We start from the raw sequence: 57408 nt of genomic DNA, 5'->3' as shown, positions 1-57408 counted from the left end.
TCCGCCTCGAAGGCCGGCGCGGACCTGCTGGCCCTCGCCCACCACCGCACCCACGGCCTGGACGTCGTGGTCACCCGCTGCACCAACAACTACGGGCCGTACCAGTTCCCCGAGAAGGTCGTTCCGCTCTTCGTCACCCGCCTGCTCGACGGGAAGCCGGTCCCCCTGTACGGGGACGGCCGCAACGTCCGTGACTGGCTGCACGTCTCCGACCACTGCCGGGGCATCGACCTGGTCCTGCGCGGCGGCCGGGCGGGGGAGGTCTACCACATCGGCGGAGGCGTCGAGCTGAGCAACCACAAGCTCACGGGCCTGCTGCTGGACGCCCTCGGCGCGGACTGGGACCGGGTCGAGCACGTGCCCGACCGCAAGGGGCACGACCTGCGCTACTCGCTGGACGACAGCAAGATCCGCGAAGAACTCGGCTACGCCCCGCAGACGCCCTTGACGGAGGGGCTGGCGGACACGGTCGCCTGGTACCGCGCCCACCGCTCCTGGTGGGAGCCGCTGAAGGAGAGGGCCGCACCGCGATGACCACGAGGTGGCTGGTCACCGGCGCCCACGGGCTCCTCGGCCGGGACGTGCTGGCCGAACTCGCCGCCGATCCGGACGCCGCGGTGACGGGCCTCGGCCGCGATCGGCTCGACATCACCGACCCGGCCGCCGTTCGTGCGGCCGTCCCCGGCCACGCAGTGGTCGTCAACTGCGCCGCGTGGACGGACGTCGACGGCGCCGAGCGGTCCGAGGCGGCCGCCACCGCCGTGAACGGCACGGGCGTCCGCCACCTGGCCCGCGCCTGCGCGGACGGCGGCGCGATCCTGCTGCACCTGTCGACCGACTACGTCTTCCCGGGCGACGCCCGCGGGCCCTACCCCGAGGACGCGCCGACGGGCCCCGTGAACGCGTACGGCCGGAGCAAACTGGCGGGCGAGCGGGCGGTCGTCGAGCTGCTGCCGGACACCGGCTACGTCGTCCGCACCGCCTGGCTCTACGGCGAGCACGGTCCCAACTTCGTGGCCACCGTGCTCGGACTCGCCGCCCGCCGCGAGACCCTGGACGTGGTCGCCGACCAACACGGCCAGCCGACCTGGACCCGGGCGCTCGCCCGGCAGCTGGCCGCCCTCGGGCGCGCCGCGCTCACGGGGCGGGCACCGGCGGGCATCTACCACGGCACGTCGGCGGGCCGCACCACCTGGTGCGGCCTGGCGCGCGACGCCTTCCGGCTCAGCGGTCTCGATCCCGAGCGGATCCGCCCCGTCGGCTCGGAGAAGTTCCCCCGGCCTGCCGCGCGCCCGGCGTTCGGCGTGCTCGGCCATGGCGGCTGGCTGCGGGCCGGCCTGACGCCCCTTCCCCCGTGGGACGACCAGTTGGCCGCGGCCGTGAGGCTGCCCGCCTTCGCCGCACTGGCCGCCGCGGCCCGCACGACGCGACGGCCCTGAACCGACGCGAGACGCCCCGCGGGACCCGTGCGTCCGCGGGGCGTCTCGGGTGCGGCGGCCGAGGCCGCGCAGGAACTACACCAGCAGCGGGCCTCCGCACCGTTCGGCGCCGTCCTTCACCGAGATGAGGTTGGCGATCACGTAGGAGATGTTCTTCTCGGAGTGCCACTGGGACGGGAAACAGGTGGTCAGCCGGGAACTCTGGAACCTGGCCTCGATCTCGGGCACGAAGGCGCGGTACTGGTCGTCCGTGTAGTACCAGAAGGAGTTCTCGTTGTAGTAGGCGACGTGGGTCGGGTCCTGGTACGCGCCACGGCCGTCGGAGCTGGGGGTCGTGCTGAGGAGCATGCCGCCGGGCGCCAGCAGCCGGTACAGCTCGTTGATCAGGGGGATCTTGGCGGGCACGTGCTCCAGGAAGTCCACGGCCCGCATCAGACCCACGGAGTCGTCGGGCAGGTCCAGCCTGCCGGGCAGGGTCGCGACGATGTCGACGCCCTCGCCCGGGTACTGGTCCACGCCCAGGTAACCGGGCGGCTTCCGGTGCGCCGCTCCGAGGTCGAGCGCGAGCAGTCCTCTGCGGTACGTCCAGGCGAGGGCGTTGGCCTCGATGTACTTGTCGTACAGGGCGACCGTCTCGCTCTGGATGTGCGCGTTGGTCTCCGGGTCGCGCTGGGTGTTCGCCGGATGCATCCGCTGCAGGTACAGACAGCGGGGGATGTGGTGGAAGTCGCCGACGTGGAACAGACGGCACATCAGATCCTGGTCGTCCAGGACCGTGCGGGAGGCGTCGTACCCGCCGGCCGTCTCGTAGGCGTCCCTGCGGAACGCCCGCACGTGGTTGGGCGCGTACCAGATGTACGCGATGTTGTGCGGGGTCGGCGCCATCGCCCTGACCTGCAGCAGGGTGCGGCCGTCGACGCGCACGTCCTCGTAGTGCCAGCCGTGCGACTCGTTGAAACGGCTGTCGTCCCGTTTCCCGTCCTCGGTGATCTGCGCGGTGTTGCTGTAGACGAAGACGGCGTCGGGGTGCTCGTCGAAGGCCTTTCCGAGCTCCGCCAGGCACGCCTTCGCCAGCAGGTCGTCATGGTCGAGTTCCACCAGGATCTCGCCGCGGGCCAGTTCACAGGCTCTGCGCTTCGCCGCTCCGACGCCGGTGACCTCGTCCGCGATCTCGATCCGGACCCGGTCGTCGGGGCGCTCCGGCCGCCAGCGGGCGCCGTTGTTGAGCAGGACGATCCACTCCCAGTCCGGACAGGTCTGCGCCTGCAGGGTCGCCAGGCACTCGTCGAGGAATCGGGTTCGGTGGCTGGGGGTGAAGACGGAGAACCTCGGGGTGGCGGTCGACGTCATCTGGTGCTCCCTGCTCGGCTCGATGTTCGCAGGAGGCCGACTTCGAGCGGACCGCGGGCGTGCCGACGTGCCGGAGTCGACCACCGTCATGTGCGCCGACGTTACGAGTCCGCCGCGAGGACGCCGCCGTCCGGCAGGCGCTTGTGGTGTACAGATCACCCGAATGGGCGGACCGCGACGGGGCGCAGCGGGAGGCGGCGCCCGTCGGATGGGCGTGACACGGTCATGGCGCCCGGTCCGCGCGTCGCTGCGGGTGCACGCGGACCGGGGCCGTTCGAGGTCCCCGATGGGGGAGCCCCCCGGGAAGGGGGTCAGCCGGCGGCGCTCAGCTCCTGCTGCTCCGCCTGGCCCGCGGCGTGCGCGTCCATGCGCTGGGCCGCCAGGATCGCCACGGCGGTGTCCGCGCGGGACGCGGCGACGAGGAGGGCCCGGCCCGCGAGGGCGTGGGCTCGGTCGTGCAGGGCCACGAGGCGCGGCGCGGCGGCCGGAGCGGAGGCGGGGGCGGAGCGGACCTGCGTCCGCCCGCCGCGCAGCCGGGTCACCTGCTGCGCGAGCCGGGCTGCGGCGGCGTCCAGGTCGGCGGACGGCGCCGTGGCGCGCAGCTCGTCGGTGACGGCGAGCAGCGCCGCGAGATGACCTGCGAGCTGGATGTCCAGCTCCTCCTCGCGGGAGCGGTGGGGGAAGTCCGAGGGCGTGCCGGCCATCGTGGGGTGGACGGACCTACGGGAAGAAGCTGTGTGGATCGGCTCGTACATGAGGATGGCCTCCCGTGCTGTCAGGAAACCATCCTAGCTTAGATTTCGTCTAAAGTTGAGGAATTCGCGAAGTCACTGCCCGGATCATGTTTAAGGCTGGCTGTAGCCGTCCAGGAAGCGGGCGATCCGGCCCACCGCGTCCCGCAGGTCCGTCGCCGTCGGCAGGGTGACGACCCGGAAGTGGTCCGGCTCGGGCCAGTTGAAGCCGGTCCCCTGGACCACCATGATCTTCTCCCGGCGCAGCAGGTCGAGGACCATCTGCCGGTCGTCCCGGATCTTGAAGACGGCGGGGTCGAGGCGCGGGAACAGATACAGCGCTCCCTTCGGCCGCACACAGGTGACGCCCGGGATCTGCGTCAGCAGCTCGTACGCCGTGTCCACCTGCTCCTTGAGCCGCCCGCCCGGCAGCACCAGGTCGTTGATCGTCTGGCGTCCGCTGAGCGCGGCCACCACCCCGTGCTGCCCCGGCATGTTCGCGCACAGGCGCATGTTCGCCAGGATCGTCAGGCCCTCGATGTAGGAGTCGGCGTGCGCGCGCGGGCCGGAGATCGACATCCAGCCGACCCGGTAGCCGGCCACCCGGTACGCCTTCGACATGCCGTTGAAGGTGAGGGTGAGCAGATCGGGGGCGACCTTGGCGGTCGGGGTGTGCGTGGCGCCGTCGTAGAGGATCTTGTCGTAGATCTCGTCCGAGCAGATCAGCAGGTTGTGCCGACGGGCGATGTCCGTCAGCCCCCGGATCATCGCCTCGTCGTAGACCGCCCCGGTCGGGTTGTTCGGGTTGATGATGACGAGTGCCTTGGTGCGGTCGGTCACCTTGCGCTCGATGTCGGCGAGGTCCGGCATCCAGTCCGCCTGCTCGTCGCAGCGGTAGTGCACGGCGGTGCCGCCGGAGAGCGAGACGGCGGCGGTCCACAGCGGGTAGTCCGGCGCCGGGACCAGCACCTCGTCGCCGTCGTCCAGCAGGCCCTGCATCGCCATGACGATCAGCTCGGAGACGCCGTTGCCGATGAAGACGTGCTCGACGTCCGTCTCGATGCCGAGTGTCTGGTTGTGCATCACGACGGCCCGGCGCGCCGCCAGCAGGCCCTTGGCGTCGCCGTAGCCGTGCGCCGTGGAGACGTTGCGGAGGATGTCCTCCAGGATCTCCGGCGGGGCCTCGAAGCCGAAGGCGGCCGGGTTGCCGGTGTTCAGCTTGAGGATGCGGTGACCGGCCGCTTCCAGCCGCATCGCCTCCTCGAGAACCGGGCCCCGGATCTCGTAACAGACGTTGGCGAGCTTGGTCGACTGGATCACCTGCATGTCTGGGAGCTTACGGCCCGGTAACGCCTCCGGGGGCGTGTTTTCCGCCACGCGGGTCGGGTGGTTTGGGTCGTTATCGCCGGTAGCTGTCCCAGGAGTCACTCCTGTCCCTACAATCCGCGGCATGTTCAGGCCAGGTGAGAGTGGCGTGCCTCCGGTGCGGCCGATCGTGTACCACCCGTACGCCGAGACCGATCCGGCCTCCTATAAGCGGTACACCGACCCGGCGGCCGCCCACGGGTGGGAGAACGCCTACGACGAGACCGCCGAGCTGCCCAGGGTGCGTCCCGCGGAGCCGGCGTCGCGGCCGGAGCCGGGCGGCCGCGCGGACCGTCGGCGTGCCGCGCACCGCACGGGCGGCCGGCCTTCGCGCCGCGTGCTGGTAGCCGCCGGGGCGGTCGGGGCGGTGGCGCTGGCGGCGGTGGCGGCGGGGATGTCGTTCTCCGGGGATCCGGCCGGTGACCAGCGGGGCAGGCAGGGGGACACGCGCTCGGCGTCGGATGGCGCGGTGAGCCCGTCGGACGGGCCGGCCTCGGCCGGGAGCGGCTCCGCCGGGCCCGTGGAGCCGACCCCGTCCGCTTCGGCCGCTCCGGTGTCGCCGTCGGGGGGCGCGGCGTCCGAGGCGCCCTCCGCCGGGTCGTCGGCCGGCGCCGCCGCGAGCGGGGCGGCGACTGCCGCGGCCCCCGCTCCGGCGTCCGGTTCCCCGAAGGGCAACCCCGGGAAGGGCCGGGGCCGGGGCAAGGGGGGCAGGTAGGCCGGGGCCGTTCCCGGAGCCGCGATTCCCGCGGCTGAAAAGCGACCCTTGTTCTCTCCTCTCTGTGCACCAACAATGCGCATGACAAAACAGCGGGCGGCCGGAAGATCTCCGGTCGCCCTGTCGTAAGAGGGGACCCCCACATGAGAAAGCCTCTCGTCGCCGCCTGCTTCGCCCTGGCCATCGCCGGGGCGGGCGCGGCGCCCGCGGTCGCCGCACCGGCCGCGGCCGGAGCGGCCGCTCCCGTGCTCAAGGCCGCCACGCCCACGCTCAAGGCCGTGAACCTCGCCGGTACCGTCGCGCTCAGCAACTGCTCCGGCTCGGTCGTCCGCTTCCCCGCCTCCCTGGACACCGACCCCGCGCTGGTGCTCTCCAACGGCCACTGCCTGTCGACCGGGTTCCCGGAGCCGGGCGAGGTGCTCGTCAACCAGGCCTCCAGCCGCACCTTCGGCCTGCTCAACTCCGCAGGCACCAGGGTCGCGACCCTGCGCGCCAGCAAGCTCGCGTACGGGACGATGACCGACACCGACGTCTCGATCTACCAGCTCACCAGCACCTACGCGTCGATCAAGAACTCGTACGGGATCTCGGCGCTCACCGTGCAGGACACGCACCCGGTCGCCGGCACCGCCATCACCGTGGCGTCCGGCTACTGGAAGCGGCTCTACAGCTGCAACGTCGACGGGTTCGTCTACCGGATGAAGGAGGGCGACTGGACCTGGAAGGACTCGGTCCGTTACACCTCCGCCTGCCAGACCATCGGCGGCACCTCCGGCTCGCCGGTGATCGACCAGTCCACCGGCAAGGTCGTCGCCGTCAACAACACCGGCAACGAGGACGGCGAGCGCTGCACCGAGAACAACCCGTGTGAGGTCGACGCGAACGGCAACGTCACCGTCCGCAAGGGCATCAACTACGCCCAGGAGACCTACCTGATCCCGGCCTGCTTCAAGGCCGGCAACCAGATCGACCTGAACAAGAGCGGGTGCACCCTGCCCAAGCCGTAGGGCGGGGCGGCGGGGCGTTCCGTCACGTGGGACCGCGACGGACCGCCCGCCCCGCCAGCACGTCCGTGCGCCGGCCGTCCTCGACGACGAAGCGGCCGTCGACCAGGACGTGCGGGATGCCCGTGGGCAGGGTGCGCGGGGACTCGTACGTCGAGCCCGCCGCCACCGTCGCCGGGTCGAAGAGGACCAGGTCGGCTCGGTGCCCCTCACGGATCACGCCCCGGTCCGGCAGAGCGAGGCGGGCCGCCGGACGGCCGGTCAGGTGGGCGACGCACTCCTCCAGGGAGAGGATCCCCGACTCCCGTACGTAGTGGCCGAGATAGCGCGGGAACGTGCCGTACGCGCGCGGGTGCGGCTTCGCGCCCGTCAGGACGCCGTCCGAGCCGCCCGTGTGGACGCGATGGCGCATGATCGCGCGGACGTTCTCCTCGTGGCCCACGTGCTGCAGGATCGTCGGCCCGAGCCCGTCCTCGAGCAGCAGCCGGCGTGCCGTCGCCCACGGAGCCTCGCCCAGACGGGCGGCCGACGCGCCGACCGTGCGGCCGACGAAGTCGCCCAGCGCCGGATTCGTCACGCCGGAGATCTCGATCGTCCCCCAGTCCACCGGCACCCCGTGGCAGCCGTCCGCGCCGGTCACCTCCAGGTCGTGGCGGATGCGTTCGGCGCTCTCGTCGTCGGCGAGGCGGCGCAGGACCTCCGAGGGGCCGCCCGCACTCGCCCAGCCGGGCAGCAGGGCCGCGAGCGTGGTGCAGCCGGGCGTGTAGGGATAGGTGTCGAGGGTGATGTCGGCGCCCGCGTCGAGCGCCTCGTCCAGCAGGGCCAGCAGCTCGGGCGCACGCCCCTCGTTCACGCCGAAGTTCATGGTGGCGTGGGCCAGATGAAGGCCGCAGCCGGCCTTCCCGGCCAGCTCCACCATCTCCGCGTACGCCTCCAGCGCACCGGCGCCGTAACTGCGGTGGTGGGGGCAGTAATAGCCGCCGTAGCGGGCCACCACCCGGCACAGTTCCTCCAGTTCGGCGTTCCCCGCGTACATCCCGGGCGTGTACGTCAGCCCGGACGACATGCCGACCGCTCCCTGCTCCAGGCCCTCCGCCACCAGCCGCCGCATCCGGTCCAGCTCCCGCGCCGTGGCGGGGCGGTCCTCCCAGCCGACGACGAGGGCCCGGACCGTGCCCTGCGGGACGAGATACGCCGCGTTGACGGCGATGCCCCGGCCCTCCACGCCGCGGTCCAGCCGGTCCAGGTACTCGCCCACCGACCGCCAGTCGAAGTCGACGTCGTCGCCGGGGCCGTTCCAGCCGGCGATGGCGCGGCGCACCTCGTCGAGGGTGCGGTCGTCGACCGGCGCGTACGACAGACCGTCCTGGCCCAGGACCTCGAGTGTCACGCCCTGGGCCGCCTTGGCGCTGTGGTCCGGGTCGCGCAGCAGCGCCAGGTCGCTGTGGGCGTGCATGTCGATGAAGCCGGGGGAGAGGACCAGCCCTTCCGCGTCCAGCTCCCGCACGGCCTTCGGGCGCTGACAGCCCGCGGCCGACGCCTCCTTGACGATCGAGACGATCCTGCCGTCGTCGATCACCACGTCCGCGCGGTAGGAGTCCGCGCCCGTGCCGTCGACGACGTCGGCGTCCCGGATCACGAGGTCTTCCATGTCGGCCTCCGGCTCGGACGGGTCAGAAGTACGTGCGGATGTAGTCGACCACCGTGCCGTCCGCCTCGGCCAGCGGGATCAGCGGCCACTTGTCGAAGGACGTGCACGGGTGCGACAGGCCGAGGCCCACCCAGTCGCCGACCTCGAGGTCCGCCTCGTCCGTGGTGCGCAGCCAGGCGTGCTGGTCGGAGAGGGCGCTCACCGAGACGCCGGTCGCGGGGCGTTCGCGGCCGTCGCGGCGGATCACCTGGGCGAAGGGCAGGTCGAGGTCGTAGGCGGCGTCGCGCTTGCCCGCGTTGACGAACGCCTGGTCGGGGGTGGGACGGGAGACGACCTGGGTCCACAGCCGGAACGCGGGCTCCAGCGCGCCCTCCCCGGGAACCCGGTTGAACGGCGTGAGCTTGCGGTAGTGGCCGTCGTCGTGCGAGACGTACGCCCCCGAGCGAAGCAACTTCAGCACGGGGAGGGAGAGCGCGGGGATTTCGGCGAAGACGTCGGCGACCGTGTCGAACCAGGCGCTGCCGCCGGCGCTGACGACGATCTCCTCGCCGTCCGCGAACCGCCCCGCCGCGTCGAAGCCGGCGGCCAGGGCGACCAGCCGGCGCAGCCAGGCGCGCACCCGCTCCGGGTCGGCCGCCGGCACCTCGCCCTCGTAGCCCGCCACCCCGACCAGTCGCAGCGTCGGGACGGCCGCCACCGCGTCGGCGACCGCCGCGGCCTCCTCCTCCGTGCGCACGCCGGTGCGGGCGCCGTCGCCGGCGGCCAGTTCGACCACGACGTCGAGGGGCCGCGCGGCGCCGTGCAGGGCAGCGTCCATCAGCTCGACGCCGCGCACCGAGTCGACGTAACAGACCAGGCGGAACCCCGGGTCGGCGTCGAGTCCGGCGGAGATCCAGCGCAGGGCCGCCGGGTCCACCAGTTCGTTGGCGAGGAAGATCCGCCGGACGCCGTACGCCCGGGCCACCCGCACCTGGTGCGGGACCGCGAGGGTGATGCCCCAGGCGCCGCGGTCGATCTGGCGCCGGAACAGCTGCGGGGCCATGGAGGTCTTGCCGTGCGGCGCGAAGGCGAGGCCGTGCCGGGCCGCGTACGTCTCCATGAGCGCGAGGTTGTGCTCCAGGCGTTCGGCGGACAGGGCCAGCACCGGGGTCGGGAAGCCGCCGGAGAAGAGGTTGCGGCGCTGGGCTGCCAGCTCGCCGACGGTGAGGCCGTCGGCGTCCGGTGGGAGGCCCTTGAAGCGGTGGTCGACGCGTTCCTCGGCCAGTCGGGCGAGCGCCGCGATCGCCTCGGTACTCATGGAACCTCCCTGATCAGGAGCGTTGCACAGAATGCAACGTCCATTGCGTATGTCGCTGACTGCTGTCTAACATCTCTGCCGACGCGGGGTCAACGGATCCTCCCCAGCCCTCGGCCGGGGGACCCCCGTCTCGCTTCGCTCGCCCACACCAGCACGGGAGCCACGACGATCGTGACCGCCGACGGACCCCGCGACGCCCCCGACGCGTCCGCCGCCCCGCACGCCGCGCAGGCCGTGGACGCCGTGGACGCCGTGGACGCCGCGGACGTCGTGGACGTCGTCGCGCTCGGCGAGTCCATGGTCGCGTTCCAGCCCTCCCGTCCGGGGCGCCTCGCCGACGTGCCGTCCTTCGACCGGGGCATCGGCGGCGCGGAGTCCAACGTGGCCTGCGCACTGGCGGCGGCCGGTCACACGGCGCGCTGGGTCGGCCGGGTCGGGGCGGACGGCTTCGGCGACCACCTCGTCGAGACCGTAGGCTCCTACGGCGTCGACGTCAGCCGCGTCCGACGCGACCCGGACCGCCCGACCGGCGTCTACTTCCGCACCGCCGGCGACCGCTCCGGCGACGCCCACGAGGTGGCCTACTACCGGGCCGGGTCCGCTGCCTCCGCGATGTCCGTCGACTCCGTCGGCCTCGACGCCGTACGGGCCGGCCGGGTCCTGCACCTCACCGGCATCACCGCGGCCCTCTCCGCGGACTGCCTCCACCTGCTGCGCGAACTGACCGCCGCCAGGCCCGGCCGGCCGCTCGTCTCCTTCGACGTCAACCACCGGCCCCGGCTGTGGACGGACGGCGACGGCCCCCGCATCCTGCGGGAACTGGCCCGCGGCGCCGACCTGGTGTTCGTCGGCGAGGACGAGGCAGCCGACGTGTGGGGCCTGGACGGCGTCCACGCCGTACGGGCCGCGATCCCCGAACCCGAGCTGCTCGTCGTCAAACAGGGTGCGCACGGCGCGACCCTCTTCCACGGCGAACACGCCCTGCACGTCCCGGCCCCGCGGGTCGACGTCGTCGCCGCCGTCGGCGCGGGGGACGCCTTCGCCGCCGGGTTCCTCTCCGCCACCCTGCGCGGGCTGCCCGCCCGTGACCGGCTGCGGCACGGGCATCTGACGGCCGCCGCCGCCCTCGCCGTCCCCGGCGACCTCGCCGTCCCCCCGACCCGTGACCACGCCGATCGGCTCGCAGCCCTCGACGACACCGCGTGGGGGAGACTGCGACTCGGCCCGGGCTGGACGCAGGACCCGGCCGCCCCCGAGGAGGTAAGCACCCCATGAGCCAGACCGTCGACCGCGCCCTCAGCATCCTCCCGCTGCTCGCCGAGGGCCCCGCCGACCTCGGGCAGGTCGCCGACCGCCTCGACGTGCACAAGTCGACCGCCCTGCGGCTGCTGCGCACCCTCCACGAGCACGGCCTCGTCTACCGCCAGACCGACCAGCGCTACCGCCTCGGCGCCCGCCTGTTCGCCCTCGCCCAGGAGGCGATGGAGAACCTCGACGTCCGCGAGATCGCCCATCCCCACCTGGCCCGGCTGGGCGAGGCCTGCGGCCACACCGTCCACCTCGCCGTGTACGAGGACGGCGAGGTCCTCTACATCGACAAGGTGGAGAGCCGTTACCCGGTGCGCATGTACTCGCGCATCGGCAGGCCCGTCGCCGTCACGGTCGCCGCCGTCGCCAAGCTGCTCCTCGCCGACCTGCCCGAACCCGAGCGGCGGGCCGTCGCGGAGAGCCTCGACTACCCCCTCTACACGGCCCGTTCGACGCCCGACGCCCCCGCATACCTGCGCGAGCTGCAGAAGGTGCGGGAACAGGGCTGGGCCACCGACCTCGGCGGCCACGAGGAGTCCATCAACTGCGTCGCCGCGCCCGTCCGGGGCGCCGACGGCCGGGTGGTCGCCGCGCTGTCGGTCTCCGCGCCGAACGTCGTCGCCACCGCCGACGAACTCCTCGCCCTGCTCCCGCTGGTGCGCCGCGCCGCGGACGCCGTCAGCGCCGAGTACTCCGGCAGGACGCCCGTATCAGCTCCGGACAAGGACACCGTATGACCGAGAAGACCGCGCTCACCCCCGTAACCCACTCCACCCCGCCCGCGAAGTTCTCGCACGGCGTGCGCAAGGGCGACATCCTCCAGGTGGCGGGCCAGGTCGGCTTCCTGCCCGCCGAGCCGGGCCGGCCCCCGACGCCTGCCGGTCCCGGTCTGCGCGAGCAGACCCTGCAGACCCTCGCCAACGTCAGGTCGATCCTGGACGAGGGCGGCGCGGGCTGGGACGACGTGATGATGATCCGCGTCTACCTGACCGACACCGGGCATTTCGCCGAGTTCAACGAGCTGTACGACGCGTACTTCGAGGAGCAGGCCCTCACCGGCCCGCCCGCGGCCCGCACCACGGTCTACGTCGGCCTGCCGGCGGGCCTGCTCGTCGAGATCGACGCGCTCGCCGTCCTCGGCTGACACCGCCCCGGACCGGTGGGGCGGCCGTATTGAGCGTCTTCGTCTGGGTCTCTGACGGATCGCCGTGCGGAACTCCCGTAACGAAGTAGGGGCTGGCTGTGTCCGGCACAGGATCTTCGACCATACTGCCCGCTGTGGAGCAGCGCATAGGTTCGAGCAGCCAGCCCCTGGAGGGCGCCGGATTCGACCCGGCATTCGTCCCCGGGCTCACGTCGCCCGTGACCGCGGAGCCGTCCGACGCGAAGCCGGCCGAGGCCGACGACGCCGAGGCGGTCGTCGACTCCGAGGAGGTGGAGAAGAGCGGCCCCGACGCCGGGACCGACGCGGAGGCGGAGACCGACGCCGACGTCGATGTCGAGAGCGACGCCGAGGACGGTGAGGCGGAGGAACCGGACGCGGCCGCCGAGGGTCCCGTCTTCGAGGCCTCGGACCGCCGGGCGCGGATCGCCGCCGACGCCAGGGGCGTCCGGCTCCGCCTCGACGAGGAGGAGTGCGAGTTCCGCTGGGACGAGATCGGCGCCGTCGAGACCGAGACGCCGCGTTTCGGCAAGCGGTACACCGTCACCGTGCACACCCCCGACCGCCGCTGGTACCCGATCGAGATCGAGGCGACGGCCAGGGCGCGCTTCGCGGAGTGGGACGACCAGCTGGACGCGGTCCTCGACGCCTACTTCGAGGAGGGCGACGCGGACTCCGTGGACACCGCGGACTCCGCGGTCTCCGGTAACGACGACGCCGAGGTGACCGGGACGACCGAGCCGGCCAAGACCGACGCCAAGCCCGAGGTCAAGGCCAAGCCCGAGGCCAAGGACGCCGAATAGCCCGTCCCGGTCACGGCGCCTGCGCGCACTAGCTGCAGTACTGCGCCTGCTTGCCGATCGACCGGTACATACAGTCCGCGTTCTCCAGCAGTTGCAGCACCGCGTCCCGGTTTCGGGAGGTCTCCCGCTCGATGACCTCGTCGGGCGGGTAGAAACCACCTCCCGAACCGGACGACGGGTACATCTCGAAGGTGTACGAGAAGATCTTCTGCGTTCCCCAGAGGTAGTCGTCGATCGAGCCGTCGGTGATGTACAGGTCGCTGGACTGCTCGGCGGTGTACCCGTTGCTCGCGGCCATCTTCTGGCCGACGGCCTTGAACGCGGCGTTGTCGTCCGCGGTCATCCCGGTCGCCGTGTCGGAGTACGTGTAGCCGAACGGCCACAGCACCAGCTCGCTGTAGGTGTGGAAGTCGATGCCGGCGGTGATCTGCTGCCTGCCGCCCACGACCCGGCTGCGCACGAAGTCCGCGACGACCTTCACCTCGGGCGCGGACTCGGCTGACGCGCCCCGGTACGTCTCGGAGGACTTGCTGCCCGAAGAGCCGCCGCAGCAACCCCACTTGAAGTCCCAGTTCCGGTTGAGGTCCGTCCCGACGTACGAGGAACCGGAGTTGGGCTGCCGGTTCTTGCGCCACGACCGGTAGGAGCCGGTGGCGATGTCGTACTCGCCGCCGTCCGGGTTCAGGTCGGGGACGATCCAGATCTCGCGCCCGTTGACCATGTCGGTGATCCGGGAGTCGGTGCCGTACCCGGCGCTCAGCTCGCGCATCAGGTACAGGGCCATCTCCACGGTGAGGTGCTCGCGGGCGTGCTGGTGGTGGGTGAACAGCACCTCCGGCTCGGCCTCGTCGACGGCCACGTTGTCGCTGATCTTGACGGCCACGATGTCCCGGCCCTGGTACGACCTGCCGATGACCCGCTTGCTCATGATGTCCGGGCGGGCGGCGACGCGCTGGTCGATCTCCGCCGTCATCTCGGCGTAGTTGTGGTACTTCGAGTCGGCGGACGGGAAGTCGAAGAGCCGTACCTCGTCCTCGGCGACCCGGTCCGGCGCCGCGCCCAGAGGCGAGACCGCGTACCCCTGGGCGCGCAGCTTCCCGATCTGCTCGGCCCGGCCGGAGACCACGACGGTCTCCTCGTCGGCCTCGTCCACGCTCACCCCGGAGGCGGCGATCGCGGTGCGCAGTTGCGGGGTGCTGTGGTGGACGTGGATCTCGTACTGGCGGATGTCGTCGGCGGACGGCGCCGGCTTTCGGGCTCCGCCCGCCGACGCGTCGGTGACGGCCGAGAACGGCGCGGCCAGGGCGAGGGCCAGCAGGGCGGCGAGGGCGGTGCTTCTCGCACCGCTCCTGCGGATGCGCAGTCGCATGAACGCTCCTAGTGGGGAGTCGGAGTGTGTGGGGGTGCGGTGGTGCCGTGGTGCGACTGCCGCACATCGTCGATGCATGGCATGAACAGGTCAATAGGGCAAGGGGTGACAAAGGGGTGATGGCCGGAACCATGCGAAAAACGGCGCATGACCGGCCGTGAAGTGTAATTGCGCATGCACCCGCCGAAAGTGATCACACGCGAGGGCGAACTGAGCGCATCAGGTGGAGATCGGGCAGGCGCCCTTGCCGGACCGGCCGCTTTGCGCTTTCTTGACCCTCATGGCGGACACCACGGAACCCCCCACGGGCCACATCACGGACACCGAGGCACCATCCGGCATCGACCCGGCCCCCAGAAAGTCCAGTTGGAAGTACATCGGACCCGGCATCGTGGTCGCGGCGACCGGCGTCGGCGCCGGCGACCTCGTGGCCACCCTCGTCGCGGGCAGCAACTTCGGCTACACCCTGCTCTGGGCGGCCGTCGTCGGCTGCCTGGTCAAGATCTCCCTCGCCGAGGCGGCGGGCCGCTGGCACCTGTCCACCGGCCGCACGCTCTTCGACGGCTGGGCGGGACTCGGCCGTTGGACCACCTGGTTCTTCGGCGTCTACCTCGTCGTCTGGGGCTTCGTCTACGGCGCGGCGGCCATGTCCTCGAGCGCGTTGCCGCTGCAGGCGCTGTTCCCGGACGTGATGGGCCTCAAGTCGTGGGCCGTCGCCTGCGGTCTGGTCGGCCTGGTGTTCGTCTGGTTCAACAAGTACGCCGTCTTCGAGAAGGTCATGACGGTCCTGGTGGGCGTCATGTTCGTGGTCACGGTGTACCTGGCGGTCCGCGTCACCCCGAACCTCGGCGACGCCTTCGCCGGCCTGCTGCCGGTCCTGCCGGACGAGAAGGACTCCGTCCTCAACACGCTCGGCCTGATCGGCGGCGTGGGCGGCACCATCACGCTGGCCGCGTACGGCTACTGGGTCAATGCCAAAGGCTGGACGAACACGGGCTGGATGAAGGTCATGCGGCTGGACAACCGCGTCGCGTACGTCACGACCGGCGTCTTCGTCGTCGCCATGCTCTTCGTCGGCGCGGAGCTGCTGCACTCGGCGAACGTGTCGATCGCGAGCGGCGACAAGGGGCTCGTCCAGCTCAGCGACATCCTGGAGGCGAAGTACGGCGCGGCGACCGCCAAGTTCTTCCTCATCGGCTTCTTCGCGACGTCCTTCACCTCCCTGATCGGCGTCTGGCACGGTGTGAGCCTGATGTTCGCCGACTTCTACGCCCGCCTCCGCGGCGGCAGCGACACGACCGGCACGGAGGTCGCCTCCGGCGAGCGGGAACGCTCCTGGCCCTTCCGGGCGTACCTGCTCTGGCTGACCTTCCCGCCGATCGTGCTGCTCTTCCAGGGCCAGCCGTTCCGCCTGGTCATCCTCTACGGCGTGCTGGGCGCGGCCTTCCTGCCGTTCCTGGCGGGAACGCTGCTGTGGCTGCTCAACTCCTCGCGCACGCCGCGCGAGTGGCGCAACGGGCTGCTGAGCAACGCGATGCTGGTGCTGGCGGGGCTGCTGTTCCTGGTGCTGTGCGTCAAGCAGATCTGGGACCAGCCCTGGTCGGAGTTCTTCTGACCGGCCGTCAGTCGTGTGACCGGCCGTCAGTCGTGGTCGCTCCGCCAGCGCGGGCTGAGCGCGATCGCCCGCAGCTGCGCGATGGTGAGAGCGGGCTCGGCGCGTGTCGCCGCCTTGTTCTGCTCGGCGGCGTTGAAGGCGCTGACGACGATCCGCAGACCGTCCTTGCGCAGGGTGTCGACGGTCCACATCACGACCCCGGCCCCGCCCTTCTCGCCCGGCCCCTGGTGGACGGCGACCCGGGTGCCGTCGGCCAGGGTCTCGGAGTCCTCGCCGAACAGCTCGTCGGCGACGTCCGACATGCCGGGCTGCACGTTGACCTGGACCAGGCTCCTGCCCTTGCCGTCGTCGACGACCATGTAGCCGTACCCGGTCTCCTGGCTGCCGTACGAGACACGCTTCAGGGGGGACGGCAGCAGGAGACTGAGCTTGCGCAGGATGAGCCAGCCGGCCATCTCCGCGGGCCGGACGGACCCGCTCGCGGCGGCGGTCGGCTTCTTCTGCTCCCGGGGGATGGCGTCCACGATCCGGCGCCACTCCGAGGCCGCGGCGAGCGTCCGCAATTGGGACGGCGACAGCGGGGGTTCGGGCCGGGTGACCGGCTTCCCCTTCTCCGCCGCGGCGTTCCACTCGATGACGCTCACATGCTGCCCGGCCGGAGTGACCAGGTCGGCCCCCCACGCCTTGGTGTCCTCACGGCGGTCGGGATACTCGTAGCCCTGATAGACGGTGACCGCCGACCCGTCGGGCAGGACGTCCGTCCTGCAGCTGTCGAACCCCGTCTGCCCGCCGTCCGAGCAGGGCATCACGGCCGTGACGGGGTCGAACCCCTTCGCGTCCGTCCGGACGCGGTCCAGGCCGACGGAGACGGCCCCCTCGCCCTTGCCGTCGTCGAACACGCCGAGGGCGAGCGGCGGCAGATCCCCGTCCGTGCCGCGCGCCTCCGTCTTGGTCAGCTTCCCCTTCGGCAGCAGCTTCTTGAGGGTGCGGAACACGTCGTCGGCGGAGTAGGACGCCGGCTTGGCGCCGGCGCGGCCGCTCGCGGCGACGGAGGAGGGGTTCGGAGCGGGCGTGCCGCCCCACGGCACCAGCAGCGTCCCGCCCACGCCCACGAGGGCCAGGCCGGCGACGCCGCCCGCGACGGCGGCCCTGCGCCGCAGTCGCAGCCGGTGCCCGCGCGCCTGACCGGCGGCGGCGAGCGCGCCGCCTGGACGGTCGAAGGCGCCGCCGGCCTCGTGCAGGGCGGCGGAGAGCTGCTCCTCGAAGGGATCGCTGTGCTGGTCTACGGGCATGGTGAACACCGTCTTCCGCGTGGGATGGAGTGAAGTCGTCTGAAGCGCGGCGGGCCGGGGGACCGGCGGCCCGGAGCCGGAGTGCGGACAGTAGAGGCGTCGCGGGCCGGACGGCTCAGGGCCGGGCGTACTCGCTCATGTCCTCGCCGAGCAGCTGCCGCAGGCGTCCGAGCGCTCGCGAGCAGCGCGTCCGCACGGCCGCGGAGCTGGCGTTCATGGCCTCGGCGGTCTCCTCGATCGAGCGGTCCTCCCAGTACCGCAGCACCACGACGGCCCGGTCCTTGGCGGGCAGCCGCCCGAGAGCCTGCACCAGCGTCAGCCGCAGCGAGGCGTCGGCGCCCCTGCCGTCGGGCAGGTCGGGGAACACGTCCACGGCCTGCTCGCGGCTGCTTCGCTTGCGCTGGTGCGCGAGGAAGGTGCGGGTGAGGACGGTCTGCGCGTACCCGGCCGGGTTGTCGACCCGGGACACCCGCCCCCAGCGCACGTACAGCCTGCCGAGGGTCTCCTGAACCAGATCCTCGGCGAGGTACGTGTCCCCGGCGGTGAGCAGACACGCCGACCGGTACAGATGCCGGGCACGCGCCGCCGCGAACTCGGCGTACTCGTCCGCGCGGACCTGCCCCATGTGTGTGCCCCCTGTGTCGCCTGCCGTGCCGCTCTCACTTCACTGATGCGGTGGAGCACGGTAAATGTTTCAGGGGAGGCCGAAAGCGGGCGCACAGCCCCTGCCGGGTAGGTTTTCCGCTGTGACAGAGCAGCCGCCGCCCCCACCGCCGTCCGCCCCGCCGGGGTTCGGTCCGCCCCCGCCGCAGTACGCCCCGCAGCGGCAGCCCGGCGGCCCGGACTTCACCGCCGTCGACAAGCACAACGCGGTCGTCGTGGACGAGGCGGGCGTCGCCTTCGAGATGTACGACATCACCGTCGACTTCCCCTGGCCCGAGATCCGCAGCGTCCACTACAAGGCGAGCCCCAACGGCAAGGCGCTCATGGTCGCCGTGGTCCACGTCGACGGCCGGGTCTACGAGTGCGTCGTCACGGCGAGGCCGAGGGACCGCCTCCAGACCTGGTTCCCCCAACTGGCCTGGGTCCTCTCCCACTACCGCCCGACGGGCTGACCGTTTGTCGGCTCAGACCAGACGTCGACCTCGCCGGCCTTGATGCAGATGCGCCCTATCCGTCCAACCGGGGTAAGCGGTTCAAAGCTGGCCGGAATGCCGAAGTTCGCGAGGCGACTGAGTGTGCGAGCGGTGCGATATCGGTGGTGTCCACGACGATCTCCTGCCGCCGTGGCGTGGGCTTTAAGTAGTCGAACTCTTGGCGCGCTGCCAGTGAGCATTTTTCATCGCAGGTTCTAACAATTCGCTCAGCAGAGTGCATCACGGTAGCGCAGAATCTTCGGAGACGCTGAACCGTCCGTCCCCGAAAATTCCCCGCTTGGCGTTGGACGAAGGGGTGGGTGGTCCGTACGCGGGCCATCCGCCATCTCGATCAAGCGCACATTAGGTCATCTGAAGGCCGTATCGATTTTCTGTCGGATTAGATGCGCGGACAACGTCATCCCCACGCTTAACGGACGTGGTGCACCCCGAGAATCGATACGTCCATGCGCGCGAGCATCGCCTATTACCTGTCCAGACTCTCTGCTCGTTCCATGCCGGTAGGTGGCGCCTTCAGTCAGAACTCAATTCTGCCTGCATTTCCTTCAATTTCGAGAAGAAGGGGTTTTCCCGAAATCTTGGATATTTGTGAGCAATGAAATTGATGACGTCTCCGCAGAATTCTCTCGAAGCTGCTATTAGGTCACCAAATGAGCAGGTTGCGACCTCGGGATCCCAGGACCGCTTCAATGTCACCTCGGCGTCATCGGGGACGAGATCGATCGAAAGGTCGTTTTCCGTGAAAGAAATCCTCCCGGCATCCCCTCGGCTCAGTTTTTCGACTGCAAGCAATATGCAGAAGGTGAAGTCCAAGGCGGGAGTGCACGGAAATTCTTCTTTTTCGAACCCGCGCATGTTCAGGCTAATGTTTACGGGGAAATAGTCGTATCGAAGATCCATCTCGCTTGCCCGGTCGAGGAGGGAGAGCTGCTTCTCCGTGGGCTGCTTCATTGAACTCGGAACGAAGTCGATCTTAATCACTGATCCTCCGAAGGGAACTCCATGGCTTTCGCCGCCCGTGCGCATTGATACGGCGACACGGGCGGCGATTCTATCAGGCCTGAAAATTTACGGAACAGGGTGGGCGGTTCTCAAACTGCCGTCTGGATTGAGGACTACTCGTATTCCATACGCCCTATTGGTTCCTAGGCCGCGACTCTGCAGGTCGCTCAAGATCCCAACACCATCCGGCCCTGCGTTTACTCTACCCTCGTAAACATAACCACCACGTATTTCGTCGTTGGGTCTCGCCGGATTTCCCTTGACGACCTGTTGGATCCACTTCTGCACTTTACTGCCCTTGCCGATGAACGCACCCTTCGTCCGAGCGTCGTACTCGCTGCCGCCGATGCGATGCCTGTTCAGCACGTGCTGCCAGCCGTCGTAGTCATCTGTTTTCCAAATGACGTCCGGGTTTTGGGCGCCAGGATCTGCCGCTTTACCACCTTCGCTTCCTGCACCGTCCGCCGTGCGGAAGGCTTGGCCGAGTTCGTCTGACCCGGACTTGATGGATCCCGTACCGACGACGACCAGAGCGGAACCTGCGGTCGCAGTGGCGACACCCACCGGGCACAGAACTCCCATTCCGCACTCGGCAAATCCGACGGCAACCAGTCCCACGCCAGCGGTGTCGAGGACAGTGCCGCCCACCGTATTGATCAGCCCGGACCAGAAGTCGCCGTCCTGGACGAGGCTCGACAGGTAGTTGCCCGCGTTCGTGCTGGAGTCGTCCGACCCTGTGATGAGCTGGCATCGTTCGGCCGGTCCTACTCCACTGCAGGAGTAGCGCGGACCGCTGTTTGTGTTGCCGGAGCTGCCCGTGTGTGACGTGCCGCTGCTGGTCTTGTTGTAGATGACTGGGCCGCATTTACCGTGGTGGCAGCTGCCGGCACCCGGGTGTCCCGGGTCGATAGGGCCGTCCGTGATGATATTCCCGGAACCGTCGCCCTTGGGGGTACCGACGCCGCATACGTCTGCAAAGCAGAGGCCACTTGGGTCGGACTGAGTAACCGGGGAGTTGCCGGCGTAGCTGTACCCGTTGAGTGACTCGTGCTGTTCCAGCGAAAGAACCGGGTCGACGCTGATGAACTGGCCGATGGCGGTGTCGTATTCGCGGGCGCCGACGTGTGTGAGGCCGGTTGTGTCGTCGGCCGGCTTGCCGAGGAACGCCTTGTCGTCCGGCCATGACGCCTTGGTGCCGCGTGGTGCGCCGAAGGGTGTGCTGTAGCGCTTGGTGACTGCGTAGGTGGCGGCGTCGAGGGTGATGCCGGAGGTGCCGTGGTGGTCGGAGGCGAGGAAGCTGAGCTTTGTGCCGGAGACCCCGGAAGTGGCAGTGCGGACGGCGATGGTCTGGCCGTTGGCCGTGTAGTAGCGGGTGCCTGAGGTGGTCTTGGTGGTCCCCTTGGTGGCGAGGCGGAGTTCCGTGCCGCCCAGATAGAGGATGGTGTCGCCGTCACCCTTGGCGCGGCGGATGAGGAGTTCGCCGCCGGCGTCGTAGAGGTAGCTGGTCTCCTTGCTGTTCTCGGTGAGTTTGGTCAGGTCGCCTTCCGTGTTCCAGGCAAGGGTCTGCTGGGCGGAGGGGCCGGGGCGTGAAGTGGTGTTGCCGCTGTTGTCGTAGCCGTAGGTGCCGGAGCGGGTGCCGGTCGTCTTGTCGAGGGTGTGAGGTCTGTTGTCGGCTGTGGAGTCGTCGTAGGCGTACGTGGTGGTCTTGTCACCGGCCGCGGCGTGTTGCGTTTCCGTCTGACGCTGGCCCGCGGTGTTGAAGGTGTACGACGTCCAGTACGGGGCGGCGCCGTCGAGGTTGGCAGTGGTACGGCCGGACGTGGCACAGTCGGCGGCTTTGGGTGTCCAGGCTTCGGTCATGCGGCGGTTGCCGTCATAGGTGAAGCACTGGTAGTCGGCCTTGGCAGTGCCGCCCTGGGTGGTGGCGTCGAAGATGGAAGTGACGTTGCCCGCGTCGTCCTGGGTGAACTTCAGCTCCTGTGGCATGTAGCCGTGGACGTCGTCGGTGACGTAGGAGTGGGTCAGGCGGCGGGTTCCGTCCTCGTAGTCCCAGTTGAGGTAGGCCTTCTTCGCCGAGGCTGTGGGGTCCTTGCCCAGCGTGAGCTGGCGCAGGTCGCCCTGCGGAGAGAAGACAGCACCCTGCAGGTAGCCGGTGGTGCCCTTCGCGGTGAGCTGCATTCCCAGCGCGTTGGAGGTGTAGGAGACGGTTTCGGCGGCCAGGCCGCCGGCGGCGGGGGCGGAGTACTGGCTGATGGTGCCGTCGAGGTTGTAGCCCGTGCTGAACGACAGCGTCTTGGCTATGTAGCCGCCGGAGACGAGGGGTTCGGTGTCGGGCAGAAGCAGCTGGCTGTTGGTCACCTGGTACATCGAGTCGTAGGCGGTGACCTTCTGGGTGTAAGCCTTGCCGCTCACGCCTCCGTCGTAGCGGGTGGCGGTGTCCTGCTGTCCCTTGGCCACCTCGTCGAAGCCCCAGGCGGCGAGCTTGTTGACGTCACTCCTGTCGGCCTGCCACATCCCGGTCTTACGGCCCAGGACGTCGTACTCGAACAGCAGCTTCTTCGAGGCGTCGTCGTTGGGGGTGGTGCTGACGATCTGGTCGAGTTCGTTGTACTCGGCGCTGGACTTGCCCTTATCGGGGTCCGTCGTGCTGACCTGGTGGCCGAGAAGGTCGTAGGTGTAGGACCACTTGGTGTGGTCGGGGCCGGTGACCGTCTCCTGCTGGCCTGCCGGGGTGTAGGTGTAATCGGTCGTGGTGTAGTCCGTGCCGGTCGGGTTCGGGCCCGAGTACTCGCGGCGCTGGCTGGTCTGACCGAGCGCGTTGGTGACCACGGCGGTGGCCTGCCCGCCGGTCGGGGCGGTGGTGGAGACGGTGTCGCCGGTGTAGGTCGTGTCCGTTGTCCAGCGGGTGACGCCGTGGACCTTCGTCAACGCCCGCGTGGCCCGGCCTGCCCCGTCGTACGTCGTATGGGTCTCGATGGGTGCCTGGCCGCCGTCTATCTGAGCGGGCTTGGTGCTGGGCAGCGAAGTGTTGTCCCAGATTTCGGACTGCCCGCTGACTGCGAGGCCTCGAGCGTCGTAGAGCGTCTGGGAGATGAGACGGCCGCCTTGCGGGGTCGGCGTCTGCACCTGGCGCGAGCGCATGAGGGAGTCGTACAACTCGTAGGCGGTGTTGTAACCGGACCCGTCGTACTTGAGGGCCGCGGTGGAGGTCCAGGACAGGTCGGAACTGGTGACCTGGTAGCCGTAGACGTAGTTCGGAGTCCTTCCGATCGCCTTGGAGCGGTTGGGCAGCCAGAGTTTGGTGATGCGGCCGAGGCTGTCGTACTCGCTCTCGGTGACCTTGTTGTTGGGATCGGTGACCTCGAGGGTCGCACCGGTCGCGAAGTCCAGGACCGTGCTCGTCGTGTAATCCTTCACGTCGGTGACCGCCGTCGACGTGAGTGGGCCGGCCGATGCGGGCGTGTAGGTGGTGAAGGAGACCTTCTGACCGTTGGTGTTCTTGACGAGCTGAAGGCGGCCGAGCGTGTCGTAGGTCGTCGTCGCGATCTTCTGCCAGATGGGAGTGTCGTCGCTGCTGTAGCCCCTCACCCGGCCGGTCCAGGTGGCTTCGCCCTTGACGGGCGTCTGTGACGCCGCCCAGGTGGTGGCCGAGGTGTCGTCGTAGACGGTTGCGCTGTCGGATATGACCTGACCGGCCCGCTTGGAGTCGGCCGGCAGGTCGAGTGACGCATCCGTGGTCGCGCAAGGAGCGGCTACCGTGCGCATACGGGAGACGAGGGAGTTGATGCCCTTGTCGTCATTGCGGGCGTACCAGGTGCGGGTGCATTTCTCGTCACCTTTGACGGCGTCGTCGCCCTGGTCCTCGACGGTTTGGGCCAGGCCGTAGTCGTCGTAGGTCGTGTTGACCGAATGCACCCGGTCGTAAGGGGTGAGCTTGCTGGTGATGTTGGTGCGGGTGTGGGTGGCTGCAGTGCGGATGTAGTACGCCTCGGTGTCGGCGTACGACTTGTGCTGGGTCGCGGTCCGCTTCGACCAGGGGTCGTTGACTGTGCCGGCCACTTCAGTGGTGCCGTTGTAGGTGACGGACTCGCGGGTGAAGCCCGCGTACTGCTCCGAGTCGATGATCCCGCCCGCCTTGATGGCGGAGACGGTGACGGTCTTGCGCTTGTCCGGGTCGAGGGTTTTGCCGTCCGGGCCGAGTACGCGGTCGCCGTTCATGCCGCGCAGGTAGAGCGTGGTCTGCTTGCTCTGTGTCTGTCCGGTGACGCCGGTGAGGTGGGTCACCTGCTGAAATCCGCGCCAGATGGACCAGGTGCGTTCCTTGGCGGGCGTGAACGGGTTCTCGTCGTAGTGCCAGGCTCCGCCGCCGGTGTACTGGTACCTGTGCTGGACGGCCTCGGAGCCCCCCTGGGGGTCGGTGGTGGAGACGGCGCTGACCGGGTACTTCTGGAACCAGTCGAGAATCGGGGACTTCTCGCCGTTGGGCGACCAGTAGACCGGGTAGCAGCGCTTGGAGTTCTCGTCCAGCTTGGGCTTGGCACCGGAGGCAGTGCAGTCGGCGTCCAGGTAGGTGACGATCGTCTGGGCGCCGGTCTCCGAGGTGACGGTTTTCAGGCGGGGCTTGTTCAGCGGCAGGATGTTGTCGGTGCCGTCGACGCGGTTGGACATCATGACGTGGCTGAACCTGACGGGGTCCAGGGACAGGTCGGTGCCGCGTTTGCCGGTGTGCTTGATCTCGTCGAGCCACAGTGACTCGTCCGTGGCGTCACCTGTGTCGCCCGGATCGAGGTAGAGCTGCTTGAGCGACCATGCGTCCACAGCCTCGAAGGCGGGGGTGGATGCTGCTGCGTTCCATGCATAGGTGGTGATCGCGGTCATGCGCTTGCGGGTGAAGAACGTCGGGCCGGTGTTACCGGTGCACTTGTCGCCGTCCTTGCAGATCGCGTCGAACGGCACGTCCGGCCAGTTGTCGCGGGTGTCTTTGGTCAGCGAGTCACAGCCATCGCCCGAGGCAAGGCAGCGTTCGCCGTAGCTGAAGACCACCTTGTCCGAGGCTGCAGGTGAGTCCGAGAACAGGGCGTCGGCGCGCTGGCCGTAGCGGATCTCTCTGAGGTAGCCGCCGCGGACGTAGTCGGTGCCTGCGCTGTCGTCGCCGAGCTTGTCGTAGCTGTTGTGCTCGGCGGCATACCAGTAGGACATGGCATTGCCGTGGGTGTCCTCGACGTAGTCGAGGTTCCAGCGCCAGGCCTGGGTCTTGTCGCGCTCGGAGAAGGAACTGCCTTCCGAGTACCCCGGCTCGCCGGTGTCGTCTCCGAAGACCGGCACGGTCCACACCGAGTTGGTGCGTTCGCCGGCACCGGCACCGGTGAGCTTGTTCAGGCCGAAGACGTACTTCGTGCCGTTGCCCGTGACAACCGACCAGTATTCGCCCTTGTCAGCGCCGTTGTCGGCACCGGCGGACCGGGTGACGGTGGAGGCGTCGTCGTCCTTGAGTCGCCACCTGCCGGTGATGTCGTCCTTGACGAGTTCGGTGGACTTGCCGTTGAGGACGAGCGAGGCGTTGTCGTACTTCCAGCACAGGTCGTTCTTGTCGTCCTGGCCGTCGTCGTCGCAGGAGCCGTACTTGCGCTCGACATAGGAGGAGGTCAGCTCGAAGCCGGTGCCTACCTGGCTACCCTGGTTGTTCGAGTTGGCAGTCTGGCCGTCGACAGCGCCGGAGTCGTAGGAGATCGACAGGTCCGGGGCCGGGCCGGCTGCGGCGGGCGGCACTCTGAGGGGATAGGACCACGTGAACGTGCCGGACGAGCCTCCTGCCTCCCAGGTGGAGGAGGAAGACAGTGAGGTCGCCTTGTAGCTGCCTGCTCCGGACTTCGCGCCCGCTGCGACGGCCACCAGCATCGTCTGGCCACCGGTCGCGAAGCTCACCGGCGCCGCGATCCTGTTCTTGGCGCGATTGTTCACCGAGTTCAGGGCAGATCGCTTGTGGCACTGGGCCGCCGTCGGATTCTGGAGGGCGCAGTCGGGCAGGCGCTGGATTTGGAGACGGCCGGCCCAGTCACCGCCGTAAGCGGAAGCGAAAGCCGAGTAATCGATGTCGAGGCGGGTGCCGCCGCCGGTTTTGGGGCCGGTGAGTTTGAGGGCGACCCCGTCCACACCGAGTGCGGCAGTGGCCCTCTGGTCAAGGACCTCTACGCCGACGGAGGCGGCATTCTTGCCCGTGCCGACAGCCGCGGCGCTGACTGGCAGGGAGCCGGGGGTTGCCTGGGCGGCACCCTTGGCGGGGACGGCCAGTGACGCCTTTCCGGCTGTCGGCCAGATGACCTTGCGCTGCTGATCGTGTCGCGCCCTGGCGGCTGCCGCTCGGTCGGCCTTCTCGGCGTTGCGTACTTCGGCGGCAGCCTTTTGGTTCACCTTTGCGGTGAACGCAGTGACCTTGGTGGCGTGCGAGGCCTCCAGGTGTGGGCGACCCAGCGGGTCGTTGCCCGCGGCGAAGGCGACAGGGGTCAGCAGTCCCGGCAGCAGGGCCAGGCCGGTTGCGGCGGCGATACGCCGGGACCACTGCTTCCCGCGCCCGTGACCTGTGGGAGGTCTGGGTATGCCAAAGGGATTCATCAAGTCTCTTCCTGCGAGACGCCCGCGGTCTGACGGGCGCATGCCATGAGGGAGAAAGGGGCCGTACGAGGCCGGCAAGCACGAGCGGGACTGCCCCCTGCGCCGTGCCTCGAGGCACCCGAGTGTGCGGGGCCAGGGCAGGAAGGTGGTTCTGCCCTGGCGGGTGGATGAGGGTCAGCCGCCGAAGATCTGTGACGGAATCTGATCGGCGGTCATCGCGCCGGTCCACACCCGCAGATCCTGCAGGGAACCGAGCAGGTAGTGACCGGTTGTGCCACCGTGGCTGCCTCGCCCGACGGTGAGGGCACCGCTGCCGTACTGGGCGGCAGTGAAGCCGCCTGCGTCATCGGATGGCGGGTTGGACTCGTTGACGAACAGACGCAGTCTGCCGCGACGGGGTTCCGTCTTCGAGGCGTCGGCCGGGTCTGTCCACTGCCACGCCTCCTGAGCGTCGAAGACGCCGGTAACCTGCACCCATGTGTTGGTCTGAGCGTCGTCGCCCAGCACCTCGGCGCTCTGGCTGACCTTGCCGTCGATGCCGACGGCCGTGCGGGTGAACTTCCACTGGTAGATGCCGACTGCGGGCTTGACGACCCATAGTGCCCACGAAGACTCGCCCGCACTGGCCTGCTGCGCGGCCACCTGCGCCTGGTAGCCGACCGGCTTCTTGACCAGCGCGTCGGAATCCAACCGGACCCTGGCCGAGATGGTGAATGAGCCGCTCTCGTCGACGACCGGACCGGTCACGGCGGCGTACCCGGAATCGCCGTCCATCATCAGGGCGTTGCCGCCCGTAGTCCCATCCGCGTCCACTTTCGCGCCGTTGCCAGAGACTGTCAGGTTCGGGAGCTGGTAGCCGGAGGTTTCCGGGATTTGGGTGCCCGCGGAGGATTCCGTGTTCCACTGAGCAACGAGTTCGGTGGCTGGCACGCCATCCTGCAAGAGCTGGGATTCGTCGGCGATCTCGTCCGAGGTCAGCACACGCTGCCAAACGTTGATCTCGTCGAGGCTGCCGCGGAAGTTTCCGCCGTAGAGCCCGCCGGACAGTGAACGACCGAACATCAGGCCGCCGTTGGCGAACCAGGGCTGGTAGGCGCTGGAAACCGCGTTCAGTACGACGGGTTTGCCCTGCGGGCGGCCGTTGACGAACACCTGGATGGTGTCGTTCGTCTTGTCGGTGTCCTTCTTGGTGTCGAACACAGCGGTCAGATGGGTCCACACCTTCAGCGGCGGGTTAGGTGCATCAGCGAGTGAGCGCACGTAGACCGGGGTGTCCTTGACGTCGGCGGTTGTACGTTGGAAAACCCACTTCTTGTAGGCGGCCGAGTAGTACAGGGCGAAGGCCGACGCGTTGGTGCCGGGCGCCGCCATCACAACCTGGTCCTGCGTGCTGTCCGTAAGGTTCACCCAGGCGGAGAGGGTGAAGGAGTCCTGACTGTTCACGGCCGGGGTTTCGGTGGCGGCGTAGCCGGCGCGTGTCGTCATGTCCGAAGTGTCGTTGAGTCGCAGAGAGTAATCTTTCGGGCCACGGCGTCCTAGGCTGGACCATCCGGCCCCTGCCGTGTACAGGGTGGCGTCATGCCGGACGCCTTCGGCCGCGGTGTCCCTGGCAGTCGTCACGCCCGACTTGGGCAGGGCATCGTCGAAGTGCCAGGTGCCCGTGGGTCCCATGGCCGGGGCGACCTTGAACATGAACTCCGCAGGTGTGCCCCACCGACTTCGGACGTCTTTGGCTTCGACGGAGAGGACCTGCGTGCCCGCCAACGACGGAGTGACGTCCGTGACAGCGGCCGTGGGTCCGGTGACCTCCTTCGTGTCCTTGGCCGACGTGGTCAGCAGTCGCCAGCGGTAGCCGATGACGTCCTTGTCCGCCGTGTTGGGCGTGAAGGTGAAACTGCCTGGCACCCCCGGACCGCCCTGGCCGTCACACAGATTCGTCGTGCACTGGGTGTACGGCGTGCCGGTGCTGATGGTAGGGGGCTTCGGCGCAGTTGAGTCGATCTTGAAGTAGCACCAGGTGGAGTACGGGGAGTACAGGTCTCCGGGTTTGCCACCCCACGTCCAGTGGGACCGAGTGCGCGAACGCAGTCGGTACAGGCCGCCATCGGCCCCCTTTGACAGGCGCAGCTTCTCCAGGGTCTCGTCCGGGTCCCAGCCCGCATCCGGGCGATTGCCGGTCCACACCTGATGCCAAGCCGCGTCGTCACCGCGCTCGACGGCGAACTGCGCTTGGAGCGAACCCTTTTCGTCGGTGGTGCGCGGCGTGACCTTGGCCTGTGTGCGCGCTTGGAGCATCGGGTCGAGGCGGGTGACGATCAAGGGGTCGGAGGAGGACGTCTTGCAGTATGCGGTGGTCCCGTCACCGGGGATCACACCGACGGAGGTCGGCACGCCGGGCTGGACTGTGTAGATGACCTGGAGGACGGCGTTGTCGTCGAAGCGCTTCCACGCGTCCGGGTCGGACTCGTCCTTGGCCTTGAGTGCCAGCGTCAGCCGGGAGATCTTGCCGTCGGCGTAGCTGCGCACCGTAGAGGTGAGGTTCTCGTCGCTCTCGGCGGAGTTGTCGTTGAACTCGACCCACCGGTCGGGCTGGTCGGGGTTGCACTGATTGCCACGACCCGCGGAGATGTTCTGGTCGCCCATCAAATCCAGCAGTTTCGGGCCAGGCCACCTGGTGCCCTCGGAGATGTTGTCGGTGCGCACCAGATCAACCCAATGGGGAGAGCAGGAGAACGACCATGTCTCATACGCTCGGAAGGTGGCATCCAGCACGTTCTTGCCGGCCAGTTTGGAGGGGGCGAACTGGAAGTACATGCGGTTGGTGTAGTTGTTGCCGCAGTAGTACGGGCCCGAGACGCTGCAACGGCCGACGCCGTAGTCACCGTTGAACTGCCAGAACTTGTCGCCGTCCGAAGAGAGCACGGTCCGCTCGGACACGCTCAGACCCACCGAGGGGTCGATGCGTACCGGGTAGACAGTGTCCGTGCCGCGCAGCAGGGCGAGGTCGGGCTTGACCGCCACGGCATCGTCCGTGACGGTCACCGGCATCACCGTGCTGACGTCACCTGACCGCGGCTGAGTGCCGTACTCCACCGGGTCGGGCATTTCCGCAGTGGACAGTGCAGTGGCGGTGACCCTCGCGGTCCGGGTACCGGGGCCGAGCCGGGTGGCCGCCGTGAGCTGCGTACTGGTGCCGTCACCGGACTTGTCGCTCGCGCCGCTCATACCCTTCTCGGCGGTTTCGCCAGAGGAGTCCCACATCTGACCGGCCGGGCCGTGGAAGACAGTGTTCCCGTTCCCGTCCACCGCGCGCACGCCACCACCCGCGCCTGGCAGCACCTTCAGGTCCGGGGACGACACCAATAGCTGGATGCGTTCCAGTGCCGAATCGGCAGCGGCTTCGGCCGACTTCACGACGAGAACCTCACGGTAGCCCTCGGCCGTCGCAGTCAACTCCAGATCCACGCCCTCGATGACGTCGGCATAGAGGGCCTTCGCGCCGTCGAGGCGCGGCTCGGGCAGCCTGCCCGGCCAGTTCATGCGCAGCGTTCCTCGCTCGCTGCCCAACTTCACCATGGCATCGTTCCCGCCGCCCGAGAACGACAGGTCCACCACAGTTGACTTGGGCCCGACAGCGCCATCCGGGCGACGCACCAGGGTAGTGTCAACCGGATCCCATGAACCGTCATCGGCGTGCACACGCTGCGGTGACGCCGATTGCGTCAGCGTGAAGGTGCCGTCCGGATTCGCCTTCGTAATCGAGTACTCGGTTCGATCCGCTGCTACTTCCACCGGCTCACCCGACGCCTGAGCCCGCGCCGATGCAGTTGCCCCACCGACTGCATCGGCCGATGTCTTATTTGCCGCGGCTGACGCCGGGACCGCCATCGGCAGAACAGGCAGTGCTGACACCATCAGCGCAGCCACGACTCCCCCAACGGCCCTGCGTCTCGACCGCCGTGGCCTGCACACGGGCACCGCAAACCCCCACTCCGACTTCACGGAGTCCCCCCATGTATGAAATTTGTAAAAAGGTCCCGCACAGTAAACGATCGTCCACCTGTGCATGTCAACCGGAAATGGGGCGGCTCACACTCCACACGCGTTGCCTCTTCTGCTGGCACAAGCCAGATGCCTCGACATCATCTCGGGCAAATCGATGGCGGGTGAAGGTCGTGGTGGCTAAATATCGACACAGGCTATCGAGGAATGGAATCGTCGCGCTTTCCCAACGTGCCAGACCGTCTGTCTCGCGGCGCGCTGTTCACAGCTTCTTGTCCTCCGCCTGACTCCGTTTCAAGGCGGTAATCAAACCTTCGAGTGGAGGCGTTTCAGTTGTAGCGGAATCTGGCGTAATGGGTGGCACCTGCTGAGTGGCCTCGAAGTAAGCTCCCGTGATACCACCTCATTCTTCAGGAGTCGAAGGATGATTCGGTCGTGGTGCCGGCTATGCGGGACGGACGGTGCGTGATCACCGATCCTGTCGCGCGGCTTGCAGTCGGGAACCAGACGCAAGCGCGGCCGGAGAAACGCGTCGAAGACGTCGTGCGGCGAGGCGGATCCCTCCCGTGCCCGCATCACGACGGCCACCAGCCCGGCCGCGTCCCCCTTCGTGCTCATGTTCCCCAAGATCACATGAGCAGGTCACGGAAGGCAACGCGGCATCGCGCCAGGCGGACGGGGCTTTCTGAGGGCGTACTACGGCAGGCCGTGTACGTGTGGGCCCACTGCCGACGACCAGGCGTTGCCCGACGTCGCGTCCCAGTTGGTGGACCAGGTCATCGCGCCGCGCAGGGCGGGATAGGTCTTCGACGGTTTGAAGGAGCCGCAGCTGACGCCCTTGGTCAGGCAGTCGAGGGCATGGGCGACCACGGACGGGGAGACGTAGCCGCTGCCCGCGCCGCGGGTGGAGGCCGGCACGCCCAGGCCCACCTGGGACGGGGAGAGGCCGCCCTCCAGCTGGATGCAGGCGAGGGCGGTGAGGAAGTCCACGGAGCCCTGCGCGTACACCTTGCCGTCGCAGCCCAGCATGGAACCGCTGTTGTAGTACTGCATGTTGACGACCGTGAGGATGTCCTTCACGTTCAGCGCCGTCCGGAAGTAGGCGTTCGACGTCGACTGCATGTCGATCGTCTGCGGCGCCATGGTGAGGATCATGGACGGGCCCGCCTTCGCGGACAGCGAGCGCAGCGCCTGCGACATGTACGTCGCGTCGATGCCGTTCTCCAGGTCGATGTCGACGCCGTCGAAGCCGTACGTCTGCATCAGCGCGTACACCGAGTTCGCGAAGTTCGCCGCGGAGGCGGAGTCGTTCACCGAGACGGAGCCCCGCTCACCGCCCACCGAGACGACGACCTTCTTGCCGGCGTTCTGCTTCGCGCGGACGTCCGCCTTGAACTGGTCGACGGTGTAGCCGTTCAGTCCGGCGGAGTCCAGGGTGAAGGTCACCGCGCCCGGCGTCGTCGTCGCGTCCGCGAAGGCCACGGCGATGACGTCGTACTGCGCGGGGACGTCCGAGATCCGCTGGACCGCCGCGCCGTTGTTGAAGTTCTGCCAGTAGCCGGTCACGGCGTGCCGGGGCAGGGCGCCGCCCCCGGTGTCGCCGCTCTGGGTCGTCGTGCCGGTGACCGTCGCCGACTTCGCCGACTCGCCCGCCGCGTTGACCGCCGTGACCTGGAAGCCGTACGACGTCGACGCCGCGAGCCCGGTCACCGTCGCGGACGTGCCGGTCACCGCTGTCGCTTTCGTGCCCGCGCGGTAGACGTTGTACCCGGTCGCGCCGGAGACGGCGTTCCAGGCCAGGGAGGCCGACGACGACGTCGTCCCCGAGACGGTCAGGCCCGCCGGTGCGGACGGGACCGTGGGCGTGGGGTCGCCGCCCCCGCCGCCGTCGGGGCCCTGGACCGAGACGTCGTCCGCGTAGTAGGCCGCCTGGCCGTACCAGCCGTGCGTGTAGACCGTCACGGACGTCGTCGCGGAGCCCGTGGTGAAGGTCGTCGTCAGCTGCTTCCAGGACGACGAGTCGGGCGTCCAGGTCGAGACGTCCGTGGTGCCCGTGCCGGTCACGCCGAGGTAGGCGTAGCCGCCCTGCACCCAGGCGCCGAGCGAGTACGTCGAGTCGGGCTTCACGGCCACGGTCTGGGAGCACCGGGCGTTGTCCTGGCCGGCCGGCGTCGCCTTCAGCGCGGCCGCGCCGCCGTGCACGGGCGAGGAGACGGCGGCGCCGCTGCCCGCGGAACAGCTCCAGCCGGTCAGGCCGGACTCGAAGCCTGCGTTCTTCGCGTTGTTGACGTCCGCGGCGGACGCCTGAGCCGCGCCCGCCAGGGTGAGGGTCAGCGCGGCGGTCACCGCGCCCGACCACAGTCGTGTCGATCGTCGGGTGGAACGTGGTGCGGATCGGCGGTCCGATCCTCGGGTACATCGTGGCGTCGATCTTTTATGTGGGGACATGACAACAAGTTGGTCCAGACCAATTCCGTTGTCAAGAGGTTGTGGCCAGGTCCGCTTGTGGAGGACCGGTGTGCGTAACCTGCCCCGATTTGGCGGGACTTGCGCGAAGAAGAGTTGCCCGGCAGCTACGGAAAGCTGTTCTCCGGCCACAGGGGCGTGGTTACAGTGCTGAGGTAGTCACGCAATGAAGTCACCCCGGTGCACCGGAGTAGCGCCGGTGGACCGGACCGCGGGAATCGGGGAGCTGCGCGTGCCAACAGCCATTGCCGTGACCGGCGCCGACCTGGCGCTGTCGCCGCAGGACGAACGCACCCTGCCCGCCGCCGTGCTGTCCGGCCTCGACCAGCAGCCGCTGGAGGACGCCCTCGCGGCCGTCCAGTCGCTCGTCGACCAGCACGGACATCTGATCGTCGTGTACTCGCGGGCCGTGCCCACCGCCGTGGAGCAGCGGCTGCACACCATCCGCTCCCTCCTCGAGAGCGACCGCATCGCCCTCTTCCGCCCCGACCTCCCGCCGCTCGCCGTCGCCGTCCTGGTCCGCCAGCTGCGTCAGCTCGCCTCCTGCGACCTCGGTCCCGGCGTGCTCGCCTCGGCGGGCCGGCTGCTCACTCACTACCTCCACGCGGGCGCCCTCCTCGGCTCGGTCGCCCGGCTCGACCGGGTGCCCGGCGTCGGCCTGAAGTCGCATGCCCGGTCATGGGTGCCCGGCAGCCAGTTCGGCGTGCTGGCCCACCCCAAGCCGGAACTCGTGAAGGCCACCCCCGAAACGGTGCTGCCGGGACCCGAGTTCGGCACCTGGCTGCTCGTCGCCTGCGGAAATCTGCAGTCCGACTGGGTCACGGACGTGCTCGCCCCCGCCTGGCGGGTGCAGGGGCTGCGGGAGACGGAACTGCCCGCCGAGTCCGCCGACTGGTGGGGCACCGGCAAGGCGATCGAGTTCTGCGCCTACCTGCCCGACCTGTCCGTCCTCTACCAGCTGGTCGCCTCGGTCCGCCAGGGCGTGTGCCACTGGTGCGGCATCGACGTCATCGGTGACCGCTGCGTCTTCTGCTCCGCCACCCCGCCGTCCGCCTCCGAACTCGCCGTCCGCTCCGCCCGCGAGCTCACCGCGGGCGGCTGAGACGGCGCCGCCCGCCCGCCGCCCGGTTCCCTCCGCGCCTTCCGCTTCGCTCCTTCGCCCCTCCGCTCCGCCCGATCGTTCCCGTCCGTCCGTCCGCCCGACCCGACTCCCGACGAGGTTGTACGGCTCATGAACTCCCGTCAGCGCCGCGGCGTGATTCTGCTCATCCTGTCGATCGTGTGCGCCCTCGGCGCCTTCACCGGCGTCCTCTCCGTCATCGACGACGTGAAGTCCAAGGTCGGACCCGAGGTCACCGCGTACGAGCTGCGCTCCGACGTCGCGCCCTACACGGCCCTGAGCGCGGGCCAGTTCAAGAAGATAGAGATGCCGGAGCGCTGGCTCTCCGAGAACGCCGTCACCGACCTCGCCACCATCCGCGGGAAGATCGCCGTGACGACGCTGCGGAAGGGTTCCCTGCTGCAGAGCGACATGATCGTCGACCAGCCCGCCCTGCAGCCGGGTCAGCAGGAGGTCGCCATCATGATCGACGCGGCGACCGGCGTGGCCGGCAAGATCACCGCGGGCTCGTCCGTCAACGTCTACGCCACCTTCGAGGGCGCCCGCGACAGCGACCCCGACCAGTCGAAGATCATCGTCACCAACGCCCGGGTCCTCGACGTCGGCGAGCTGACCGCCCTCGAGCCGGACGAGAAGAACCGCAGCCAGTCGCCCAAGGACGCGGTGCCCATCACCTTCGCGCTGTCGACCCTCGACGCCCAGCGCATCACGTACGCGGAGTCGTTCGCCAAGCGCGTCCGCCTCGCCCTCGTCGCGCCCGGCGGCAGCGCCACGATCCCCGACAAGGACCGTACGTACGAACTCGCCACGGACAAGTGAGAGGCCGCCGCCCATGCCCACGAGGATCCTCCCGGCCGTAGGCGACGCGGACGCGGTCCGTTCCCTCACCACCCTGCTCAGCCAGCTCCCCGACGCCGAGCCGGTCGCCCCGGTCGCCGACTCCACCCAGCTGGTGGACACCCTCGCCCGGCTCGCCGCGGAGTCGGTCGACGAGCTCCCCGAGGTCGTCGTCGTCCACGAGCGCATCGGCCCGGTGCCGGCGCTGGAACTCGTCCGCGAGGTCGCCCTGCGCTTCCCGGCGGTCGGCGTCGTCCTCGTCACCACCGACGTCGGGCCCGGCCTCTTCGCCGCCGCCATGGACGCCGGCGCGCGCGGCCTGGTCACCCTGCCGCTGAACTACGAGGACCTCGCGAACCGCGTGCAGGCCGTCGCCACCTGGTCGGTCGGGGTACGGCGGCATCTCGGTCACGGCGGCGACGTGTTCACCGGCGTGGGCGGCACCGTCGTCACCGTGAGCGGCGCGAAGGGAGGCGTCGGCGCGACCCTCACGGCCGTCCAGCTCGCCCTCGCGGCCCAGGCGTCCGGCCGTCCCACCGCTCTCGTCGACCTCGACCTCCAGGCCGGTGACGTCGCCTCCTACCTGGACGTCCAGTTCCGCCGTTCGGTCGTCGACCTCGCCGCCATCGCCGACATCTCGCCCCGCATCCTCGCCGAGGCGGTCTTCCGGCACGACAGCGGAGTGGCGCTCCTGCTCGCCCCCGGCGAGGGCGAGCGCGGCGAGGAGGTCACCGACCGGGCCGCCCGTCAGATCCTCGGCGCGCTGCGCGCCCGGTACGAGGTCGTCGTCGTGGACTGCGGCGCCCAGCTGGCCGGCGCCGGCGCCGCCGCCGTCGAACTCGCCGACCGCGCCCTGCTCGTCACCAACCCCGACGTCGTCGCCGTGCGCGGCGCCAAACGCACCGTGCGCATGTGGGACCGGCTGCAGATCCGCAAGGCCGAGGAGACGACCGTCGTCGTCAACCGGCACACCCGCGGGACGGAGATCCAGCCGCCGCTCATCCAGAAGATCACCGGCACGGCGGTCGCCGCGACCACCGTGCCCGCCAACTTCCGGGAGCTGCAGGCCGCGGTCGACGCCGGCCGGGTGGACGCCCTCGACGCCAAGGGCGCCGTCCGGCAGGCCCTTTGGGCTCTCGCGGGGGAGCTCGGGCTGGTCAAGGCGGCGGAGACGGCCCTGGTGCGCCGCGGCGGCGGACGCGCGCGCGGCGCGGACCGGGGGCCGGCCGGATTCCGGCGGCGGAGGGAGTGAGATGAGCGCACCGCGGACGAGGGGGCTCCTCGCGGGCGACCGGGGCCAGGTCACCGTCGAGTTCCTCGGCATGCTCCCGACGATCATCGTGACCCTGGTGGTGGTGTGGCAGTTCGTCCTCCTGGGATACACGTACACGCTCGCGGGGAATGCTGCCGACGAGGCGGTGCGGGCGGGCACGGCGGCGCATCCGGGGGCGCGGTCGGCGGCCTGCGCGCAGGCGGGCAGGGACAAGCTGGGGGACGCGTGGGAGAGCGGCGCCGAGGTGAGCTGCGGGGGCAGCGGCTTCGTGACGGCCGAGGTCACGCTGCACGTCCCCGTCCTGGTCCCGGGTCTGATCGACTTCCCGTTCCCGGTGCGCGCCCACGCGGGCGCGGTCGAGGAAGAGGACGGCGACTGAGATGGCGTACCGAAGGCGAGGACGGGAGGGGGACCCCGCGCGGGACCGGCGACGAGAGCGGGACCGGGGAAGGGCGGGGGAGCGGGGGCGGGGCCGGTGGCGCGGAAGCGGACGGGACCGGGGCCAGGCGGCCATCGAGTACCTGGGCTTCCTGCCCGTTCTCCTCGCCGTCGCGCTGGCCGCCGTCCAGCTGGGGCTGGTCGCGTACGCGGCACAGCAGGCCGGGACCGCGGCGCGCACGGGGGCGCGCAGCGCGTCCCTGCGCGAGGACTACGCCGGGGACTGCGCGCGGGCGGTCAGCAGCTGGCTGAACGCCAGTTGCGCGCCGCCGTCGTACTCCGACAAGGAGGTCCGGGTCACCTCCACCGTCGTCATCCCGTCCGTCATCCCCGGCATCGGATTCGGAGAGGCCCACAGGACGGCCACGATGCCACTCGACCACTGACCGACGCCGGTGCGGACGCCGCCGGCCGCCCGGACCCCGCCGTCCGCACAGCCCACGAGATCGAAACGAAGTCCACGAGGAGGAACCGGAGATGAGCCTGCGGGCGCGCATCACCTCCCCCGACGAGCACGGCGGGCGCGGCGAGGACGGCCACATGGTCACGTCCTACCGGGCCAAGCTGCTGGAGGAGATCGACCTCGCCGAGATGAGCGCGCTGGCGGCGGCCGAACGCCGCGCGCGGCTGGAGCGGGTTCTCGGGCACATCATCAGCCGCGAGGGACCGGTGCTGTCCACGGGTGAGCGCGCGCAGCTGATCCGCCGGGTCGTCGACGAGGCGCTCGGCCTCGGCATCCTGGAACCACTGCTCGAGGACGCGTCGATCACCGAGATCATGGTCAACGGACCGGACGCGATCTTCGTCGAACGCAGCGGCCGGGTGGAGCAGCTTCCGCTCCGCTTCGCGTCGAACGACCAGCTGATGCAGACGATCGAACGCATCGTCTCCACGGTCAACCGGCGGGTGGACGAGACGAACCCGATGGTCGACGCCCGCCTCCCGTCCGGCGAACGCGTCAACGTGATCATCCCGCCGCTGTCGCTCACCGGTCCCATCCTCACCATCCGCCGCTTCCCGCGCTCCTTCACCCTGCACGAACTGGTCGGCTTCGGTTCGCTGGACGAGCAGATGCTGTACCTGCTCGCCGGGCTGGTCCAGGCGAAGTTCAACGTGATCGTCTCGGGCGCGACCGGCACCGGCAAGACGACGCTGCTGAACGCGCTCTCCGGCCTGATCCCGGACGGCGAACGCATCATCACCATCGAGGACTCGGCGGAACTGCAGCTCCAGCAGTCCCATGTGATCCGCCTGGAGTCCCGCCCGCCGAACGTGGAGGGCAACGGCCGCATCACCATCCGCGACCTGGTCCGCAACTCCCTGCGGATGCGCCCCGACCGGATCGTCGTCGGCGAGGTCCGCGGCGGCGAGTCCCTCGACATGCTCCAGGCGATGTCGACGGGCCACGACGGCTCCCTCGCCACGGTCCACGCCAACAGCGCGGAGGACGCGCTGATGCGGCTGCAGACCCTCGCCTCGATGTCGGACGTCGAGATCCCCTTCGTCGCGCTGCACGACCAGATCAACAGCGCGGTGGACGTCGTCGTCCAGCTCACCCGCTTCGCCGACGGCGCCCGCCGCGTCACCGAGATCGCCCTGCTGGACAGCCACGGCGGAGAGCCGTACCGGCTGGCGACGATCGCCCGTTTCAACGCCCGGCCGATGAGCGCCGAAGGCCGTATCGACGGCGCCTTCGAGTACTTCCCCCTCCCGCGCCGCACCGCGGACCGGCTCTACATGGCGAGCCAGCCGATCCCGCAGGCGTTCGGGGTCGCGCGTGACGCACTCGAACTGACCACAAGGGAAGCCCGGTAACGCTGATGGACCTCGACACCCTCATCGCCCTCACCACCGGTGTGGCCCTGCTGACCTGCGCCCTGGCCGTCGCCGGCCTGCACGCCTACGCCCGGGGCCGGGCCCAGCGCGCCGAACTGGTGGAACGCCTGACCTCCGCGGGGCAGGTGCACGGCAGTGGCCGCCGACGGCGCTTCCACACCCTGGACCGGCGGCTGCGCGGCACCGGGACGGGCCGCAGGCTGGAACGGAAGCTCGCGGCGACGGGTCTGGACGTGACACCGGGCGAGTTCTCCGTCTACCTGCTGGCCGCGGTGGCCGGCCTGTGGCTCGTCGGCCAGGCCACCCTCGCCCCCTTCTTCGGACCGATCGCCGGCCTGCTCGGCGTGTGGGCGGCCTGGCAGTTCCTGACCTGGCAGCGTCAGAAACGCATCGAGAAGTTCATCAACCAACTCCCCGAACTGGCCCGCATACTGGCCAACGCGACCCATGCCGGGCTGGCGCTGCGCACCGCGATCGGCATGGCGGCGGACGAGCTGGAGGCGCCGGCCGGTGAAGAACTGGGCAAGGTCGCCAACCAGCTGGCCGTCGGCCACTCCATGGACGACGCCCTCGGCGAACTCGCCGAGCGCCTGCCCTCCCGCGAACTGGTCGTCCTCGTCACCACCCTGGTCCTCTCCAACCGGGCCGGCGGCCAGGTCGTCGGCGCGCTGCGCAACCTGACGGAGACGCTGGAGGAACGCAAGGAGACCCGGCGCGAGGTGCGCACCCAACTGTCCCAGGTCAACATGACGTCGTACGCGGTGCCGGTGCTGGGGGTGGGCTCCCTCTTCCTCATGAACGGCGTCAAGGACGGCGCCCTGGAGCGCATGACCGGCTCCCCGGTCGGGCAGGGCGCCGTCATCATCGCCTTCGCCCTGTACGCGGTCGGCTTCGTCCTCATCCGCCGCATGTCCCGCATCGACGTCTGAGCGGCCGGGAAGGAACGCGCGTCATGGAACTACTGCTCGCACTCGTCATGGGCCTCGCCGTCTGGGGCGCCTTCGCCGGCATCCGCATGTACCGGGCGGACGCCAAGCTTCCGCCGGACCTGGCCCTGGCCCTGGAGGTCGGCGCGACCCGCACCGGCGCGGTCGACTCCGTCGTGGACCGGCTCGGCATGCGGTACGCCCCGGCCGTACTGCGTCTGATGGGCACCAAGCAGGTCGCCAGGTACCGCCGCAAGATCGATCTGGCGGGCAACCCGGGCGGCCTGACCATCGACCGCTACGCGGCGCGCCGCGCGGTGTACGGCGCTCTCGGCGGCTTCGGCGGGCTCGTGTTCCTGCTGCAGGGCAGGATCGTCGTGGCCCTGCTGCTCTTCGCGTTCGCCGCGTTCTGGACCGAGGTCGGCATCTGGGCGGCGATCAGGATCCGCAAGGACGTGATCGAGCGGACGCTGCCCGACTTCCTGGACGTCCTCGCCGTCGTGGTGAGCGCCGGGCTGGGCTTCCGGCAGGCCCTCGACCGCGTCGCGTCGAAGTACGAAGGGCCCTGGGCGGACGAGATCCGCATCACCCTGCGGCAGATGGACCTCGGGGTGAGCCGGCGGCAGGCCTTCGCCGAACTGCGCCTTCGCAACGACTCCGAACAGGTGGCCATGTTCGTCACCGCCCTCCAGCAGGGCGAGGAACTGGGCGCGCCGATCGTGGACACGCTCGTGTCGATCGCCAAGGACATGCGCCGAACGGACGCCCAGAACGCCCGCCGCAAGGCCGCCCGTGCAGTCCCGAGGGCCACGTTGATGATCACCACGTTCATGGTCCCGGCGACGATGCTCCTCCTCGGCGCAGGCCTGCTCCTCGGCTCCGGCACGGACTTCAGCCCGCTCACGGGCGACTAGGCGGGTGGGTGACGGCGATGACGGCGACGACGACCACGGCAGCGACGCCCCCGGCGCCGACGACGGCGCCTGCGAAGACCTCGGCAGCGACGACGGCGTTCACGACGGCGTTCGCGAAAGTGTGCAAGAAGTCGCGCGGCAGGCTGCCGAGGAGGCGGGTGAAGCCGCCGGCGACGGAGCCGCCCACACCCATTCCGATCCAGGTCAACGCGCTACAGGCGATGTCCCGCCAGGTCTTCGGCTTCCGCCTTGCCATGATCGCCGTCGCGTCCCCGGCGGCCCTCCTCAACGCGGCCCCGGGAATGGGCGTCCGACTGGTGGGGGCGGCGGTGGTCGTCACCTTCATGGGCTCGTACGTCCTCTTCCGCGACTGGGAGCGCTTCGGCCCCCTCCTGCTGAAGCACCCCTCGCTGCTCGTCGCGGACACCCTCCTCGGCGCTCTGCTGCTGGTCTCCGCGGGCCCGGGCACGACGCTGGCCTATGTCAGCGTCTGCACCCCTCTGCTGGCAGGCATCGTCTACGGGTGGCGGGGCGCCGCCTGCTTCGCCTCCCTCCAGTCGCTGATCCTGCTGCTCGTCCACGCGGCGCTGCGGCACGGGCCGGACGTGAGCGTGGCGGAACGGCTGCTGCTGCCCGGTCTCTGCGTCATCACGGGGGCCATGGGCTCCACCCTGCGCGGGTTGATGCTCCGCTTCGGCGCGGCGACGCACGCGCTGACCGACGTCAAGGCGCGCCTCGCCGTCACCGAGGCGGTCGCCGCGGAACGCGCCCGGCTGGCCCGGGAGATGCACGACTCGGTCGCCAAGACGCTGCACGGCGTGGCGCTCGCCGCGGACGCCCTGGCCCGCTCGGCGGGCTCGCCCGACATGGATCCCGCCCGGGTGCGCCGGCACGCCGAACTGATCGCGGGCGCCGCACGTCAGGCCGCCGCGGAGTCCCGCGAACTCCTCACCGACCTGCGCCGCGAGGAGCCGCAGGACACCGCTCGGGGCGTCGACGTCCTGCCCGAACTGGCAGCCCGCACCCGGGACTTCGCCGCCCGCACGGGCCTGGCGGCCAGCTACCACGCCACCGGCGACCGGGCGACGCTTCCCGTGCCGCCGGCCGTGGCCCGCCATCTCCTCACGATCACCTCGGAAGCCATGGACAACGTCCGGCGCCACGCCGACCCGACCCGCGTCGCCGTGCACGCGGGCGTCCACGGCGACCGCCTGTGCATCAGCGTCTACGACGACGGCCGCGGCCTGCCCGACGGCACCACGCTCGAAGAACTTCGCCGATCCGGTCACTTCGGCCTGGTCGGCATGGTGGAGCGGGCCGCCGCCATCGGCGCCCGCATCCACATCGGCCGCGGCGCCCACCCCGGGGGCACCGAAGTCCGCCTCGAACTTCCCCTGACGGCGTCCCGCCCGTGAACGACTCCCCGCACCCGAAGGAAACCCACGTCATGCCGGACCCACCCGCACCCCCCGCCACGGTGCAGCCGCTCTTCCCGCCTCCCTCGCGCCCCGCCCCCGTGCGGGTCGTCGTGGCCGACGACAACCCGGTGGTCCGCGCGGGTCTGAGCGCTCTCCTCTCCGGCCGGGAGGACATCACGGTCGTCGCGGAGGCGGCGGACGGCCGCGAGGCCTACGAGGCCGCCGTACGGCACCGCCCCGACGTCGTCCTCCTCGACGTCCGCATGCCCGGCGTCGACGGCCTCGCGGCCCTTCCGCACCTGGCGCGGATCGCACGGGTCGTGATGCTGACGTACAGCCACGAGGCCGAGATCGTCCGGGCGGCCCTGCGGGGCGGGGCCGGCGGATACCTGGTCCACGGCGAGTTCACCCCCGAGGAACTGGCGTCGGCGGTACGGGACGTCACCCAGGGCCGCGCCCACCTCACTCCGACGGCGGCGACGGCGGTGATGGCGCACCTCTACAGCGATGCGACTGCACACGCAGAAACGGACCCACTACCCCTATTTCCGGCGACTTCGTCGAACCAGCTTTCGCAGATGCAACCCCTTGTGGGACAGTCGACACGGGAGCGTGAAGGGGAAGTGGAACGTGCACGGGAACGGGAATCCCGGACGAGAAGCAGACTCAGCGCGAGGGAGGCGGAGATCATGGACCTGATCGCATCGGGCATGAACAACCAACAGATCGCCGCCACTTGTTTCATCAGCGAGAAGACGGTCAAGAACCACATCAACCGCATCTTCGCGAAGCTCCACTGCGCCAGCCGCTCCGAAGCCACGGCCACGTGGCTCGGCACGACTCCCGGCGCCGCGCACCGAGGGGTGGGGTGACGGGTGACGAGGGGGCGGCGGAACGGCCGTGCGGTATGGAATTGGGCCCGGGATTGGGCCCGCGGGCCCTCCACGGGAACCGGCGTCCAGGCCTACGCTCGGAGTGCCGACAGCGGCACCGGCACCCAGCGAGCCGGTCACGCGACACCCGGAGGGGAACAGCATGACCCAGTGGATCAACACGGTCGTCGCCCGTGTCCAGTCCCGAGCGCGCCGCAACGACAGCGGCCAGACCGCGGTGGAGTACCTGGGCATCATCGCCGTGGTCGTGGCGATCGTCCTGGCGATCACGGGCACGGACATCGGCCAGTCAATCAAGGACGCGATCACCGCGAAGATCGCCGAGGTCACCGGCGGTTGAGGACGCCGCGCGGGCGCGGTGACGTAGGGCAGGCTTTCCCCATCTACATCACGGTGGTGGCGGGCCTGCTCTTTCTCGCGCTCGCGTACCTCGCGGTCGGGCAGGCCGCGGCCAACCGCAACGGTGCGCAGACGGCGGCGGACGCGGCGGCGCTCGCGGCGGCCCAGGACACCAGGGACCAACTCGCTGATTTGTGGGTGCTGAACGTCAAGGACCCGACGAAGTGGTCGGACATCTTCCACGGCGTCGCCGAGGGGCTCACCCCCTCGTGCTGGCGGGCGTACGACCTGGCGGCGCAGAACGATGCGAGCGTGGACAGCTGTCAGCAGGACGGACTGAGGTTCACCGTCGGCGTGCAGACCGACAAGACCGTCGGAGACTCCATCGTGCCCGGTACGGAGAACGTGCGGTCCAAGGCCACCGCGTCCGCCGAGATCGACCCTCTCTGTACCTTCGAAGAACCCGGCGACGACGCGGAGGACGACGTGCTGCCACAACTCAGCTGCGACGACGGGAACTGGACGCCGGATGCGGATGAGCCCGCGGACCTGCCGGAGCCTCAGGACCTCTTCCGTGTCCATCTGGTCGACTGACAAGCGAACGCCGAGCGACGAAGGAAGCACAGACATGGGCATGCGGTTCACGACGAAGGCCCGCAAGGGGATGGTCGCAGTGACCGTGGCGGCCGGTCTCGCACTCGGAGCCGCTGGTTGCGGCGGGGGCGGTGACGACGACAAGCGGCCCGACAGTTCCTCGTCGCCCTCCCGCGCCGGCGACTCCAAGCCGAGTGCCCAGGAAGGGCAGGCGGAGACGCCGCTGGCCGAGATGAGGGGATCGAACGGGCTGATCCTCGACATCACCTCCGCCGAGCGCGATGCCGGCGGGTTCGTCACGCTGAACGGTTCGTTGAAGAACGACGGCGCGAAGAGCGTCGTGGTCCCGTCCGCGCTGAGCGGCAACGAGACCGAGATCATCCGCAATGGCGGGTCGCTGGGCGGAGCCACCCTCGTCGACCCCAAGGGCAAGAAAAGGTATTACGTCCTCCGAGACACGGACGGGCGGCCACTGACGACCTCGGGATTCTCGACGATCAAGGCCGGGGAAAGCCTCGCCGTCTTCATGCAGTTCCCCGCGCCCCCTGCGGGGACCGCCGACGTCATGTTCCAGCTGCCGACGTTCGCCTCGGCCTCCATCACCATCTCCGGGTGAGGCCCCCCATGCCCCGCACTCGCACCCGGCCCCTCCCGTCCCGTCTCACCCTCGCCGTTCTCGCCGTCGCCGCCGTGCTCGTCGCCCCCGCCCCGGCCCGGGCCGACACCCCCAGCGTCCCGCCCGGCACCGAACCCACCGCGTCCGCCCCCGTGGACGTCGACGCCAACGACCCCGATCTCAAGCTCCCCGAGGGCGGCACGCTCGCCGAGCCCAAGGTGCTCGACATCAAGCAGGTCGTCGAGGACGAGACGGGCGACGAACGCCGGGAGGACACCAACGCCGACGTGACGTTCGCGCTCCAGGCGGAAGTCCTCTTCGGCAAGGACAGCGCGAAGCTCGGCGCGGAGGCGAAGGCGCGCATCACCACGATCGCCGCCGAGATCAAGAAGCAGAACACCACCCTGGTCCGGGTCTTCGGGTTCACCGACAACCTGGGTTCCTCCGCGCACGGCGACGTCCTGTCGAAGCAGCGGGCGGACGCCGTCCAGGCGGAGCTGGCGGGCGAGTTGAACGACCCGAAGATCACCTTCGAAGTGCGCGGCTACGGCGAGCAGTACCCCATCTCCGACAACTCGACCGAGGCGGGCCGCAAGAAGAACCGCCGAGTGGAGGTCACCTTTCCCCGCACGACGAGCTGAGCGTCACTCTTGCGGCGGCTCACCGTTCCCGGACTCGGGCAGCGGGTCGGCGACGAACGTGCCGCGACCGTGCACCGTCTCGATGAGTCCCCGGTCGCGCAGAACCTGAGCTGCCCGTCGGACGGTGAGGTAGGCGACGCCGTATTCCTGTGCGAGATCGCGTTCGGCTGACAGCCGGACGCCGGGCTGGAGCTCTCCGCTGCGGATCCTCGCCTCGACGTGGTCGGCCACGGCGACATAGATGAGCTGGGACCCCTGCGGGCTGAATTCGGGCACCTCACTGCGGTCACTCACAAGGGCAACGTAAGCCGGGGCCGAGCTACGCGAATCTTTAGAGAGCTATGCATAGCTCTACATTGCTTAGTAAGGTCAGGTGCAGCAGAGACCCCGGCGACCGCGCGAACGGTCCCGGGGCATGGCCACCAGCCTCTGAGGAGCTGATGACAGTGAGCATTATCCACGCGCTGTTGCGCTGGATCCTGGGCGTGTGCGCGCCCGGTACCGGGCGGCGTCGAGCAGGCACACGCCCGCCCGCGCCCGTTTCCGCCCGCATCTCGGCGAGGCCCGGCCCGGCAGCCGTCCGGCTTCCCGCGCTCCGGTCCCCGTACGGGCTGCCCGAACTCCTCGACGGCGCTGCCACCGTCCCCGTCCGCCCGTATCTGCTCGCGGCGGAGCGGACACATCGGGAACGGGAGCGTGAGCGGGCGCGCCAGTCACGGCGTCGTGTGGCGCTGGTCATGGCGGCCGACTTCGGGATCGACCTGGACCGGCACGTCGTGGGCGCGGAGAGGGCGGCGTGACGAGCACGGCGGGCAGGGGCCCCCGCCCGCCGGTACGGATGTGTGTGCGCTGCGAGGTGACCACCGAGACGCCGGTCGTGGTCGGAGTCGTCCACCAGAACTCGGGGCCCGGTTTCGTGGTGTACGCGTGCCGGACGTGCGCCACCCACTACCCGCCGGAGCCGGACATCCTCTCCGTCCCACCGCCCACCCGCCGAGCGGAAAAGCCGGAGTGCGCACGCAGGCCGACGTGACGGCGACCTGAAGAGCGGCCTGCCGCAACGAGCCGGCGGGCCGCCCGGGCAACGAGGTCCTGCACCATCCGCCGACGGAGCAGAAGCGGTGAACGGCGGTCAGGTGCACCTGCGGACTCACAGAGCGGCCGGGACGTGCAGGTCATTGGTGCACGGCAGCCCTTCGGCCAATGCACGGACGAACTGGGCGGTCATCTCGCCTAGGAGCTCGGTGTCGAAGTCGGGCACGTTCTTGACCTCGGTCTCCACCTCGAAGGGGAGGTCGGCCTCCTGGCTCTCGTGGGAATCCTTGATCTTGCAGGGGAACACAGCGGCAAAGTGCAGGCCCGCGTCCTCCCGCTTGACGTAGACGTCGCTGCCCACAGGGTCCCAACCGGACCCCGACTTACCGGCCTTGATTTTCTCCGGCGTCTCCAATGCCCAGGTCACATACGAGTTGAACCGCCTGTTGGTGTTGTCCACGCCAAGCTCGCAAGGGTGGTCCCTGGTGCGCAGGCTCAACTCCTTGCCGGGTTCCCAGCGCCGGGTGAGGTCAGCCCGGCCGGACATCAGTTCGTCCACCGGGATGGAAGAGTTCAGGGTCTCCAGGGTCCCCTCGCCCATCGCGTCCTGGAGGGCGTCGATCCGGTCGGCGCCGAACAGCGCGTTGCAGGTGCTCCAGCCGATCGGGGCGTCATTCCTGTCCTTGCTGCCGTCGCCGTCCTTCGAGCCGGAGCACGCGGAGAGCATGGCCAGTACCGCGGCGAGCGCGCAGAGGGACGCAAGCATCTTTCGAACGGGCTTCACTGCGACACCTTCTCCGCGTCCGAGATGGCGTCCTTCCCATCCCTGTACGAACCCTCGATCTCCCGGTTGAGCTCAAGTTTTTCTGCCTGGGTCATACCTATGGTGTCGGCGTAGTTGTTGACAGGCACCCAGGCTCCGCGCTCGCCGGCGGCCTCGAGGCCCTGCACCGACCGCAGTGCCTCAGGATCGTTCTTGTACTCGTTGTCCTCAAGGTATTGCAGTGTGTGAGTTCCGTATCCGGTGTCGAGGGTGGACCCGACGACCTCCACGACGACCGGGACCGCGGTGGCGGCTACCACTCCGGCAGCCGGTCCCAGGAACACAGCCGTCGCGCCTGCCGTCACAGCCGCGACACCTGCCGCGACACCTCCCGACGCCAACGTCTTGCGCCACTCGCCCTGCTTTTCCATCGCGAGGTTTCGGGCGGTCTCGTCGTCTTTGAAGTCCTCGCGAATCTGGTGTGCCCGGGATTCGTCGAGGATGCCGTTCGCCTTGGCCGAGTTGTGAGCGAAGGCGATTCCGTCGTCACGGGCGCCCTCATGGGACGCGAGTCCGCTCGCCGTGTAGACCTGCTGGGCAGCGGACAACGTCTGGTATCCCTCCTCGTCCCCGGCGACCAGCATCATGAAATTCCGCGCCCCCTGTTCACCGAAGCTCCTGTGCGCTGAACCGTCGCTGCTGTCGCCGAAGATCCGGGCGCGGCCCAGCTCGTCGCCCGCCTTGCCGAAGTCCATGATCGAGTAGTTGAGGTCGTCGATGTACGCCGCGCCCATGCGGGCCAGGCTGTCCTTCATGACCTCGGGAGGCGGCCCGTGGTCCGAGGCGACGTTGTAGCGGTTGATGACCTTCTCCATGATGTCCGCCGTCTGCTCGTCCCGGTGCAGCACCGGCGGGTCGGCGTCCCACGCGGAGCCCGTCGTCGCTGCTTCGAGGGCGTGGCCGAGGGCGTCCGGGCCCATTTCGCGGGCGTGTGCCGCCTCGTCGCTGGAGGGGTGGGCGAGGCTGTCCGGGGCCCACGTGAAGTCCTTGTCGTTCAGGGCCTCGAAGTAGTCCTGGTAGGGGAGGGCGCCGTTCTTGTCGGCCGTGCCGTCTGCCCGGTAGACGGTCGGCGGGTCGGTGAAGAACTTCTTCGCCGCCTCGGGGCTGTGTCCGAGGCCCTCCAGGACGCTCGTCAGGGGGTCGTATCCGTTGCCGTTCTTGCCGGACGGGTTGAAGCCCCAGTCGCGGTCGGATCCGCCGACGGTGGGCTTGTTCTCCACGAACCGGTAGGGGTCCTTCTTGTGCAGCTGCACTATGTGCTCGGCGATGGGGTTGATGAACCTCGCGTCGTAGTTGCCGTAGCGCAGGATTCCGCCGAGGAGCTGGTAGCCGTACGGCGCGCTGCCCGCGCCGGGGTACAGCTCGACCCGCTGGGCGCCCAGCTTGCGGAATTCCGAGGACCAGCTCGCCGGCAGGTGTGACCTGTTGTCGGGGTCGGTCGCCGAGGCCAGGGCCAGCCCCATGTTCCGCTGAAGCTGCCGGGTGAGGGCGAGCCGCTCCTTGTCGTCTCCCATCGTGCCGTCCAGCGACATGCGGCCGTAGAACTCCAGCGTCTCCTTCGGGCCGCCGAGCGAGGTGTAGAAGTCCGTGGAGAAGTCGGCGTCCGTGGCGTTGAACCGCATGATGGAGTTCAGTTCCATGTACTGCTTGTCGGTCATCTTCGGTCCGAGCTTGGCCAGTTCGACCGCGCGCTCGGCCTGGGCGTCGTCCAGGGACTCGTACGACGCGTGACCGGCGTTGTGCTTGTCGCCGCCGTGGCTCTTGGCCAGCGCGCGGGCCAGGGACGCGTCGATCTCGGAGGCGTGCGCGACCAACCGGTTGACGCGGTCCTCCAACTCCTGCTTGGCGTCGAGCTGTTCCTGAGTGCGCTCGTCGGTGTCACCCCGGACGTGCGGGAAGAAGCAGCGGACCTTGCCCTCGCCGATGTCCTCGACACGGACTCCGAGAGTCGGTGCGTCCTGCTGGACCGCGGTCCTGATCTTCTTCTGCAAGGCGACCAGTTCCGTGTGGCCGTCCACGAGCACCGTGTGAATGCTGTCGGCCTCGACGTGCAGGTCGGAGATCTCCTTGGCCGTCTTGGTGACGAACTCCCGGGTTACCGTGGCGTTCACGCCGGCCCACCGGGCCTTGTCCGACTTGGCCTGCATGCCCTTGCGGGCGTTCTCCGCCGCCGTCTTGAGCATGTCCACGCTCTTCTTCCAGTCGGAGACCGCGGAACCGAGCTTGCCGAGGTCGACCTCGACGAGATCCGTGTAAGTAAGGGCCACTGCGCTCCCCCTACCGGAAGTACTTGCTGATCTCGGACACGGGCAGGGCGGAGCCGTTGTCGGCGAGCAGCACGGCCCCGATCTTGGCGTCGTCCTCGGCGTGCAGCTTCTTGCTGAAGTCGAGGTGGTCGGATATGTGTGCGCAGGCCTGGAGCACCGTCTTGAGCTGCGACGTCCAGACGTCCACGGTCGTCTTCAGCGCTCCGCCCGACGTGAAGCCGTGGGACTGCAACGACGCGGCGGCCTGCTGCGTGGTCCCCGCGCCTTCTTTGTCGGCGCCGGCACCGGCGATATCGGCCCCGACCCGCAGATCCTCGAACAGCGTGTGCGCGTCATGACCGACGGCACCGAGATCGTCCTGGTTGACCACCAGATCCCCGGTACCGCCGCTGCCCGGGTCCGGTGGGATGTGGTTCAACTGCATACCTGTCGCGGACCGTTCGGCCGCGGCGGTCTTTAACTGCTCCCACTCGTCCCACGCCATGTCTCGCCGTCCTTCCCCGTCGCCCGGCCGCGGACTTGGCCGGGGCTTTGCCCGAACCAAGGAAGTGTAAAGCCGGGTTCGGCTATGCGACCGGTGTTTCCCCGCCGGTCTGCATGCCCTCTTCACCCTCCCGCTGGTAGTGCAGCAGGACGACTCCGTTGCCGAAGGCGTGGGACTCGAGCAGGGTGAGGGGCGTCATGGTGTCGGGGTGGGGGAACAGGGGTTTGCCGCGGCCGACGAGGACGGGGTGGACGTACAGGCGGATCTCGTCGACGAGGTCGTGGTCCAGGAAGGCCGCGGCGAGGTCGGCCCCGCCGAGCCCCAGGTCCCCGCCCGGCTGCCGGGTGAGGGCGCGGACCTCGTCGGGCACGACCTCCCGGACGATCACCGTGTTCCAGTCGGCGTGCTGCAGGGTCCGGGAGTACACGTACTTCGGGATCTCCCGCCAGATGCCGGCGAACTCGGCCATGGCCCCGTCCGGATCGACGTCGGGGCCGGAGTCGAAAGTGGGCCAGAAGCCGGCCATGAGCTCGTGGGTGACCCGTCCGGAGAGCAGGCCGCCCAGCCCGCGGACGACGTCGTTCATGTGCCGGTGGAGTTCCTCGTCGACGCGGTGCCAGGAGATGTCGTGGCCGGGGCCTTCGATGTACCCGTCGAGGGACACCGACATCATCAGGACGATCTTGCGCATCACGCACCTCGCTGGACCACGGACGGACTCGGCGGACGGTCGGAAGGGTAGGCCCTGGGGGACGCGAAAGGTGGGACATGGGGCGCTGGCGTGACGGGCGGGGCCGGTTGACGGTGCACGGGGACGGCGGGGCCGTCGCGGACGTCCCGTTGGAGGTCGCCGCCTCCTACCGGGCGCGCACCCGGGGACTGCTGGGGCGGGACGCCGTCGACGGGGCGCTGCTGCTCACGCCGGCCTCCGGCATCCACACGTTCCGTATGCGCATCCCCATCGACGTGGCCTACCTGACCGCGGACCTCACCGTCCTCGCCGTCCGCACCATGCGCCCCGGCCGCCTGGGCCTGCCGCGGCCGCGCGCCCGGCACGTGCTGGAGGCGGAGGCGGGGGTCATGGCGGGGTGGGGCGTCGAGGCGGGCGCGCGGGTCACGGTCGAGGTGGACGAATGAGGTGAGGGGGCTCTCCGGGGTCGGAGTCCGGGGATCCGGTCCGTGGGGGAAATTCGCACGCGCTCGGTCCCGGCCCTCTGCGACGATCCCCCTATGAAGAAGGACGACGGGCGCGACGAGTCTGCTCTCTTCGAGGACCTGGTGGCCGAAGGGGTCGCCGTCCCCACCGACGGCTGGGACTTCTCGTGGTTCGAGGGGCGGGCGACCGAGGCGCGGCCCTCCTGGGGGTACGCGATGTCGCTGGCCGGGCGGCTGGCGGGCGCGCACGCCGCGCTGGACGTGCAGACCGGGGGAGGGGAGGTGCTGGACTTCGCTCTCGAACGGGCCGCGCCCAAGACCCCCGTCCTCACCGTCGCGACCGAGGGGTGGCCGGCGAACGCCGCGAAGGCCACCGCTCTTCTGCGGCCGCGCGGCATCGCGGTCGTCGTGAACCCGGAGGACGCCCCGTTGCCCTTCGCGGACGCCGCCTTCGACCTCGTCAGCAGCAGGCATCCGGTGCGGCCCCACTGGCACGAGATCGTCCGTGTGCTGCGGCCCGGCGGGACCTACTTCGGCCAACACGTGGGCCCCCGCAGCGTCTTCGAGCTCGTCGAGTACTTCCTCGGGCCGCAGCCGCAGGAGGTGAGCAGCAACCGGCACCCCGACCGTGAGCGCGCCGGCGCGGAGGCGGCGGGCCTGGAGATCGTCGACCTGCGGGCGGAACGGCTGCGCGTCGAGTTCCACGACATCGCCGCCGTCGTGCACTTCCTGCGCAAGGTCGTGTGGATGGTCCCCGGCTTCACGGTGGCCGCCTACCGGCCCCGGCTCCGCGCTCTGCACGAACAGATCGAGGCCGACGGCCCGTTCGTGGCGCACAGCACCCGCCACCTCGTGGAAGCCCGCCGGCCGTAGACCCGCCGGCCGTGGACCCGCCACCCGATCGTGGCCTTCACAAGGTTTCCACATCGTTATCGCGATCGGTTCCTGGCGCCCTTCGCCCTCACGTAAGTTCTCACCGAGGCAATTCGCGTGAGCAAAGCTGCGTGGACGTCACCGCGCAGCGGAGGGGGCTGCGCGGTGACGCCCGCGTCAAGGCGGGGTTCGCCTCGGGTTAGCCCGTCGGGGGGATGCTCGGGCGGATGGGCGGACGATGCTGGATGCGCCCCGGAGCCCCGACTTCCGTCGGCGAACGGCTTGCTTTCCCTGGGAATCAGATGGGTTCCAGCCATGAACCACCCATGATCGACGATCGAAACGGTCACCGCCGCGTCGTCGATCGACTGCGGAGAGTAGTTGTGGCGCGCCGATGCGCGCATCAGCACTCACGAAGGGTTATGGTGGAAACCCCCCCTCGGGCCGGTCCGTCTCCCCCCCACGGACCGGCCCGTTTTTTTGCCCAAGTCCGCACAGGGGTAGGCTGCGCCCGGCGGGGACCGCACCGTTTCGAGGGGCTGACAATCACGTGAACCTGCGCGACAAGCTGCGCGGCCTTCTGGTCAGGTTGTACGCACGCCGGGTGGAAGGCCACCTGGACCACGCTCAGGTGCCCAAGCACATCGGCGTCATCATGGACGGCAACCGACGCTGGGCGAAGGCCTCGGGTTCCACGACCGAGCACGGCCACCGGGCCGGTGCGGACAAGATCGAGGAGTTCCTCGGCTGGTGCACCGAGACGGACGTCGAGGTCGTCACCCTCTGGCTGCTGTCGACGGACAACCTCGACCGCCCCCAGGAAGAACTCGTCCCGCTCCTCGGCATCATCGAGGACGTCGTGCGCACGCTCGCCGCCGACGGCCGCTGGCGCGTCCACCACGTCGGCACGGCCGACATCCTCCCCTCCCATGTGCAGACCGCGCTGAAGGAGGCCGAGGAGTCCACCGCCCACGTCGACGGGATACTGGTCAACGTCGCCATCGGCTACGGCGGCCGCCAGGAGATCGCCGACGCCGTGCGCTCGATGATCGTGGACGCGGCGGACCGGGGCACCTCGATGGAGGACCTCGCCGACTCCGTCAGCGTCGACCTGATCAGCCGCCACCTCTACACCGGCGCCCAGCCCGACCCCGACCTCGTGATCCGCACCAGCGGCGAGCAGCGGCTGTCCGGGTTCATGCTGTGGCAGACGGCTCATGCGGAGTACTACTTCTGCGAGGTCTTCTGGCCGGCCTTCCGCAAGGTGGACTTCCTGCGCGCCCTGCGCGACTACGCGGCTCGCCACCGCCGCTACGGCGGCTGAGCCGCAGCACGCGTGCGCCCCTTCGGGGCGGCCCGTCTACCCCTTTCCGGGGCGGAAGTAACGCGGAGTTCACCGGCGCGCCGTCATATGCCGTGGCATGACGGCGCGTTTTCGAGGGCATAAGCCAAGCAGGTCGACACCCGAACCACGGGCGTCGGATCTCAGCGGACGGCACGGGGCCGTCCGCCCGGGAGGCCCTTTGCACCAGCCCGACCGTGCGGTCACGGCACGGAAGAAGCAGCGGGGGGCCGGTACTCGGCCCGTGCACAGCGGCCGAGGACCGGCCTGGTTCTTCCCGCCCTCCCGGCCCTGCTTCCACTCCGTCGCTCCCCGACCTCATCCGAGGGGGTACGTCCTTCCGTGGTGACCAGCACAAAGCGCCGTATGCCAGACCGGCGCACCTATGTTCTCGACACCAGCGTCCTGCTGGCCGACCCGAACGCCCTGACCCGATTCGACGAGCACGAGGTCGTGCTCCCCATCGTCGTGGTCACGGAGCTGGAGGCCAAGCGGCACCATCCGGAACTCGGCTACTTCGCCCGGCAGGCGCTCCGCCTGCTGGACGACTACCGGGTGAAGTTCGGTCGCCTCGACGCCCCCATCCCGATCGGGGAACTCGGCGGCACCGTCCGTGTCGAGCTCAACCACTCGGACCCCAGTGTGCTGCCGACCGGCTACCGCCTGGGGGACAACGACTCCCGCATCCTCGCGGTCGCCCGCAATCTGCAGGCCGAGGGATTCGACGTCACCGTCGTGTCGAAGGACCTGCCGCTCAGGATCAAGGCGTCCTCGGTCGGTCTCCTCGCCGAGGAGTACCGCGCCGAACTCGCCATCACGGGTTCCTCCGGCTGGACCGGAATGTCCGAACTGACCCTGTCCGGGGAGCAGGTGGACATCCTCTTCGAGGCCGGGCACATCCACGTGCCCGAGGTCGCGGGCCTGCCCGTGCACACCGGTCTGACCATCCAGTCGGAGCGGGGCAAGGCCCTGGGCCGGGTCACCGCCGACGGGGACGTCCGCCTCGTGCGCGGCGACCGCGAGGCCTTCGGCATCAAGGGCCGCAGCGCCGAGCAGCGCATCGCGCTCGATCTGCTGCTCGACCCGGACGTCGGGATCCTGTCCATGGGCGGCCGGGCCGGCACCGGCAAGTCCGCGCTCGCGCTCTGCGCGGGTCTCGAGGCGGTCCTGGAGCGCCGTCAGCACCAGAAGGTGATGGTCTTCCGGCCGTTGTACGCGGTGGGCGGGCAGGAGCTGGGCTATCTGCCCGGATCCGAGGCCGACAAGATGGGCCCCTGGGCGCAGGCGGTCTTCGACACGCTGTCCGCGGTCACGAGCCGCGACGTCATCGAGGAGGTCACCGCACGCGGGATGCTGGAGGTCCTGCCCCTGACCCACATCCGGGGACGCTCCCTCCACGACGCCTTCGTGATCGTCGACGAGGCGCAGTCGCTCGAAAGGAATGTGCTGCTCACCGTTCTGTCCCGGATCGGCGCGAATTCCCGGGTGGTTCTGACCCATGATGTGGCGCAAAGGGACAATCTGCGGGTCGGCCGTTATGACGGCGTGGTCGCCGTCGTCGAGAAACTGAAGGGGCATCCGCTCTTCGCCCATGTGACGCTGAACCGGTCCGAGAGGTCCCAGATCGCGGCACTAGTGACCGAAATGCTGGAGGATGGGCAGATCTGAAGGAGCTGCCCCAAGTTATCGGGGTATCGCGGTGGTTGGCGCCGTCCGGCAAAGGCAGTGAGCCTAGCCGGGCGGCGCCGGCGTTTGTGGGGGTTTCGAGAAATCCCCAGGGTCCCGGAGGGTGTGAGCTTTCACACGTAACTCGGAATTGCCTCACGCAGTCTGGTTACGGCAAAGTCTCAGTCCTGTCAGGCCCCGCATGCGACACACCTGTGCCCCCAGCAATACGGCACCGCTTGAGCATCACCGTCAACTCCATATCGACCGTCGCATGCCGCCCGTGCACCACGCGGCTCTCCCGCACCGGGAGTTGCCCATCGGGCCCGTGTCTCCCGTGACCCCGCAGTTCGGAGACCAGCGACAAGGGCACGATTGCGTCCGCCAGGGTCACCGAAGCGGGCGACGCTGGAAGGAAAACCGTGTGAGCCGGATCTCGGTCCGGGGACTCGCAGTGGCCTCGGCCACGGCGGTCACCGCTGTCGGAAGCGTCGTCGGCGTTGCCTCGGGCAGCGTCGCGCAGGCCAACGACGCAGATGCGACGGCAAGCGACGCGACGCTCCTCGCCGACATCCCTGTAGGCCAGCAGGCCCAGGTGCAGACGGCGTCCCTCACGCAGCAGGCCGGCTACCAGGCCATCGCCGCTGACGAGGGCGCGAAGAAGGATGCCGAGGAAGCTGCGCGCAAGGCCGCGGCCGAGACGGCTGTCGCGAAGAAGAAGGCCGCCGAGAAGGCCGCCAAGGACCGCGCGGAGGCCAAGGCCAAGGCCAGCCGCAGCGCGGGCGACTTCCCGATCCAGGGCTCGTACAGCATCGGGCAGATCCAGGCCATGGCGGCGCAGATGGTGCCGAGCGGCCAGTTCCAGTGCTTCAGCAACATCGTGGACCACGAGTCCAGCTGGAACTACCACGCGGTCAACGCCTCCTCCGGCGCCTACGGTCTCTTCCAGGCGCTGCCCGCCGGCAAGTACGCGTCCGCCGGCTCCGACTGGCAGAGCAACCCGGCCACCCAGATCAAGTGGGGCCTGAACTACATGGACAGCCGGTACGGCAGTCCCTGTGAGGCGTGGTCTTTCTGGCAGGCCAACCACTGGTACTAGGCAGCCCGATGGGCAGCCGACGCCGCTTCGCGGACATGACCTGGGCCGGCGACCGGTACCGAACGACTGAGCCGAGGGCCCGCGCGGCCCTCGGCCGTTCGTCGTCCCTTCACCCGATGACACTGCAGAAGGAATTCGTGTGAGCCGGATATCGGTCAGGGGCTTCGCCGTGGCATCGGCGACCGCCGTCACCACCGTCGGAGCCGTCGTGGGAGTCGCCCAGGGCAGCGTCGCACAGCCCGCCGACGACGCCCAGGCGGTGGGCGACTCCACGCTGCTCGCCGATTTACCGGCCGGACAGCTCGCCCAGGTGCAGACCGACTCGATGACGCACCAGGCGAGCGTCCAGGCCATCGCGGCGGACACCACGGCACGCAGGGCGGCGGAGGAGACGGCCCGCAAGCAGGCCGCCAAGGACGCGGTGGCCAAGCAGAAGGCCGCCGAGAAAGCCGAAGAGAAGGCCGCGGACCGGGCGAAGGCCGCGCAGGAGGCCAAGGACCGTGCGGCCGCGCGGACCCAGAGCGCGTCGGCCGGCGCCACCGGTGACGCCGGCGACTTCCCGCAGCAGGCGTCGTACTCGGTCGGCGAGGTCAAGGCCATCGCCCAGCAGATGGTGCCCGGCGGCCAGTTCCAGTGCTTCAGCAACATCGTGAACCACGAGTCCACGTGGAACTACCGGGCCGTCAACCCCTCTTCGGGCGCGTACGGCCTCGTCCAGGCCTACCCCGGGTCGAAGATGTCGTCCGCGGGCTCCGACTGGCGGACCAACCCGGCCACCCAGATCAAGTGGGGCCTGAACTACATGAACGAGCGGTACGGCAGCCCCTGCGACGCCTGGGCCTTCTGGCAGGCCAACGGCTCGTACTGACGGACTGTTCGGCTCGCGTCGACGGCCTGTCCCCTCCGTGCTGACGGCCTGCTCGGCCCGGCGTGACGATCCGACCGCGCTCGACTCCGCACAGCCCCTCCCCGCGCACCGGGGGAGGGGCTGTCGCCCTGTACGGTCGTACGACCGGGAACCGACGACTCCAGGGGGAGTGGTGGGGAGAGACGGGGGAAGAGGACGGATCATGTCGAGAGTGCCACGGTGGCTCGGCCGGCTCGGCGCCGGTCTCAGCGAGATGAGCGAGCGGCTCGACGAGCGACGCGCCGAGGTCGAGCGGGAGGGCTCGGCCGAACCGGAGACGACACCGCCCGACGCGACGCCGTCCGCCGAGGACTACCCGGAGCCGCTCGAGCCCGCCCCGCGCCCTGATCCCGCACAGGCCGTGCCGTGGGGGGTCCGGGTGGCCGCCGAGGCCGGCTGGCGGCTGCTGGTGCTCGCGGGGACCGTCTGGGTGTTGATGAAGGTCATCACCGCGATCCAGCTGGTCGTGATGGCCTTCGTGGTCTCCCTGCTTCTCACGGCGCTGCTGCAGCCCACCGTGGCCCGGTTGAAGCGGGCAGGGGTTCCCGGGGGCGCCGCCACCGCGTTGACGGCGATTCTCGGGTTCGTCGTCATCGGCCTGATGGGCTGGTTCGTGACCTGGCAGGTCATGGCGAACATCGACAACCTCTCCGACCAGGTCCAGGACGGCATCGACGATCTGCGCCGCTGGCTGCTCAACAGCCCGTTCCATGTCACCGACAAGCAGATCAACGGCATCGCGAAGAACCTGCGGGACGCGATCGGCGACAACACGGACTCGATCACCTCGGCGGGCCTCGAGGGCGTCACCGTCGTGGTCGAGGCGCTGACCGGCATCCTGCTGGCGTTCTTCTCGACGCTCTTCCTGCTCTACGACGGCAAGCGCATCTGGGAGTGGACCCTCAAACTGGTTCCGGCGGGGGCCCGGCCGGGAGTCGCGGGCGCCGGACCGCGGGCCTGGGCGACGCTCACGGCGTATGTGCGGGGCACGGTGATCGTCGCGTTGATCGACGCCATCTTCATCGGCCTCGGCATCTACTTCCTCGACGTGCCGATGGCCGTCCCGCTCGCCGTCTTCATCTTCCTGTTCTCGTTCATCCCGCTCGTCGGCGCGGTCGCGTCCGGCGCGCTGGCGGTCGTGGTCGCGCTGGTCACCCAGGGCGTGTTCACGGCGGTGATGACCCTGGCCGTCGTGCTCGCGGTCCAGCAGATCGAGGGACACATCCTCCAGCCGTTCATCCTCGGGCGGGCGGTGCGCGTCCACCCGCTGGCGGTGGTCCTGTCGGTCGCGGCCGGCGGCATGGTCGCGGGCATCGGCGGCGCGATCGTGGCCGTGCCCCTGGTGGCCGTCACCAACACCGTGGTGGGCTATCTGCACGCCTACTCCAGGGAGCAGGCCCTGCGGCACGCTCCGCGGCCCAGAGGGGCGACGGCCTCGGGCGTGGCGCCCGTGACGGCCGTGCGGCAGAGCCGGGAACCGGAACCTCCGGCCGAGGAGGGCCAGGGCACGCCGCCCGGGTAGTCGTCGTACCCGGTGGGCCGTCGAACGCGGGGAGGGGGGGGGGGGGGGGGG

Annotated in this window: 50 protein-coding genes (1 of these 50 only partly in view); 32 read left to right on the top strand and 18 right to left on the bottom strand. The window is 69.6% G+C overall.

Features of this window, described 5'->3' with window-relative positions; translation table 11 throughout:
• Positions 1–534 carry the 3' portion of a dTDP-glucose 4,6-dehydratase gene (gene rfbB, locus ACN6LD_RS21235; RefSeq protein ID WP_319188198.1) on the top strand. 441 nt of this gene lie to the left of the window's left edge, so the window shows 534 of its 975 coding nt (coding positions 442–975); its start codon lies beyond the left edge, outside the window; the stop codon is at positions 532–534.
• Positions 531–1439 (top strand): dTDP-4-dehydrorhamnose reductase, encoded by a 909-nt coding sequence (rfbD, locus tag ACN6LD_RS21230; protein WP_319188196.1) that lies wholly within the window; start codon positions 531–533, stop codon positions 1437–1439. The genes rfbB and rfbD overlap by 4 nt, the downstream gene beginning before the upstream one ends.
• Before the next feature lie 75 nt (positions 1440–1514).
• Here rfbD and ACN6LD_RS21225 read toward each other — a convergent pair whose 3' ends face one another.
• The 3 genes from ACN6LD_RS21225 to ACN6LD_RS21215 all read right to left on the bottom strand — a co-directional run bounded on the left by ACN6LD_RS21225 (position 1515) and on the right by ACN6LD_RS21215 (position 4846).
• Positions 1515–2789 carry a glycosyltransferase gene (locus tag ACN6LD_RS21225; RefSeq protein ID WP_445044006.1) on the bottom strand — a complete coding sequence of 425 codons (1275 nt, stop codon included), beginning with the start codon at positions 2787–2789 and terminating at the stop codon, positions 1515–1517.
• 311 nt (positions 2790–3100) lie between these two features.
• Positions 3101–3544, bottom strand: a complete 444-nt coding sequence (locus ACN6LD_RS21220) for an SCO4983 family protein (RefSeq protein ID WP_445044005.1) — start codon at positions 3542–3544, stop codon at positions 3101–3103.
• A gap of 90 nt (positions 3545–3634) precedes the next feature.
• A complete protein-coding gene (locus ACN6LD_RS21215; protein ID WP_306949564.1) occupies positions 3635–4846 on the bottom strand; it encodes a pyridoxal phosphate-dependent aminotransferase in 1212 nt (403 codons plus the stop codon).
• A 124-nt stretch (positions 4847–4970) separates the two neighbouring features.
• Between ACN6LD_RS21215 and ACN6LD_RS21210 the strand changes: the two genes are divergently transcribed.
• Entirely contained in the window at positions 4971–5600 is a 630-nt protein-coding gene (locus ACN6LD_RS21210; protein WP_445044004.1) for a hypothetical protein, read from the top strand.
• A gap of 143 nt (positions 5601–5743) precedes the next feature.
• A complete protein-coding gene (locus ACN6LD_RS21205; RefSeq protein ID WP_445044003.1) occupies positions 5744–6607 on the top strand; it encodes a S1 family peptidase in 864 nt (287 codons plus the stop codon).
• 22 nt (positions 6608–6629) lie between these two features.
• On the opposite strand, the gene ACN6LD_RS21200 is transcribed toward ACN6LD_RS21205, so the two are convergent.
• The gene (locus tag ACN6LD_RS21200) at positions 6630–8255 is read right to left on the bottom strand and encodes an N-acyl-D-amino-acid deacylase family protein (protein ID WP_445044002.1); all 1626 of its coding nucleotides are present in this window, start codon (positions 8253–8255) and stop codon (positions 6630–6632) included.
• 22 nt (positions 8256–8277) lie between these two features.
• Positions 8278–9552 carry an amino acid deaminase gene (locus tag ACN6LD_RS21195; RefSeq protein ID WP_319188186.1) on the bottom strand — a complete coding sequence of 425 codons (1275 nt, stop codon included), beginning with the start codon at positions 9550–9552 and terminating at the stop codon, positions 8278–8280.
• A 171-nt stretch (positions 9553–9723) separates the two neighbouring features.
• Here ACN6LD_RS21195 and ACN6LD_RS21190 point away from each other — a divergent pair, with 171 nt between their 5' ends.
• The 4 genes from ACN6LD_RS21190 to ACN6LD_RS21175 all read left to right on the top strand — a co-directional run bounded on the left by ACN6LD_RS21190 (position 9724) and on the right by ACN6LD_RS21175 (position 12825).
• A complete protein-coding gene (locus ACN6LD_RS21190) occupies positions 9724–10827 on the top strand; it encodes a sugar kinase (protein ID WP_445044001.1) in 1104 nt (367 codons plus the stop codon).
• Positions 10824–11597 (top strand): IclR family transcriptional regulator, encoded by a 774-nt coding sequence (locus ACN6LD_RS21185; RefSeq protein ID WP_319188184.1) that lies wholly within the window; start codon positions 10824–10826, stop codon positions 11595–11597. Before ACN6LD_RS21190 ends, ACN6LD_RS21185 begins: the two co-directional genes overlap by 4 nt.
• Positions 11594–12004, top strand: a complete 411-nt coding sequence (locus tag ACN6LD_RS21180) for a RidA family protein (protein ID WP_319188182.1) — start codon at positions 11594–11596, stop codon at positions 12002–12004. The genes ACN6LD_RS21185 and ACN6LD_RS21180 overlap by 4 nt, the downstream gene beginning before the upstream one ends.
• 134 nt (positions 12005–12138) lie before the next feature.
• Positions 12139–12825: a hypothetical protein gene (locus ACN6LD_RS21175; protein ID WP_445044000.1), complete on the top strand. Its 687-nt coding sequence runs from the start codon at positions 12139–12141 to the stop codon at positions 12823–12825.
• A gap of 28 nt (positions 12826–12853) precedes the next feature.
• On the opposite strand, the gene ACN6LD_RS21170 is transcribed toward ACN6LD_RS21175, so the two are convergent.
• Positions 12854–14194, bottom strand: coding sequence for a M14 family metallopeptidase (locus ACN6LD_RS21170; RefSeq protein ID WP_319188178.1), 1341 nt, complete (start codon positions 14192–14194; stop codon positions 12854–12856).
• A 280-nt stretch (positions 14195–14474) separates the two neighbouring features.
• On the opposite strand from ACN6LD_RS21170, the gene ACN6LD_RS21165 reads away from it, so the two are divergent.
• Positions 14475–15809 carry an Nramp family divalent metal transporter gene (locus ACN6LD_RS21165; protein WP_319188176.1) on the top strand — a complete coding sequence of 445 codons (1335 nt, stop codon included), beginning with the start codon at positions 14475–14477 and terminating at the stop codon, positions 15807–15809.
• Positions 15810–15835: 26 nt separating this feature from the next.
• Here ACN6LD_RS21165 and ACN6LD_RS21160 read toward each other — a convergent pair whose 3' ends face one another.
• Positions 15836–17101 (bottom strand): hypothetical protein, encoded by a 1266-nt coding sequence (locus ACN6LD_RS21160; protein ID WP_319188174.1) that lies wholly within the window; start codon positions 17099–17101, stop codon positions 15836–15838.
• A gap of 115 nt (positions 17102–17216) precedes the next feature.
• On the bottom strand, positions 17217–17726 hold the full coding sequence (locus ACN6LD_RS21155) for a SigE family RNA polymerase sigma factor (protein ID WP_319188172.1): 510 nt from the start codon (positions 17724–17726) through the stop codon (positions 17217–17219).
• 121 nt (positions 17727–17847) lie between these two features.
• Between ACN6LD_RS21155 and ACN6LD_RS21150 the strand changes: the two genes are divergently transcribed.
• Entirely contained in the window at positions 17848–18216 is a 369-nt protein-coding gene (locus ACN6LD_RS21150; protein WP_445043999.1) for a hypothetical protein, read from the top strand.
• A gap of 555 nt (positions 18217–18771) precedes the next feature.
• Here ACN6LD_RS21150 and ACN6LD_RS21145 read toward each other — a convergent pair.
• The 4 genes from ACN6LD_RS21145 to ACN6LD_RS21130 form a co-directional block, all read right to left on the bottom strand.
• The gene (locus ACN6LD_RS21145) at positions 18772–19239 is read right to left on the bottom strand and encodes a hypothetical protein (RefSeq protein ID WP_445043998.1); all 468 of its coding nucleotides are present in this window, start codon (positions 19237–19239) and stop codon (positions 18772–18774) included.
• A gap of 87 nt (positions 19240–19326) precedes the next feature.
• On the bottom strand, positions 19327–25872 hold the full coding sequence (locus tag ACN6LD_RS21140; RefSeq protein WP_445044018.1) for an RHS repeat-associated core domain-containing protein: 6546 nt from the start codon (positions 25870–25872) through the stop codon (positions 19327–19329).
• Between the two features lie 174 nt (positions 25873–26046).
• Positions 26047–29760 carry a LamG-like jellyroll fold domain-containing protein gene (locus tag ACN6LD_RS21135; protein ID WP_445044017.1) on the bottom strand — a complete coding sequence of 1238 codons (3714 nt, stop codon included), beginning with the start codon at positions 29758–29760 and terminating at the stop codon, positions 26047–26049.
• Between the two features lie 810 nt (positions 29761–30570).
• Entirely contained in the window at positions 30571–32322 is a 1752-nt protein-coding gene (locus ACN6LD_RS21130) for a chitinase (protein ID WP_445043997.1), read from the bottom strand.
• A 250-nt stretch (positions 32323–32572) separates the two neighbouring features.
• Between ACN6LD_RS21130 and ACN6LD_RS21125 the strand changes: the two genes are divergently transcribed.
• The 8 genes from ACN6LD_RS21125 to ACN6LD_RS21090 all read left to right on the top strand — a co-directional run bounded on the left by ACN6LD_RS21125 (position 32573) and on the right by ACN6LD_RS21090 (position 39684).
• Positions 32573–33442 carry a hypothetical protein gene (locus ACN6LD_RS21125; RefSeq protein ID WP_445043996.1) on the top strand — a complete coding sequence of 290 codons (870 nt, stop codon included), beginning with the start codon at positions 32573–32575 and terminating at the stop codon, positions 33440–33442.
• A gap of 129 nt (positions 33443–33571) precedes the next feature.
• On the top strand, positions 33572–34279 hold the full coding sequence (gene cpaB, locus ACN6LD_RS21120; RefSeq protein ID WP_319197308.1) for a Flp pilus assembly protein CpaB: 708 nt from the start codon (positions 33572–33574) through the stop codon (positions 34277–34279).
• A gap of 13 nt (positions 34280–34292) precedes the next feature.
• On the top strand, positions 34293–35549 hold the full coding sequence (locus ACN6LD_RS21115; RefSeq protein ID WP_445043995.1) for an AAA family ATPase: 1257 nt from the start codon (positions 34293–34295) through the stop codon (positions 35547–35549).
• Position 35550: 1 nt separating this feature from the next.
• Positions 35551–35949 carry a TadE/TadG family type IV pilus assembly protein gene (locus tag ACN6LD_RS21110; protein WP_445043994.1) on the top strand — a complete coding sequence of 133 codons (399 nt, stop codon included), beginning with the start codon at positions 35551–35553 and terminating at the stop codon, positions 35947–35949.
• A gap of 1 nt (position 35950) precedes the next feature.
• On the top strand, positions 35951–36394 hold the full coding sequence (locus ACN6LD_RS21105; RefSeq protein ID WP_445043993.1) for a TadE/TadG family type IV pilus assembly protein: 444 nt from the start codon (positions 35951–35953) through the stop codon (positions 36392–36394).
• 91 nt (positions 36395–36485) lie between these two features.
• A complete protein-coding gene (locus ACN6LD_RS21100; RefSeq protein ID WP_319197771.1) occupies positions 36486–37823 on the top strand; it encodes a CpaF family protein in 1338 nt (445 codons plus the stop codon).
• A gap of 5 nt (positions 37824–37828) precedes the next feature.
• A complete protein-coding gene (locus tag ACN6LD_RS21095) occupies positions 37829–38773 on the top strand; it encodes a type II secretion system F family protein (RefSeq protein WP_319197773.1) in 945 nt (314 codons plus the stop codon).
• A 23-nt stretch (positions 38774–38796) separates the two neighbouring features.
• Entirely contained in the window at positions 38797–39684 is an 888-nt protein-coding gene (locus ACN6LD_RS21090; RefSeq protein WP_445043992.1) for a DUF5936 domain-containing protein, read from the top strand.
• Here the strand turns inward: ACN6LD_RS21090 and ACN6LD_RS21085 are convergent.
• Complete coding sequence (locus ACN6LD_RS21085; RefSeq protein ID WP_445044019.1) at positions 39671–39892, bottom strand: hypothetical protein; 222 nt, start codon at positions 39890–39892, stop codon at positions 39671–39673. The genes ACN6LD_RS21090 and ACN6LD_RS21085 overlap by 14 nt on opposite strands.
• Here ACN6LD_RS21085 and ACN6LD_RS21080 point away from each other — a divergent pair.
• The 6 genes from ACN6LD_RS21080 to ACN6LD_RS21055 all read left to right on the top strand — a co-directional run bounded on the left by ACN6LD_RS21080 (position 39804) and on the right by ACN6LD_RS21055 (position 44185).
• Entirely contained in the window at positions 39804–41099 is a 1296-nt protein-coding gene (locus ACN6LD_RS21080) for a sensor histidine kinase (protein ID WP_445044016.1), read from the top strand. The two genes, ACN6LD_RS21085 and ACN6LD_RS21080, sit on opposite strands and share 89 nt — an antisense overlap.
• Positions 41100–41131: 32 nt before the next feature.
• Positions 41132–41974 carry a response regulator gene (locus ACN6LD_RS21075; RefSeq protein WP_445043991.1) on the top strand — a complete coding sequence of 281 codons (843 nt, stop codon included), beginning with the start codon at positions 41132–41134 and terminating at the stop codon, positions 41972–41974.
• A gap of 163 nt (positions 41975–42137) precedes the next feature.
• Positions 42138–42335 (top strand): Flp family type IVb pilin, encoded by a 198-nt coding sequence (locus ACN6LD_RS21070; RefSeq protein ID WP_445043990.1) that lies wholly within the window; start codon positions 42138–42140, stop codon positions 42333–42335.
• Complete coding sequence (locus ACN6LD_RS21065; protein WP_445043989.1) at positions 42332–42928, top strand: pilus assembly protein TadG-related protein; 597 nt, start codon at positions 42332–42334, stop codon at positions 42926–42928. Before ACN6LD_RS21070 ends, ACN6LD_RS21065 begins: the two co-directional genes overlap by 4 nt.
• 34 nt (positions 42929–42962) lie before the next feature.
• Positions 42963–43544: a hypothetical protein gene (locus ACN6LD_RS21060; RefSeq protein ID WP_445043988.1), complete on the top strand. Its 582-nt coding sequence runs from the start codon at positions 42963–42965 to the stop codon at positions 43542–43544.
• 8 nt (positions 43545–43552) lie between these two features.
• Entirely contained in the window at positions 43553–44185 is a 633-nt protein-coding gene (locus ACN6LD_RS21055) for an OmpA family protein (protein WP_445043987.1), read from the top strand.
• 3 nt (positions 44186–44188) lie between these two features.
• On the opposite strand, the gene ACN6LD_RS21050 is transcribed toward ACN6LD_RS21055, so the two are convergent.
• A complete protein-coding gene (locus tag ACN6LD_RS21050; protein ID WP_319196930.1) occupies positions 44189–44479 on the bottom strand; it encodes a winged helix-turn-helix domain-containing protein in 291 nt (96 codons plus the stop codon).
• A 146-nt stretch (positions 44480–44625) separates the two neighbouring features.
• On the opposite strand from ACN6LD_RS21050, the gene ACN6LD_RS21045 reads away from it, so the two are divergent.
• The gene (locus ACN6LD_RS21045) at positions 44626–44985 is read left to right on the top strand and encodes a hypothetical protein (protein ID WP_445043986.1); all 360 of its coding nucleotides are present in this window, start codon (positions 44626–44628) and stop codon (positions 44983–44985) included.
• 350 nt (positions 44986–45335) lie between these two features.
• On the opposite strand, the gene ACN6LD_RS21040 is transcribed toward ACN6LD_RS21045, so the two are convergent.
• The 4 genes from ACN6LD_RS21040 to ACN6LD_RS21025 form a co-directional block, all read right to left on the bottom strand.
• Entirely contained in the window at positions 45336–46004 is a 669-nt protein-coding gene (locus ACN6LD_RS21040; RefSeq protein ID WP_445043985.1) for a hypothetical protein, read from the bottom strand.
• Positions 46001–48310, bottom strand: coding sequence for a hypothetical protein (locus ACN6LD_RS21035; protein ID WP_445043984.1), 2310 nt, complete (start codon positions 48308–48310; stop codon positions 46001–46003). The genes ACN6LD_RS21040 and ACN6LD_RS21035 overlap by 4 nt, the downstream gene beginning before the upstream one ends.
• 10 nt (positions 48311–48320) lie before the next feature.
• Positions 48321–48794: a hypothetical protein gene (locus tag ACN6LD_RS21030; RefSeq protein WP_306949533.1), complete on the bottom strand. Its 474-nt coding sequence runs from the start codon at positions 48792–48794 to the stop codon at positions 48321–48323.
• An 82-nt stretch (positions 48795–48876) separates the two neighbouring features.
• On the bottom strand, positions 48877–49485 hold the full coding sequence (locus ACN6LD_RS21025; RefSeq protein ID WP_445043983.1) for a dihydrofolate reductase family protein: 609 nt from the start codon (positions 49483–49485) through the stop codon (positions 48877–48879).
• 77 nt (positions 49486–49562) lie between these two features.
• On the opposite strand from ACN6LD_RS21025, the gene ACN6LD_RS21020 reads away from it, so the two are divergent.
• The 7 genes from ACN6LD_RS21020 to ACN6LD_RS20990 all read left to right on the top strand — a co-directional run bounded on the left by ACN6LD_RS21020 (position 49563) and on the right by ACN6LD_RS20990 (position 57357).
• Positions 49563–49931: a DUF192 domain-containing protein gene (locus ACN6LD_RS21020; RefSeq protein ID WP_445043982.1), complete on the top strand. Its 369-nt coding sequence runs from the start codon at positions 49563–49565 to the stop codon at positions 49929–49931.
• A 93-nt stretch (positions 49932–50024) separates the two neighbouring features.
• Entirely contained in the window at positions 50025–50822 is a 798-nt protein-coding gene (locus ACN6LD_RS21015; RefSeq protein ID WP_445043981.1) for a methyltransferase domain-containing protein, read from the top strand.
• A 550-nt stretch (positions 50823–51372) separates the two neighbouring features.
• Positions 51373–52146: an isoprenyl transferase gene (locus ACN6LD_RS21010; protein WP_057584440.1), complete on the top strand. Its 774-nt coding sequence runs from the start codon at positions 51373–51375 to the stop codon at positions 52144–52146.
• 360 nt (positions 52147–52506) lie between these two features.
• Positions 52507–53832 carry a PhoH family protein gene (locus tag ACN6LD_RS21005; protein ID WP_319191823.1) on the top strand — a complete coding sequence of 442 codons (1326 nt, stop codon included), beginning with the start codon at positions 52507–52509 and terminating at the stop codon, positions 53830–53832.
• A 421-nt stretch (positions 53833–54253) separates the two neighbouring features.
• Complete coding sequence (locus ACN6LD_RS21000) at positions 54254–54928, top strand: aggregation-promoting factor C-terminal-like domain-containing protein (protein ID WP_319191821.1); 675 nt, start codon at positions 54254–54256, stop codon at positions 54926–54928.
• Positions 54929–55067: 139 nt separating this feature from the next.
• Entirely contained in the window at positions 55068–55796 is a 729-nt protein-coding gene (locus tag ACN6LD_RS20995; protein WP_445043980.1) for an aggregation-promoting factor C-terminal-like domain-containing protein, read from the top strand.
• A 202-nt stretch (positions 55797–55998) separates the two neighbouring features.
• Positions 55999–57357 (top strand): AI-2E family transporter, encoded by a 1359-nt coding sequence (locus ACN6LD_RS20990; protein WP_319191817.1) that lies wholly within the window; start codon positions 55999–56001, stop codon positions 57355–57357.
• Positions 57358–57408 lie beyond the last annotated feature (51 nt).

Source organism: Streptomyces sp. SAS_272 (genome assembly GCF_052543235.1).
The sequence above is the reverse complement of the archived record's forward strand: the minus strand, read 5'-3'. Positions and strand labels throughout refer to the sequence as shown.

Coding starts and splice junctions, on each gene's coding strand:
- ACN6LD_RS20990 (WP_319191817.1), top strand. CDS start 55,999: ATGTCGAGAGTGCCACGGTGGCTCGGCCGGCTCGGCGCCGGTCTCAGC.
- ACN6LD_RS21170 (WP_319188178.1), bottom strand. CDS start 14,194: ATGCGACTGCGCATCCGCAGGAGCGGTGCGAGAAGCACCGCCCTCGCC.
- ACN6LD_RS21100 (WP_319197771.1), top strand. CDS start 36,486: ATGAGCCTGCGGGCGCGCATCACCTCCCCCGACGAGCACGGCGGGCGC.
- ACN6LD_RS21095 (WP_319197773.1), top strand. CDS start 37,829: ATGGACCTCGACACCCTCATCGCCCTCACCACCGGTGTGGCCCTGCTG.
- ACN6LD_RS21045 (WP_445043986.1), top strand. CDS start 44,626: ATGACAGTGAGCATTATCCACGCGCTGTTGCGCTGGATCCTGGGCGTG.
- ACN6LD_RS21135 (WP_445044017.1), bottom strand. CDS start 29,760: ATGGCGGTCCCGGCGTCAGCCGCGGCAAATAAGACATCGGCCGATGCA.
- ACN6LD_RS21105 (WP_445043993.1), top strand. CDS start 35,951: ATGGCGTACCGAAGGCGAGGACGGGAGGGGGACCCCGCGCGGGACCGG.
- cpaB (WP_319197308.1), top strand. CDS start 33,572: ATGAACTCCCGTCAGCGCCGCGGCGTGATTCTGCTCATCCTGTCGATC.
- rfbD (WP_319188196.1), top strand. CDS start 531: ATGACCACGAGGTGGCTGGTCACCGGCGCCCACGGGCTCCTCGGCCGG.
- ACN6LD_RS21205 (WP_445044003.1), top strand. CDS start 5,744: ATGAGAAAGCCTCTCGTCGCCGCCTGCTTCGCCCTGGCCATCGCCGGG.
- ACN6LD_RS21070 (WP_445043990.1), top strand. CDS start 42,138: ATGACCCAGTGGATCAACACGGTCGTCGCCCGTGTCCAGTCCCGAGCG.
- ACN6LD_RS21025 (WP_445043983.1), bottom strand. CDS start 49,485: ATGCGCAAGATCGTCCTGATGATGTCGGTGTCCCTCGACGGGTACATC.
- ACN6LD_RS21090 (WP_445043992.1), top strand. CDS start 38,797: ATGGAACTACTGCTCGCACTCGTCATGGGCCTCGCCGTCTGGGGCGCC.
- ACN6LD_RS21210 (WP_445044004.1), top strand. CDS start 4,971: ATGTTCAGGCCAGGTGAGAGTGGCGTGCCTCCGGTGCGGCCGATCGTG.
- ACN6LD_RS21155 (WP_319188172.1), bottom strand. CDS start 17,726: ATGGGGCAGGTCCGCGCGGACGAGTACGCCGAGTTCGCGGCGGCGCGT.
- ACN6LD_RS21055 (WP_445043987.1), top strand. CDS start 43,553: ATGCCCCGCACTCGCACCCGGCCCCTCCCGTCCCGTCTCACCCTCGCC.
- ACN6LD_RS21030 (WP_306949533.1), bottom strand. CDS start 48,794: ATGGCGTGGGACGAGTGGGAGCAGTTAAAGACCGCCGCGGCCGAACGG.
- ACN6LD_RS21225 (WP_445044006.1), bottom strand. CDS start 2,789: ATGACGTCGACCGCCACCCCGAGGTTCTCCGTCTTCACCCCCAGCCAC.
- ACN6LD_RS21075 (WP_445043991.1), top strand. CDS start 41,132: ATGCCGGACCCACCCGCACCCCCCGCCACGGTGCAGCCGCTCTTCCCG.
- ACN6LD_RS21200 (WP_445044002.1), bottom strand. CDS start 8,255: ATGGAAGACCTCGTGATCCGGGACGCCGACGTCGTCGACGGCACGGGC.
- ACN6LD_RS21130 (WP_445043997.1), bottom strand. CDS start 32,322: ATGTCCCCACATAAAAGATCGACGCCACGATGTACCCGAGGATCGGAC.
- ACN6LD_RS21220 (WP_445044005.1), bottom strand. CDS start 3,544: ATGTACGAGCCGATCCACACAGCTTCTTCCCGTAGGTCCGTCCACCCC.
- ACN6LD_RS21215 (WP_306949564.1), bottom strand. CDS start 4,846: ATGCAGGTGATCCAGTCGACCAAGCTCGCCAACGTCTGTTACGAGATC.
- ACN6LD_RS21020 (WP_445043982.1), top strand. CDS start 49,563: ATGGGGCGCTGGCGTGACGGGCGGGGCCGGTTGACGGTGCACGGGGAC.
- ACN6LD_RS21195 (WP_319188186.1), bottom strand. CDS start 9,552: ATGAGTACCGAGGCGATCGCGGCGCTCGCCCGACTGGCCGAGGAACGC.
- ACN6LD_RS21110 (WP_445043994.1), top strand. CDS start 35,551: ATGAGCGCACCGCGGACGAGGGGGCTCCTCGCGGGCGACCGGGGCCAG.
- ACN6LD_RS21115 (WP_445043995.1), top strand. CDS start 34,293: ATGCCCACGAGGATCCTCCCGGCCGTAGGCGACGCGGACGCGGTCCGT.
- ACN6LD_RS21160 (WP_319188174.1), bottom strand. CDS start 17,101: ATGCCCGTAGACCAGCACAGCGATCCCTTCGAGGAGCAGCTCTCCGCC.
- ACN6LD_RS21185 (WP_319188184.1), top strand. CDS start 10,824: ATGAGCCAGACCGTCGACCGCGCCCTCAGCATCCTCCCGCTGCTCGCC.
- ACN6LD_RS21180 (WP_319188182.1), top strand. CDS start 11,594: ATGACCGAGAAGACCGCGCTCACCCCCGTAACCCACTCCACCCCGCCC.
- ACN6LD_RS21015 (WP_445043981.1), top strand. CDS start 50,025: ATGAAGAAGGACGACGGGCGCGACGAGTCTGCTCTCTTCGAGGACCTG.
- ACN6LD_RS21165 (WP_319188176.1), top strand. CDS start 14,475: ATGGCGGACACCACGGAACCCCCCACGGGCCACATCACGGACACCGAG.
- ACN6LD_RS21060 (WP_445043988.1), top strand. CDS start 42,963: ATGGGCATGCGGTTCACGACGAAGGCCCGCAAGGGGATGGTCGCAGTG.
- ACN6LD_RS21140 (WP_445044018.1), bottom strand. CDS start 25,872: ATGAATCCCTTTGGCATACCCAGACCTCCCACAGGTCACGGGCGCGGG.